General features: G+C 62.5%; 48 protein-coding genes, 5 tRNA genes and 3 rRNA genes (1 of these 56 running past the window's edge). 28 read left to right on the forward strand and 28 right to left on the reverse strand.

Annotation, left to right across the window (positions count from 1 at the left end; all coding sequences use genetic code 11):
• Positions 1–40: 40 nt before the first annotated feature.
• The 7 genes from panC to dksA all read right to left on the reverse strand — a co-directional run bounded on the left by panC (position 41) and on the right by dksA (position 8,017).
• Positions 41–895, reverse strand: a complete 855-nt coding sequence (gene panC, locus BOH68_RS00790) for a pantoate--beta-alanine ligase (protein ID WP_077379471.1) — start codon at positions 893–895, stop codon at positions 41–43.
• Positions 895–1,686 carry a 3-methyl-2-oxobutanoate hydroxymethyltransferase gene (gene panB / locus BOH68_RS00795; RefSeq protein ID WP_077379469.1) on the reverse strand — a complete coding sequence of 264 codons (792 nt, stop codon included), beginning with the start codon at positions 1,684–1,686 and terminating at the stop codon, positions 895–897. The genes panC and panB overlap by 1 nt, the downstream gene beginning before the upstream one ends.
• Positions 1,687–1,867: 181 nt before the next feature.
• Positions 1,868–2,365 (reverse strand): 2-amino-4-hydroxy-6-hydroxymethyldihydropteridine diphosphokinase, encoded by a 498-nt coding sequence (gene folK / locus BOH68_RS00800; protein ID WP_077379467.1) that lies wholly within the window; start codon positions 2,363–2,365, stop codon positions 1,868–1,870.
• Positions 2,366–2,394: 29 nt separating this feature from the next.
• Complete coding sequence (gene pcnB, locus BOH68_RS00805; RefSeq protein WP_077379465.1) at positions 2,395–3,795, reverse strand: polynucleotide adenylyltransferase PcnB; 1,401 nt, start codon at positions 3,793–3,795, stop codon at positions 2,395–2,397.
• Positions 3,796–4,900: 1,105 nt separating this feature from the next.
• Positions 4,901–6,400, reverse strand: coding sequence for a sigma-54-dependent transcriptional regulator (locus BOH68_RS00810; RefSeq protein WP_077379463.1), 1,500 nt, complete (start codon positions 6,398–6,400; stop codon positions 4,901–4,903).
• A gap of 128 nt (positions 6,401–6,528) precedes the next feature.
• Positions 6,529–7,443: a tRNA glutamyl-Q(34) synthetase GluQRS gene (gene gluQRS, locus BOH68_RS00815; RefSeq protein WP_077379462.1), complete on the reverse strand. Its 915-nt coding sequence runs from the start codon at positions 7,441–7,443 to the stop codon at positions 6,529–6,531.
• Between the two features lie 136 nt (positions 7,444–7,579).
• Positions 7,580–8,017, reverse strand: a complete 438-nt coding sequence (gene dksA / locus BOH68_RS00820; RefSeq protein ID WP_077379460.1) for an RNA polymerase-binding protein DksA — start codon at positions 8,015–8,017, stop codon at positions 7,580–7,582.
• Positions 8,018–8,292: 275 nt separating this feature from the next.
• Between dksA and BOH68_RS00825 the strand changes: the two genes are divergently transcribed.
• Entirely contained in the window at positions 8,293–9,477 is a 1,185-nt protein-coding gene (locus tag BOH68_RS00825) for an aminotransferase class I/II-fold pyridoxal phosphate-dependent enzyme (RefSeq protein ID WP_077379458.1), read from the forward strand.
• Positions 9,477–10,343: a DNA/RNA nuclease SfsA gene (locus BOH68_RS00830; protein WP_077379456.1), complete on the forward strand. Its 867-nt coding sequence runs from the start codon at positions 9,477–9,479 to the stop codon at positions 10,341–10,343. Before BOH68_RS00825 ends, BOH68_RS00830 begins: the two co-directional genes overlap by 1 nt.
• 33 nt (positions 10,344–10,376) lie before the next feature.
• Here the strand turns inward: BOH68_RS00830 and BOH68_RS00835 are convergent, their stop codons facing one another.
• Entirely contained in the window at positions 10,377–10,751 is a 375-nt protein-coding gene (locus BOH68_RS00835) for a Rieske (2Fe-2S) protein (RefSeq protein WP_077379454.1), read from the reverse strand.
• Positions 10,752–10,951: 200 nt separating this feature from the next.
• Here BOH68_RS00835 and BOH68_RS00840 point away from each other — a divergent pair, with 200 nt between their 5' ends.
• Positions 10,952–12,013 carry a ChaN family lipoprotein gene (locus tag BOH68_RS00840; RefSeq protein WP_170877488.1) on the forward strand — a complete coding sequence of 354 codons (1,062 nt, stop codon included), beginning with the start codon at positions 10,952–10,954 and terminating at the stop codon, positions 12,011–12,013.
• A 111-nt stretch (positions 12,014–12,124) separates the two neighbouring features.
• On the opposite strand, the gene BOH68_RS00845 is transcribed toward BOH68_RS00840, so the two are convergent.
• From BOH68_RS00845 to BOH68_RS00870, 6 genes are all read right to left on the reverse strand, one after another.
• Positions 12,125–12,619 carry an acyl-CoA thioesterase gene (locus tag BOH68_RS00845; RefSeq protein WP_077379450.1) on the reverse strand — a complete coding sequence of 165 codons (495 nt, stop codon included), beginning with the start codon at positions 12,617–12,619 and terminating at the stop codon, positions 12,125–12,127.
• A 235-nt stretch (positions 12,620–12,854) separates the two neighbouring features.
• Positions 12,855–13,469: a methionine biosynthesis protein MetW gene (gene metW, locus BOH68_RS00850; protein ID WP_077379447.1), complete on the reverse strand. Its 615-nt coding sequence runs from the start codon at positions 13,467–13,469 to the stop codon at positions 12,855–12,857.
• Entirely contained in the window at positions 13,462–14,655 is a 1,194-nt protein-coding gene (metX, locus tag BOH68_RS00855; protein WP_077379977.1) for a homoserine O-succinyltransferase MetX, read from the reverse strand. The genes metW and metX overlap by 8 nt, the downstream gene beginning before the upstream one ends.
• A 271-nt stretch (positions 14,656–14,926) precedes the next feature.
• Positions 14,927–15,505, reverse strand: a complete 579-nt coding sequence (locus BOH68_RS00860; RefSeq protein ID WP_077379444.1) for a YggT family protein — start codon at positions 15,503–15,505, stop codon at positions 14,927–14,929.
• A 169-nt stretch (positions 15,506–15,674) separates the two neighbouring features.
• Complete coding sequence (gene proC / locus BOH68_RS00865) at positions 15,675–16,517, reverse strand: pyrroline-5-carboxylate reductase (RefSeq protein WP_077379442.1); 843 nt, start codon at positions 16,515–16,517, stop codon at positions 15,675–15,677.
• A 194-nt stretch (positions 16,518–16,711) separates the two neighbouring features.
• Positions 16,712–17,464: a YggS family pyridoxal phosphate-dependent enzyme gene (locus tag BOH68_RS00870; RefSeq protein WP_077379440.1), complete on the reverse strand. Its 753-nt coding sequence runs from the start codon at positions 17,462–17,464 to the stop codon at positions 16,712–16,714.
• A 195-nt stretch (positions 17,465–17,659) separates the two neighbouring features.
• Here BOH68_RS00870 and BOH68_RS00875 point away from each other — a divergent pair, with 195 nt between their 5' ends.
• Entirely contained in the window at positions 17,660–18,691 is a 1,032-nt protein-coding gene (locus tag BOH68_RS00875; RefSeq protein ID WP_077379438.1) for a type IV pilus twitching motility protein PilT, read from the forward strand.
• A gap of 204 nt (positions 18,692–18,895) precedes the next feature.
• Positions 18,896–20,050, forward strand: coding sequence for a PilT/PilU family type 4a pilus ATPase (locus tag BOH68_RS00880; protein ID WP_077379436.1), 1,155 nt, complete (start codon positions 18,896–18,898; stop codon positions 20,048–20,050).
• Positions 20,051–20,156: 106 nt separating this feature from the next.
• Here BOH68_RS00880 and BOH68_RS00885 read toward each other — a convergent pair whose 3' ends face one another.
• Positions 20,157–21,314: an anhydro-N-acetylmuramic acid kinase gene (locus tag BOH68_RS00885; protein ID WP_077379434.1), complete on the reverse strand. Its 1,158-nt coding sequence runs from the start codon at positions 21,312–21,314 to the stop codon at positions 20,157–20,159.
• A gap of 183 nt (positions 21,315–21,497) precedes the next feature.
• Here BOH68_RS00885 and tyrS point away from each other — a divergent pair, with 183 nt between their 5' ends.
• The 4 genes from tyrS to rrf all read left to right on the forward strand — a co-directional run bounded on the left by tyrS (position 21,498) and on the right by rrf (position 28,250).
• Entirely contained in the window at positions 21,498–22,706 is a 1,209-nt protein-coding gene (gene tyrS / locus BOH68_RS00890) for a tyrosine--tRNA ligase (protein ID WP_077379432.1), read from the forward strand.
• A 625-nt stretch (positions 22,707–23,331) separates the two neighbouring features.
• Positions 23,332–24,866 (forward strand): 16S ribosomal RNA (locus BOH68_RS00895).
• Positions 24,867–25,110: 244 nt separating this feature from the next.
• Positions 25,111–27,996, forward strand: a 23S ribosomal RNA gene (locus tag BOH68_RS00900).
• 138 nt (positions 27,997–28,134) lie between these two features.
• A 5S ribosomal RNA gene (gene rrf / locus BOH68_RS00905) occupies positions 28,135–28,250 on the forward strand.
• Together the 16S, 23S and 5S rRNA genes form the textbook arrangement of a ribosomal RNA operon.
• A gap of 200 nt (positions 28,251–28,450) precedes the next feature.
• On the opposite strand, the gene gloA2 is transcribed toward rrf, so the two are convergent.
• Together gloA2 and hisC are read right to left on the reverse strand one after the other, a co-directional pair.
• On the reverse strand, positions 28,451–28,894 hold the full coding sequence (gene gloA2, locus BOH68_RS00910; RefSeq protein WP_258038326.1) for an SMU1112c/YaeR family gloxylase I-like metalloprotein: 444 nt from the start codon (positions 28,892–28,894) through the stop codon (positions 28,451–28,453).
• A gap of 119 nt (positions 28,895–29,013) precedes the next feature.
• Complete coding sequence (gene hisC / locus BOH68_RS00915) at positions 29,014–30,069, reverse strand: histidinol-phosphate transaminase (RefSeq protein ID WP_077379327.1); 1,056 nt, start codon at positions 30,067–30,069, stop codon at positions 29,014–29,016.
• 271 nt (positions 30,070–30,340) lie between these two features.
• Here hisC and BOH68_RS00920 point away from each other — a divergent pair, with 271 nt between their 5' ends.
• From BOH68_RS00920 to radA, 3 genes are all read left to right on the forward strand, one after another.
• Positions 30,341–31,480 (forward strand): alkene reductase, encoded by a 1,140-nt coding sequence (locus BOH68_RS00920; RefSeq protein ID WP_077378510.1) that lies wholly within the window; start codon positions 30,341–30,343, stop codon positions 31,478–31,480.
• 179 nt (positions 31,481–31,659) lie between these two features.
• Positions 31,660–32,127, forward strand: coding sequence for a copper resistance protein NlpE N-terminal domain-containing protein (locus tag BOH68_RS00925; protein ID WP_077378513.1), 468 nt, complete (start codon positions 31,660–31,662; stop codon positions 32,125–32,127).
• 185 nt (positions 32,128–32,312) lie between these two features.
• Positions 32,313–33,728: a DNA repair protein RadA gene (gene radA / locus BOH68_RS00930; protein ID WP_077378515.1), complete on the forward strand. Its 1,416-nt coding sequence runs from the start codon at positions 32,313–32,315 to the stop codon at positions 33,726–33,728.
• 111 nt (positions 33,729–33,839) lie between these two features.
• On the opposite strand, the gene BOH68_RS00935 is transcribed toward radA, so the two are convergent.
• Complete coding sequence (locus BOH68_RS00935) at positions 33,840–34,484, reverse strand: DUF1415 domain-containing protein (protein WP_077379330.1); 645 nt, start codon at positions 34,482–34,484, stop codon at positions 33,840–33,842.
• Positions 34,485–34,761: 277 nt separating this feature from the next.
• Here BOH68_RS00935 and BOH68_RS00940 point away from each other — a divergent pair, with 277 nt between their 5' ends.
• Together BOH68_RS00940 and mnmH are read left to right on the forward strand one after the other, a co-directional pair.
• The gene (locus tag BOH68_RS00940; RefSeq protein ID WP_170877470.1) at positions 34,762–36,606 is read left to right on the forward strand and encodes a SulP family inorganic anion transporter; all 1,845 of its coding nucleotides are present in this window, start codon (positions 34,762–34,764) and stop codon (positions 36,604–36,606) included.
• Between the two features lie 157 nt (positions 36,607–36,763).
• Positions 36,764–37,870, forward strand: a complete 1,107-nt coding sequence (gene mnmH / locus BOH68_RS00945) for a tRNA 2-selenouridine(34) synthase MnmH (RefSeq protein ID WP_077378521.1) — start codon at positions 36,764–36,766, stop codon at positions 37,868–37,870.
• A gap of 35 nt (positions 37,871–37,905) precedes the next feature.
• Here the strand turns inward: mnmH and BOH68_RS00950 are convergent, their stop codons facing one another.
• Positions 37,906–38,520 carry a type 1 glutamine amidotransferase gene (locus BOH68_RS00950; RefSeq protein ID WP_170877471.1) on the reverse strand — a complete coding sequence of 205 codons (615 nt, stop codon included), beginning with the start codon at positions 38,518–38,520 and terminating at the stop codon, positions 37,906–37,908.
• A 258-nt stretch (positions 38,521–38,778) separates the two neighbouring features.
• Between BOH68_RS00950 and BOH68_RS00955 the strand changes: the two genes are divergently transcribed.
• From BOH68_RS00955 to BOH68_RS00965, 3 genes are all read left to right on the forward strand, one after another.
• Positions 38,779–39,075 (forward strand): MGMT family protein, encoded by a 297-nt coding sequence (locus BOH68_RS00955; RefSeq protein WP_077378527.1) that lies wholly within the window; start codon positions 38,779–38,781, stop codon positions 39,073–39,075.
• Positions 39,076–39,228: 153 nt separating this feature from the next.
• Positions 39,229–39,840, forward strand: coding sequence for a YjaG family protein (locus tag BOH68_RS00960; RefSeq protein WP_077378530.1), 612 nt, complete (start codon positions 39,229–39,231; stop codon positions 39,838–39,840).
• Between the two features lie 90 nt (positions 39,841–39,930).
• The gene (locus BOH68_RS00965) at positions 39,931–40,761 is read left to right on the forward strand and encodes a CHAD domain-containing protein (protein ID WP_170877472.1); all 831 of its coding nucleotides are present in this window, start codon (positions 39,931–39,933) and stop codon (positions 40,759–40,761) included.
• Between the two features lie 106 nt (positions 40,762–40,867).
• On the opposite strand, the gene hisF is transcribed toward BOH68_RS00965, so the two are convergent.
• The 4 genes from hisF to hisB form a co-directional block, all read right to left on the reverse strand.
• Complete coding sequence (gene hisF / locus BOH68_RS00970; RefSeq protein WP_077378537.1) at positions 40,868–41,641, reverse strand: imidazole glycerol phosphate synthase subunit HisF; 774 nt, start codon at positions 41,639–41,641, stop codon at positions 40,868–40,870.
• 11 nt (positions 41,642–41,652) lie between these two features.
• Complete coding sequence (hisA, locus tag BOH68_RS00975) at positions 41,653–42,399, reverse strand: 1-(5-phosphoribosyl)-5-[(5-phosphoribosylamino)methylideneamino]imidazole-4-carboxamide isomerase (RefSeq protein WP_077378540.1); 747 nt, start codon at positions 42,397–42,399, stop codon at positions 41,653–41,655.
• Between the two features lie 115 nt (positions 42,400–42,514).
• Positions 42,515–43,156, reverse strand: a complete 642-nt coding sequence (hisH, locus tag BOH68_RS00980) for an imidazole glycerol phosphate synthase subunit HisH (RefSeq protein ID WP_077378543.1) — start codon at positions 43,154–43,156, stop codon at positions 42,515–42,517.
• 123 nt (positions 43,157–43,279) lie between these two features.
• Entirely contained in the window at positions 43,280–43,873 is a 594-nt protein-coding gene (hisB, locus tag BOH68_RS00985; protein WP_077378545.1) for an imidazoleglycerol-phosphate dehydratase HisB, read from the reverse strand.
• A 295-nt stretch (positions 43,874–44,168) separates the two neighbouring features.
• On the opposite strand from hisB, the gene BOH68_RS00990 reads away from it, so the two are divergent.
• From BOH68_RS00990 to BOH68_RS01030, 9 genes are all read left to right on the forward strand, one after another.
• Positions 44,169–44,615 (forward strand): acetyl-CoA sensor PanZ family protein, encoded by a 447-nt coding sequence (locus BOH68_RS00990; protein WP_077379332.1) that lies wholly within the window; start codon positions 44,169–44,171, stop codon positions 44,613–44,615.
• Between the two features lie 194 nt (positions 44,616–44,809).
• Positions 44,810–47,206 carry an AsmA family protein gene (locus BOH68_RS00995; protein WP_170877473.1) on the forward strand — a complete coding sequence of 799 codons (2,397 nt, stop codon included), beginning with the start codon at positions 44,810–44,812 and terminating at the stop codon, positions 47,204–47,206.
• A 115-nt stretch (positions 47,207–47,321) separates the two neighbouring features.
• The gene (gene mutY / locus BOH68_RS01000; RefSeq protein ID WP_077378551.1) at positions 47,322–48,491 is read left to right on the forward strand and encodes an A/G-specific adenine glycosylase; all 1,170 of its coding nucleotides are present in this window, start codon (positions 47,322–47,324) and stop codon (positions 48,489–48,491) included.
• Between the two features lie 139 nt (positions 48,492–48,630).
• Entirely contained in the window at positions 48,631–48,942 is a 312-nt protein-coding gene (locus tag BOH68_RS01005; protein WP_077378554.1) for an oxidative damage protection protein, read from the forward strand.
• A 104-nt stretch (positions 48,943–49,046) separates the two neighbouring features.
• Positions 49,047–49,122, forward strand: a tRNA-Phe gene (locus tag BOH68_RS01010).
• 5 nt (positions 49,123–49,127) lie between these two features.
• Positions 49,128–49,202: transfer RNA gene (locus BOH68_RS01015), tRNA-Gln, on the forward strand.
• Between the two features lie 49 nt (positions 49,203–49,251).
• Positions 49,252–49,327, forward strand: a tRNA-Thr gene (locus tag BOH68_RS01020).
• 77 nt (positions 49,328–49,404) lie between these two features.
• Positions 49,405–49,480, forward strand: a tRNA-Phe gene (locus BOH68_RS01025).
• Positions 49,481–49,483: 3 nt separating this feature from the next.
• A tRNA-Gln gene (locus BOH68_RS01030) sits at positions 49,484–49,558 on the forward strand.
• A 111-nt stretch (positions 49,559–49,669) separates the two neighbouring features.
• On the opposite strand, the gene BOH68_RS01035 is transcribed toward BOH68_RS01030, so the two are convergent.
• The 4 genes from BOH68_RS01035 to BOH68_RS01050 all read right to left on the reverse strand — a co-directional run bounded on the left by BOH68_RS01035 (position 49,670) and on the right by BOH68_RS01050 (position 53,441).
• The gene (locus BOH68_RS01035) at positions 49,670–50,758 is read right to left on the reverse strand and encodes a sigma-54 interaction domain-containing protein (RefSeq protein WP_077378557.1); all 1,089 of its coding nucleotides are present in this window, start codon (positions 50,756–50,758) and stop codon (positions 49,670–49,672) included.
• A 342-nt stretch (positions 50,759–51,100) separates the two neighbouring features.
• Positions 51,101–51,487, reverse strand: a complete 387-nt coding sequence (locus BOH68_RS01040) for a hypothetical protein (protein ID WP_077378560.1) — start codon at positions 51,485–51,487, stop codon at positions 51,101–51,103.
• Between the two features lie 117 nt (positions 51,488–51,604).
• The gene (locus BOH68_RS01045; protein WP_170877474.1) at positions 51,605–52,462 is read right to left on the reverse strand and encodes a hypothetical protein; all 858 of its coding nucleotides are present in this window, start codon (positions 52,460–52,462) and stop codon (positions 51,605–51,607) included.
• 25 nt (positions 52,463–52,487) lie between these two features.
• A complete protein-coding gene (locus BOH68_RS01050) occupies positions 52,488–53,441 on the reverse strand; it encodes a CsgG/HfaB family protein (RefSeq protein ID WP_077378566.1) in 954 nt (317 codons plus the stop codon).
• Positions 53,442–53,997: 556 nt separating this feature from the next.
• On the opposite strand from BOH68_RS01050, the gene thpD reads away from it, so the two are divergent.
• Positions 53,998–55,104, forward strand: a complete 1,107-nt coding sequence (gene thpD / locus BOH68_RS01055; protein ID WP_308457347.1) for an ectoine hydroxylase — start codon at positions 53,998–54,000, stop codon at positions 55,102–55,104.
• A gap of 218 nt (positions 55,105–55,322) precedes the next feature.
• A complete protein-coding gene (locus tag BOH68_RS01060; protein WP_077378569.1) occupies positions 55,323–56,057 on the forward strand; it encodes a fumarylacetoacetate hydrolase family protein in 735 nt (244 codons plus the stop codon).
• Positions 56,058–56,263: 206 nt separating this feature from the next.
• Here BOH68_RS01060 and speA read toward each other — a convergent pair whose 3' ends face one another.
• Positions 56,264–57,017, reverse strand: the 3' portion of a protein-coding gene (gene speA, locus BOH68_RS01065; protein WP_077378572.1) for a biosynthetic arginine decarboxylase. The gene runs 1,145 nt beyond the window's last position; the window shows 754 of its 1,899 coding nt (coding positions 1,146–1,899); its start codon lies off the right edge, out of view — the gene reads right to left on this strand; the stop codon is at positions 56,264–56,266.

The following is a 57,017-nucleotide window of genomic DNA, read 5'->3' on the forward strand; positions in this document are numbered from 1 at the left end:
ACACGGTCGTGAAGGCAGGGCGGCGCAGTCTATTCAGGCATCAGGCCACCGGCAAGGCGACCTTCAGGTTATCGAGCAGACGGGTACGTCCCAGGTGTGCCGCGACCAGAATCACGGCATCACGGGTGTCGTCCTGCACCGGGCCCAGGTCTTCGGCGCGGCGCAGTTCGAGATAATCCGGCTTGAAGCCGCACTCGCCGATGGCGGCCAGTGCGACGCGCAGGGCCTCGGCAGGCGCGGTGCCACTTTCGAGGCTGTCCTTGAGCGCATTCAGGCATTGCGCAAGGCGAGGGGCGATGGCGCGTTCTTCGGCGCTCAGGTAGCCGTTGCGCGAGGAGAGTGCCAGACCATCCTCGGCACGCACGATGGGCACGCCGAGGATCTCGATCCCGAAGTGCAGATCACGATTGAGCTTGCGGATCACCGCCAGCTGCTGGAAATCCTTCTCGCCGAAACAGGCGACATCGGGACGCACCAGATGGAACAGGATGCTGACGACGGTGGCCACGCCATCGAAGTGTCCCGGTCGGTTGCCGCCGCACAGGCCTTCGGAGACCCCCGGGACCTGCACGTTGCACAGTCCGGTGCGCCCTTCGGGGTACAGCTCCGCTGTCGACGGGGCGAACAGCAGATCGCAGCCCTCTGCGGTCAATGCGTTCTGGTCATCGACAAGCGTGCGCGGGTAGCTGTCGAGGTCTTCGCCCGGCCCGAACTGCAGCGGGTTGACGAAGATGCTGGCGACGACGAAGTCCGCCTGTCGGCGTGCCGCGCGCACCAGGGACAGATGGCCTGCATGCAGATTGCCCATGGTGGGCACCAGCGCGATGCGCAGGCCCTTGCGGCGCACCTCGGCCAGGCGCTCGCGCAGGGCGCTGATGTGAGTGAGGGTCTCCATCAGAAGGTGTGCTCCGTTGCCGGGAAGCTGCGTTCCTTGACGGCCCGATGATAGGCAGCGAAGGCGTCCTGCACGCTGCTGGCCTCAGCCATGAAGTTCTTGACGAAGCGCGGCTTGCGGCCCGGTGTCAGGTCGAGCATGTCATGCATGACCAGAATCTGGCCGTCCACCTCGACGCCTGCGCCGATACCGATCACCGGCACCTCGACCGCATCACGAATGCGTGCGGCGAGCTCGGCAGGCACGCACTCGAGCAGAATGATCGCGGCACCGGCGGCTTCAAGCGTGCGGGCGTCGGCGATCATCTGCGTGGCGCGCGCTTCCTCGCGGCCCTGCACCTTGTAGCCTCCGAAGGCATGGACATGCTGCGGCGTCAGGCCCATGTGCACGCAGACCGGCACGCCACGCTGGACGAGGGCCGTGACGGCCTCGGCGAGCCAGGCTTCGCCTTCCACCTTCACCATCTCGGCACCGGCACGCATCAGACGTGCGGCATGGTCGAGAAGTATCTCGGTGCTGGCATTGCTCATGAAGGGAAGATCAGCCATGACCAGGCTGCCCTGCTTGCCACGCGCGACGGCCGCGGTGTGGTAGCAGATGTCATCGATGGTGACCGGCAGGGTGCTGGTGTGGCCTTGCAGGACCATGCCGAGGGAATCGCCGACCAGCAGTACTTCAATGCCGGCTTCTCCAGCGAGGTGGGCGAAGGTCGCGTCGTAGGCAGTGAGGCAACTGAACGTCTCACCGTCGGCCTTGAGGCGGCGCAGGGTGCTCAGGGTGACGTTTTTCATCAGGAAGCGTACTCGTTGCGGCGCGTGTGCCTTGTCGTGTCCGTGGCGTCGGACGGACGACGTGGCCAGGATCGTCGCAGGCGGGGAGCCATGTGCGCGACCTGACAGGACGAGCCGGTGTTACCAGAAAGTGTTACCGAGCCACGATCAGTGGGCGCATCGGTAACAATGTGGCGAAACTCTACTCCCGAGGCCCGAGGGGGAGCAAGTCATCTCCTTCAACCCGCTGTGCCAGCGTCTCCAGGTCATCTTCGCTCAGGGAGGAAACGCGTACGGGGCCCAGCAGGTTCGCCAGTGGACGCAGCACGAAACCTCGTGTGAGCATCTCGGGGTGCGGCACTGACAGGCGCGGGGTAGTGATGGAGCGATCATCGAACAGTAGAAGGTCCAGATCCAGGGTGCGAGGCCCCCAGTGGCGCAATCGTACGCGACGGTGCTGCTGTTCGAGTGCCTGCAGTTGATCCAGCAGCGCCAGGGGGGAGAGGCGTGTGGTGAGCTCGGCGACGGCATTGACGAAGTCAGGTTGATCCTGAGGCCCGACCGGCTTGCTGGCATACAGGCGCGAGTGGCGCGTGCAGCGGGTCAGCGGCAGGCGGTCCAGCGCCTCAAGTGCGCGCTCGAGTTGAGCGCGCGGATCGTCAAGGTTGGCACCGAGGCCGATCAAGGCTGTCGAAGTCATGCGAGGTTCCTGCGTCGGCACGTCAGTGCTCAGCCTTGTCCACGACCATTGCGACGGCGCTTGCCGCGACGTTTGGTGCCCGCGGGCTTGCTGCCTGCCGGCCCCTCATCGGACACGCCTTCGATCATGGCGACCTGAGCACGGGAATCGACTTCCTGGAAGTCGGTCCACCACTTGCCCAGTCCCGGCTTCACTTCGCCGGCGAATTCCCGCAGCAGCAGGAAGTCATAGGCGGCGCGGAAGCGTGGATGCTCGCGGGTCTGGAAGGCGCGCTTGCCACGGCGACGCGGCAGCTTGGCCTGCATGTCCCAGATCTCGCGCATCGGGATGCTGAAGCGCTTCGGAATCGAGGTGTGGTTGAGCTGACGGGCGATCGCCTGCTGAGCCGCCTGGTGGGCGGCCGGGATGTCCGGCATGCCACTGGCGACCAGCTGGTCGGTGCGTGCCTTGACGCCAGGCCACAGCAGCGCAGCGTAGAGGAAGGCCGGCGTGACCGGTTTGTCGTCACGGATACGATCATCCGTGCTCGCCAGCGCCTTCTCGATCAGCGGCATGGACCAGTGATAGTGCGCGAAGCTCTCTTCCGTTTCCGGGAACAGCATCTGGAACAGACCGAACTCACGCAACAGGTGGAACGTTTCCAGAGCGTAGCCGGACATGAACAGCTTCAGCACTTCCTCGAACATGCGTGCCGGCGGAATCTGCAGCAGCAGCGGTGCCAGCTCGTACATCGGTTCGGCGGTGGCTTCCTCGATGTCGAAGTCCAGCTTGCCGGCGAAGCGGACCGCCCGCAGCATGCGGACCGGATCTTCGCGATAGCGCGTTTCCGGGTCACCGATCAGGCGGATCATGCGCGCTTCGATGTCACGCACGCCATGTGCCCAGTCGTGGATCGTGAAGTCGGACACGTCGTAGTAGAGGGCGTTGATCGTGAAGTCGCGGCGCAGCGCGTCCTCCTCGATGGAGCCCCAGACGTTGTCGCGCAGCAGCATGCCATCTTCCGACTGCTGGGTATGCTGGCTCGGCGTGCTGTCGGCAGGCTTGCCACGGAAGGTGGTGACCTCGATCACCTCACGGCCGAAGCGTACATGCACGATGCGGAAGCGTCGGCCAATGATGCGTGCGTTGCGGAACAGCTCGCGGACCTGTTCCGGCGTGGCGTTGGTCGCCACGTCGAAGTCCTTCGGGCGCTCGCCGAGCAGGGCATCGCGGATGCAGCCACCGACCAGATAGGCCTGATAGCCGCCGCTCTGCAGGCGATAGAGCACCTTCAGCGCGTTTTCGCTGAGCTGGCGGCGGGACACGGGATGCTCATCCCGCGGTATCACACGCAGGCTGGGCAGGGTGGCCTCGGGCGCGTCAGTTGCATTGAAAAGCGTCTTCAAGCGGTCACCGGGGCGTTGGAGAAAGCGGGTAAATCCTTTGAACATGCAGCGATTCGACTCGTGCGTAGCAGGCCGCCCAGTGTAGCGGAGGGCAGATACCTTGGCAAAGCGCCGGTCTGCCACTGATGGGCCGAGACTGCACTTCAAGGTGCCTGATGAGGGAAGAAATGCCTCTCGGGCAAGGAAAAAGGGAGACCGATTTCTCGGTCTCCCTTTCAGGTAGAGTACACGCATCTTTGAGCAGATGTTCTTTTTCGTGAAGGCGCATCGCCTTGAATACGCACCACAGTCGCCAATCACGCAGACAGATGAAGCTATTGTTGTTATCTGACCGTCTGTTCAGTGACCATCTCGTATTCAAAACAATCTTCCATTCACCGACGGCTGAATAGCCTCCCCCCGCGAGTTGTTGTTGGGTCGGGGGTGATCCGGGGTCGAGTATCTTGTTGTTGTTGGCACTCGAGGCCGGATTCGTCGCGTCCTGGTCAGTAGATTCCGGACTGCCGATATCTTGTTGTTGGTTCGGCGGATGATGACGTGCGGCCGCTTGTTCTTGTTGTGGCTCCAGCATCCGGCCATGAATCTCGGCCGTGCTTGCCTGTCATCATCAATGTCACTCGCTCGACGAATCTTGTTGTTGTTGGTGTCGAGGGTTTTCGAAGCCTTGCGCAATCTTGTTGTTGTTGTTGGGCGCGCTTCGTATTTCCGGTTGTTCTTTTTCTTGACCGTGTTATTGCATCGGATGTGCCACAGCTTAAAAAAAACACGTAATTCAGTCATTTAGACATAGGTCGCTGAGACGTGAGGCGTAGGTGAGGCTGAGGTGTTACCTGACGTGGCCATTACCGCGCTGGATGGGGGCACTGTTTGGGGTCGATGGTAACAATTGGTGCGAAGGTCTAACGGAGTGACTCGCAAGCTAATGATTGGGAAGTGTTTTCCGGCATGGATTCGGCACTAAAGTCTAGCGAGACCGGCTGGCTGCCTGCCGAGTCCTGAGGGGTTTGAGTGTTGATGTCTCGAAGACGGCCAGGTGAGTCGTGGGGGCGAGCACCCGCTTGGTGCAATGCGGATGGGGAGCCCGCGGGTCGGCTGGTGATCGTCAGCCTGCCCGTGCGCCTGCTTGAGGGAGGCATGTGCTGATGATGCCTCAGGACGTCGCGCTGCCACGGCGTGCCTTCTTGCGCGGGATACCCAGCCGCTGACGGCGCTCCCACAGATTCTTGCGGCTGATGCCGAGACGACGGGCTAGCTCCGTTTCGCTCATGTGGTCCTGATGTTCGAGAACGAAATGCTGGAAGTAGTCCTCGAGGGACAGGTCCTCCTCTTCCGGTGTCGGGTTGGCGAGAGGAGGTGCGGGTCGAGGGGGGGCGGTCTCCCGTGCCGGAGCGGCACCTTCGGCCTGCGGACGCGGTGCTGAAGTGACGGGAGGCGGCTGGTGGGCGAGGGGCTCCTGTGGACGGCCGCCAGCAGTATCGCTTCGCAGGACATGCTCGGCGCGCAGGCCCAGGTCTTCCGGGGCGATGATCCGACGGTCTGCCAGGATCACGCCGCGCTCCAGGGCGTTCTCGAGCTCGCGCACATTGCCGGGCCAGCCGTACTGATGGATCTCCTGGCGGGCACGCTGTGACAGCCGCATCCCCTCCCGGGCATGCCGGCGCGCGATGCCCTTCAGCAGGTGTTCGGCCAGTTCCAGCACGTCATCTCCCCGCTCACGCAGCGCAGGCAGGTCAATCTCCATGACGTTGAGGCGATAATAGAGATCCAGGCGGAATTCGCCGGTCGCGGAGAGGCGGTGCAGGTCACGGTGAGTGGCCGCGATCAGGCGGACATCCACATGGCGCGTCTCGATGGCACCGACGCGACGTATCTCACCCTCCTGAAGGACACGCAGCAGGCGAGCCTGAGCATCCAGCGGCAGTTCCCCGATCTCATCCAGGAACAGGGTGCCGCCATCCGCGGCTTCGATCAGGCCGGTGCGTGAATTCGTCGCGCCGGTGAAGGCGCCCTTTTCATGCCCGAACAGCTCGGATTCGATCAGGGTTTCCGGAATGGCGGCACAGTTGACGCAGATCAGCGGTGCCTGATGCCGTCCGCTCTGGCGATGGATCGCACGTGCGACCAGTTCCTTGCCGGTACCGGATTCGCCAAGTACCAGTACGGTGACATCCGCGGGGGCCACCTTGCGGATGCGGGTATAGACCTGCTGCATCGCACGGCAGTGGCCGATCATCTCGACCTGCGAGCCGGTGGCTCCGGAATGAGAGGAGGGGCGCGATGAGGGGGACGGCGCATCGTCATTGCGCGGCAAGGCCAGCGCCTCACGTACGCTGCGCGCGAAGGCCTCCTGATCGAAGGGTCTGGGCAGATAATCCGCGGCGCCGGCTTTCAGGCAGGCGATGGCGCCATGCAGGCTGGGGGGATCCGCCAGCAGGATCACCGGGGCAGGGTGGCTGGCCTCGAGAACGGGCTTGGCATGTTCTCCGGCGAGCGCGACATCGCAGATGACCAGTGCAAACTCGCCGGGTTTCTGACGACAGGCGTCTTCAAGTCCATTGGCATGCACCACGCCGTGCCCGTCGCGCTCCAGCAGATGCTGAAGGGCAGTGCGTGTGGCACCTTCCTTTTCGATGATCAGAATCCGGGCCATGGAATGCTATCGCTCGCCTGATGGAGTGCGTGAAGAAATGAGATGGCGCTGATGCCTTGGCTATCTCGTACAAAGTCTCCCCTGTTCCCCGTGGGCTGGCAATCCGACAATCGTGGCTGGCCTGGTCGTCATGGAAATGGCGTGGCCATGCGCAGTGACTGGGCCGCGCCAACGTTCGCGAGCGACCAGCGTGGCGTGGCGTGCGCCAGTTGTTCCGCGGGGCTGGCAGTGGCCAGCTCGGCTGGCGGTGCCTGCCCGAGCAGCGTCAGCGTGTGATGCAGCAGTTGGCGAATGGCGACTTCATCGACCGGCAGGGCCGGGGCCAGGTTCTGCTTGGAGAGCTTCTGCCCATTGTCGGCGGTGATCAGTGGCAGGTGCGTCAGGCGCGGTGTGGGGAGACCAAGGGACGCCTGCAGGAGGCGTTGCCAGGGCGTGTTGTCGAGCAGGTCCAGGCCGCGTACGACGTCGGTGATTCCCTGTTCGGCGTCATCCACCACCACGGCCAGCTGATAGGCCCACAGGCCATCGCGACGCTTGAGTACCACGTCGCCGAGTGCCGCCAGTTCCTGCTGGATCGGGCCTTGCAGGCGATCGTGCCAGCCGGCGATGGCGCCGGCTACACCGAAGCGCTCTGCCGCTCGCACGTCCAGACGCCAGGCGTGCTCGCCAGCGGGTGGCTCATCGCGATCGCGACACCAGCCCGGGTAGACCGCGAAGGCCCGCCACTGCTTGCGGGAGCAATCACAGGGATAGGCGATACCCGTGGCCTTGAGCTTCGCGAGCGCCTCGTCGTAGGCGGCGTGGCGATCACTCTGATAGCGCACCGCGCCGTCCCAGTGCAGGCCGAAGGCCTCCAGCTGACGCAGGATGGTGTCGGCGCTGCCTGCGGGGCAGCGTGGCGGGTCGATGTCCTCGATGCGCACCAGCCATTGGCCAGCGTGATGCCGCGCATCCAGGTAGCTGGCCACGGCCGCCAGCAGTGAACCGGCGTGCAGTGGGCCAGAGGGGGTCGGGGCAAAACGGCCACGGTAGGCGGTGGGCATCGGCAGGGCTCCAGCGTCCGTGATTGGGGGAATGTCTGGCTGTGCGGACCCCAACGCATACGGGCACCGCTCCAAGGAGGGTGCCCGTATGGGGGATGAGGTCGACGGCGGGCCGTCGGTTCACCGACAGCGGGGCTTAGCGGCCCAGCTGCTTTTCCTTCAGCTCGGCCAGTGTCTTGCAGTCGACACACTGGGTCGCGGTCGGGCGTGCTTCCAGTCGGCGGATACCGATCTCGACGCCACAGGCTTCGCAGAAGCCGTAATCGTCCTCATCGATGTTCTCGATGGTCTCGTTGATCTTCTTCAACAGCTTGCGCTCGCGGTCACGCGTTCTCAGTTCGAGACTGAAGCCCTCTTCCTGAGTGGCACGGTCTGCAGGGTCCGCGTAGTTGTTGGCATCTTCCTGCAGGTGACGCACGGTGCGATCAACCTCTTCCATCAGCTCCTGTTTCCAGTCCAGCAGGATTTGACGGAAGTGCGCTAGCTGCTTCTCGTTCATGTACTCTTCACCCGCTGCCGGCTCGTACGGGGTGAATTTCTTAAGCGCTTCCGGCTTGGTTTCAGCTACTGGCATGGGACCGCCTCATTCCGCAAGGTGACTTGGGCCGTCGACAGTCTGTTGCACTGCCTCCTTGGCCACGGCGAGGGGGCTGTCCTGACTGCTGCCCTCGCGAGAAGATCAGCTTATTTAGCGTAAAAATGACAAGTTTGCAACCGAACTCCGACGATAGTTTGTGCCGGCTCATGAACAGGCCTGTTCACGCAAACATGCATTTTCCTGTGAAAAGGGGGTGGGAATGGGCCTTGGCAGGTGCCTAGAATGAAGCTTCCGTCACGAGGAGTGCCATCATGCAGTTTGCCCGCCGTCTTGAATCCGTTGCCGCCTTTCGCGTGATGACGCTGCTGGAAGCCGCCCAGGCGCGAGAGGCTGCCGGGCATGATGTCATCCATCTGGAAGTGGGCGAACCCGACTTCCCGACCCCCGCGCCGGTGATCGCGGCCGGCCAGGCGGCATTGGCCGCCGGCCAGACTCGCTATACGCCCGCCTGTGGCCTGCCCGCGCTGCGCGACGCCATCGCGGCAGACTACCAGCGCCGTCACGGTGTCACGGTCTCGCCCTCGCGCATCATCGTCACGCCCGGTGCCTCTGGCGCTCTGCTGCTGGCCACCCTGCTGTGTGCCGAGCGCGGTGACAGCGTGCTGATGGCGGATCCGACCTACCCGTGCAATCGCCATTTCATGGGGCTGGTCGATGCCCAGCTCGACGTGGTGCCTGTCAGCGCCGAGAGCGGCTGGCAGCTGACCGCGGAGCTTGCCGATGAGGTCTGGCGCGAGAACACCCGTGCGGTGATGGTGGCATCTCCTTCCAATCCCACCGGGCACGTGTTGTCGCCACAGAAGCTGCAGGCGCTGGGGGAGCTGTGCAGAGCCCGAGACGCTCACCTGCTGGTCGATGAGATCTATCAGGGCCTGACCTATGGCGTGCCTGCACATACGGCGTTGGCGGAATGTCCGGATGCCTTCGTGATCAACAGCTTCTCGAAATATTTCGGCATGACCGGCTGGCGACTGGGCTGGCTGGTGGCGCCGGAAGCGGCGGTCGAGCCGTTGTCGCGCCTGGCGCAGAATGTCTTCCTGGCTGCCTCCACCCCCGCGCAGCATGCGGCGCTGGCGGCCTTCACGCCGGAGTGCGAGGCCGAGCTCGAACGCCGTCGCCAGGTGCTGGAGGCGCGGCGCGGCGTGCTGCTGGCCGGACTCGAACGTCTCGGGCTGGCACCGTCGGTTCCCCCGCAGGGCGCCTTCTACGTCTGGCTGGATATCTCGCACTTGAGTCATGACAGCGAGGCCTTCTGCCGTGCCTTGCTGGAGGAAGAGAACGTTGCCATCACGCCGGGGACCGATTTCGCGCTGGCAGATGGACGTCGCCATGTGCGGATCGCCTTCACGGCCGATGAGGCGCGTCTGCGCGAAGCCCTGACGAGACTTGAGCGCTTCCTGGAGCGGCGTGCTGCCCCGGCGGGAGCATCTGCCTGATGCAGTTGACAGGGTTGTATCGTGGTCGGCTGATCCGGCGCTACAAGCGCTTCTTCGCTGAAGTGGAGCTGCTCGAGGGGGAACGGGCAGGCGAGGTGGTGACGGCGCATTGTCCGAATACCGGCTCGATGCGTGCCGTGTGCGTGGAAGGCTGTGAGGTATGGCTGTCACCATCCAACAATCCGAAGCGCAAGCTTGCCTGGACCTGGGAGCTGATTCGCCTGCCCCTGGACCCTCCCGGGGCTGGCGGTCGGCGTGAGGCCTTGGTGGCGGTGCATACCGGACGTGCCAATGCGCATGTCGAGGCGGTCCTGCGGGAGGGGGACTCGTCAGAGTGCCCGCCTGCACTGCATGCTGCGCTGCGTGAGAGAGGGCTGACGAATCTGGCGCGAATCGAGCGGGAGGCACGGGTCGAGGTCATGCCAGCAGGCAGTGAGATCGCGGAGCGCTCGCGGCTCGATTTCCAGCTGTGGCCGCGCGATGAGCAGGCCGCCTCGATCTATGTCGAGGTCAAGCAGCTCACCCTGCGTGAGTCGGATGGGCATGGGTATTTTCCGGACTCGGTCAGTACGCGCGCGCGCCGTCACCTTGCCAGTCTTGCCGCGCTGGTCGCGGCCGGTCATCGCTGTGTGCTGGTGTTCTGCGTCGCGCACGATGCCATCGAGGATGTCGCGCCGGCGGCTCACCTGGACCCGGCCTATGCCGAGGCCTTCGCCGCGGCCCAGGCCGCCGGTGTCGAGGTGCTGGCGCTGAGGATGCAGGTCGCACTGGCGCCCTGTCATGATGACGCGAGGCAGCCGCTCTGGCAGGCGTCGTTGACCCTCAAGGAGGTGCTGCCGCTGCACGAGGCGCGCTTCTGCGGGTAACGCCTGAGCTCACTCTGATCATCGCGGGGCACTTCAGTGCCGACTCTTCAGCACCAGCTGCGCCGGCGAGCCGTCAGGCCGCTCGATCGTCACGTCCAGCGCGGTCAGTCGCTGCCCCGTGCAGGGGCCACTGAGGCACAGGCCCTGCTGCGGCTCGAAGCAGGCCTGGTGACGATGACACAGGATCAGTCCGCCGGTGGCGTCCAGATAGGGGTCGCGGTGTTCGCGCTCGTCGTGGGCGGGGTCAGCGATCAGGCGGCTGCCGCGGTGCGGACAGGCGTCGAGATAGGCGTGCAGTCCATCGGCCAGCCGGATCAGCATGGCCGGGCGGCCATCCTCGAGCCTGATCGGCAGGCTGCAGCCGATGCGCAGCTCCGGCAGTGGCAGGCGGAGCAGGCGGCGTGTCATGCGGGTCTCCTCTGAGTGGGCGAGAGGCGTTGGTGAAGAACGCGGTGCGTTCGGGCATCAGGGGGCTCGCATCGGGTATCATGGGGCAATGACGGCCAGCAGGGAATGCTCGGCTGCCGCTGGCAGTGCTCGACCTTCCGTGCGCGATGGACTGTGTCGCCGTTGGCCATTATCGCCTTTCTTCACGCCTGGTTATCTTCATGTCGCTATTTCATCGTCCCGCCTTCCTCCGTCCTGCCCCAGCTGGGCAGGCAGGCCTCACGCGTCGCCAGTTGCTGGCTGGCATGGTCGCCGGCGTCGGCGGTCTCTCGTTGCTGGGGAGCGGGGCGCTGCAGGCGGCTCAAGCGCCGCCGGGGCCGCTTCCGCCCTTGCCTGCCTGGCATGATCCCGACGCCTCACATCCGTTGCTGGGCAGCATTCTCGTGGCGCAGGGCAATCGACGCCTGTCACCGGCGGCACTGGTGGACTGGGCGCAGGCGCATCCGCTGGTGCTGCTGGGAGAGCATCACGACAACCCGGATCATCATCTGCTGGAGCGCTGGCTGATCGATGCACTGGCGGCACGTCGTCAGTTGGGTGGCGTGGCAATGGAAATGCTGGATTCCCGTCAGGATGCGGCGCTGTCACTGGTCAATCGCACCTCGCTGGCCGTGGCGGGCCTGCCGGATGAGGAGCTGATGCGCCTGCTGGCATGGGATGCACGCTGGAAATTCACCGATTACTCGAGCGTGTTGCGTGGTGTGCTGGACAGCGGCGCCCCCCTCTCGTCCGCCAGTCTGACCAGAGAGCAGGTGCGCGCGGTGATGGCTCAGGACCAGACGGCGCCAGCACTGCCGGAGGCCGTGCTGAGGCTGCAGCGCGAGGCGCTGGATGAAGGCCACTGTGGTCTGCTGGGGGCAGAGCGCCTGGATGGTCTGCTGCGTGCCCAGCTGGCGCGTGATCAGCAGATGGCGGAGCGTCTCGAGGCGCTGGCCAATCGCGATGCCACGGCGTTGCTGGTGGCCGGCAGTGGCCATGCGCGTCGCGATATCGGCGTGCCGCGCTGGCTGACCCGGGATTCGCTCTCCATCGCACTGATGCCGGTGGCCTGGGGGGAGGAGGGTCAGCCGCTGACCCAGCTCGATGACTATCTTCCGGAAAGTGCGGGGGCGGCCCCGGCGTACGACCTGGTGTGGTTCACCCCGGCCGTCGCTCAGCCAGAGGATGCCTGCGCGGGACTGCGTGAGGCGGCGGATATCGCCACGCCGGATCTGCCGGGCTGAGAAAGCGGGCCGGGCGAGCAACGCTGGCATGAAAAAAGGCACCTCCTGTGAGGTGCCTTTTGCGTTCTTGCATCGCGTCGCTCAGTCGGGCTGCGATCAGTCGGGCTGCGCTCAGCCGCTCTTGACGTCGACCTGGCCTTCTGCGCGACGACGGGCCGCTTTCTGCGGCGTGGCATCCCCGTCGGCGTCATTGGCCTGGCTGTCGTTGCTGCCGGCCTGCTCGCGGAAGCGATCCTCGATATACGTGATACGAGTGCGTCCGTGGGGCACCGGCTTGAAGTCGGCATCGACACTGACCAGCACGATGCGGTCGATGGTCAGGATGCGTTCACGCGTGATCTTGTTGCGGATCTCGACGCACAGCGAGATGGACGTGCGGCCAAAGGCGCTGGCGGTGATGCCCAGCTCGATGATATCGCCCTGGCGCGCACTGGAGACGAAGTTGATCTCCGACATGAACTTCGTCACCACGCGGGAAGTCCCCAGCTGGACGATGGCGTAGATGGCCGCTTCTTCGTCGATCCAGGCCAGCAGACGTCCACCGAACAGGGTGCCGTTGGGGTTGAGGTCTTCGGGCTTGACCCATTTGCGGGTATGGAAGTTCATGCACTCTCTCCTCGGGATGCCGGCGCACCTCACCGGAAGTGCGAGCCGTGATCCTCAGCTGCGTTTACCCCGAAAGTATATAGACTTTAGTTGCGACTGTCTGTGCATGGCCCGGATAGCGCAACGCTATCGCGCCGCGGGGAGAGCGCGGGGAGAATTGGCGGCGTCATGACGCGAAACGGCCGGCAGGGACTCCCTGTCGGCCGTCTTTCCAAAGGCGGTGTGGCGAGTGTGATCAGCGCTTGTCGGGCGGACAGTTGTCGCGGCAGACGCGGAAGATGGCCACCTCTCCGAACAGATTCGGCCACCAGGTCGCCGCCGGATGTGGCTCGTGATCGCCATTGCCGACTGCGCGGTCGATGATCTTGAGGCCCTGGGCACGACACAACCGCTCGAAATCCGCAAAGGTCGAGAGGTGGATGTTGGGGGTGTCGTACCAGGCGTGCGGCAGTGACTTGGAGACCGGCATGCGCCCCTTGAGCCCCAGGTGCAGGCGGTGACGCCAGTAGGCGAAGTTGGGGAAGGTGATGATGGCTTCACGTGAGACGCGCATCATCTCTTCCAGCGCACGGTCCGGGCGGCGCAGTACCTGCAGGGCCTGGGACATCACCACGCGATCAAAGGTGTCATCGGCGAAATTGGCCAGACCATCATCGACATTCTGCTCGATGACGTTCACGCCGCGCGCCACGCAGGCGCTGATGTTGTCGGGATCGATCTCCAGTCCGTAGCCGAATACCCCCTTGGTCTCCTTGAGCGAGGCCAGCAGGGTGCCATCCCCACAGGCGAGATCCAGCACGCGGCCACCTTCGGGAATCCAGTCGTGGATCTGGGCGAGGTCGTTACGCATGGCTGGCCTCCTGGGGAGCGGTGTGCAGGGGAGAGGCTGCGTTGCAGGCCTTGTCGTATGCGCGGGTCAGGAAGTTGCCCAGCACTGCCTGATAGCGCTCTCCCGGCAGCAGGAAGGCGTCATGGCCGTGAGGAGAATCGATGTTGGCATAACTGACGTTCTTGCCGGCATGGATCATGGCGTTGACCAGCTCGCGCGAGCGTGACGGAGCGAAGCGCCAGTCGGTGGTGAAGCTGACGACGAGCACCGGGCAGCTGATCGGTGCCATGGCCGCGGCCAGATCATCGCCGGCCGTGGCGGCGGGATCGAAGTAATCGAGTGCCTTGGTCATCAGCAGGTAGGTGTTGGCATCGAAGGCGGTGGAGAAGGTGTCGCCCTGATGGCGCAGATAGCTCTCGACCTGGAAGTCGACGTCGTAACCGAAGTTGAGGCGGTCCTGGCGCAGGTCACGCCCGAACTTGGTCCCCATCGAGTGCTCGGAAAGATAGGTGATGTGACCGACCATGCGGGCCAGCTTGAGACCGCGCTTGGGCACGGCATCGACGCGTGAGTACCAGCCGTCATGGAATTCCGGGTCCGAGCGGATGGCCTGGCGCGCGACTTCGTTGAAGGCGATGTTCTGCGCCGAGAGCTTGGGGGTACAGGCGATGATGGCGACGTGCCCGACGCGCTCGGGATGATCCATCGCCCACTGCAGTGCCTGCATGCCGCCCAGTGAGCCACCGACCACCGCGGCGAAGCGCGTGATGCCGAGACGTTCGGCGAGGCGCTTCTGACTCTCGACCCAGTCCGGCACGGTCACCAGCGGGAAATCGGGGCCCCATTGTTCGCCCGTTTCCGGGTTGATCGAGGTCGGGCCGGTACTGCCGTGACAGCCGCCGATATTGTTCAGCGCGATGACGAAGAAGCGTGAGGTATCGATGGGCTTGCCGGGGCCGATGTAGTCGTCCCACCAGCCGGGCTTGCGATCACTCATCGCGTGGTAGCCGGCGGCGTGATGGTGTCCGGTCAGGGCGTGGCAGATCAGGAGGGCGTTGCTGGCGTCAGCGTTCAGCTCGCCATAGGTCTCGTAGACCAGCGAGTACTGTTCGAGGCGTCTGCCGCAGGCCAGCTCCAGCGGTGTATCGAAGTGGGCAGTCCGGGGCGTGACGAGACCGACCGAATCCGGGGGAAGGGAATCAGGCATCGTGGTGAAGGTTTCCAGCATCATGTCCAGCAGAGTGTTCGGGCAGAGCCCGTGTCCGGGGCGCGAAGCCGCGGTGATGCGCCTTGTGGGCGTCTCGTGCACCGTGGTTCTGGCTTCGGCCGAGGGATCACTCTAGCACAGCGTCGGGCGCGCGTGAGCCAGTGGCGCGGGCAGGAAGCACAGGCGCCCGCAGCGGAGGTTCCGTTGCGGGCGCCTGGGGGGGGACACCGCGAAGCGGCGATGTCACGTCTGGCAGGGAGGAGTGTGCGTATCAGCCGAAGACGCTACGCAGCATGCCGATGGTCGGCAGCGTCTGACTGACCAGACTGCCGATCAGGTTGAGGGCGATGAACACGAAGATCGGCGACAGATCGAGCATGCCGATCGACGGGATCACCTTGCGCACCGGCTTCATGATCGGGTCCACCAGCTGATGGACCAGGATGGCGCCCGGGTGGTTGGCCTGGGGGGCGACCCACGACAGGATGATCATCGCGATCAAGGCGAAGAAGTAGATGTTGATGATGCTGTCGAGCATGGTGCCCAGTGCCGTCAGCGCGATGAAGCCGATCGGCAGCATGCCGCCGAACAGCGCGCCGATGGCGACCAGCACCAGGCTGACGACGATGAAGGCGGCCGCCAGTGTGGCGATGTCGAAGCGCCCCAGCGGGCGCAGGATGCCCTGCAGCGGTGCCACCAGCGGATTGGTCGCCTTGACCACCGACTGGGTGACCGGATTGTAGAAATCTGCACGAGACAACTGCAGCAGGAAACGCAGCATCAGTATATAGACGAACAGTTGCAGCAGGATGGTGACCAGCTGAAGTCCGATGTTACCCATAGCACCCATGGGGCCTTCCTTAAGACGGTGAGTTGAGGACGCGAATCTGGTGTCGGCGTGTCATGCCATCAGCATGCCAATCCGAGATGAACGCAGCATGATGGCGGTTTCCCGAGTGGGCTGCCAGTCAGGCGCTCTGCACGCTGCCACTCGTGGCGTGGCAATCCCGCCACTGGAGTTACTGGTCCAGCTCACGCGCCAGCTCTGCAGCCCTTGCGCTGGACGCCTTGGCCGCACGGCTGACGATCTCGCGCAGGCCATCTCCCTCGAAGCTGTTGATGGCGCGTTCGGTGGTGCCATTCGGCGAGCAGACATGGCGACGCAGCTCTGCCGGCTCGTGCTCGCTGGTGAAGGCCATCTGCGCGGCGCCGCGTCCGGTCTGGATCGCCAGTCGGCGCGCCGTCTCGGCATCCAGTCCCAGTTCGATACCGGCGGCTTCAAGCGCTTCGATGAACAGGAAGAAGTAGGCCGGGCCGGAACCGGAAATCCCGGTGACCGCTTCCAGCAGACCTTCTTCCTCGACCCATTCGACGATACCGACCGCGGTCAGCATCTCGTCCATCAGCGCACGTTGCTCATCGGTCACGCGCGAGGTGGCGTAGAGGCCGCTGGCACCGACGCCCACCAGCGAGGGGGTATTGGGCATGCAGCGGATGATGGCAAGCTCTCCCCCCAGCCAGCGCTCGAGACTGTCGCAGGTGATGCCGGCCGCGACCGAGATGACTAGCGGCTTGCGCTCCTGTACGGCGGGCGCCAGTGCCTGGCAGACGTCATGCATCATCTGGGGCTTGACGCCCAGCACGATGACATCGGCACGTGCGACGGCGTCAGCGTTGTCCTGGGTCGTGGTCACGCCGTAGCGTTGCTCGAGCGCCTCGAGGGTATCGCGTGAACGGGCCGTCGCGATGATGCGGTCTGCCGGATAGCCGGCCTCGATCATGCCGCCGAAGATGGCGCTGGCCATGTTGCCGGCACCGATGAAGGCGATGGTGCGGGGAGTGGCGGAGGTCTGGTGCGTCATGCGGTGCTCCTGATCGTTCGGATGGGATGGACCGGCGAGCGGTGAGTCTGTGCACTTTACCGCGGCTGCTTCGCGAGAGTGACGTTCGTGGCAGTGAACCGTGCGTCCGAGGCTGCCGGAGGTGACTCGTCCGCGGGCTGCGCATGCGTCAGTGGCGTGCGTGAATCGTGTGCGGGCGGCGTCAGTGAGTGGTCTCAGTGGGCGCTGGAATAGTCACGCGCTCCGAAGAGGGCCGTGCCGAGACGGACCAGCGTCGCGCCTTCGGCGACGGCGGCCTCGAGATCACCACTCATGCCCATGGACAGGGTGTCGAGCTTGGCCTGAGGGTAGCGGGCCGCGGGGAAGCGAGCCTGCAGCTGCTCCAGCAATACGCGCAGTGTCCTGAAGGGCGCCTGCCTTTCCTGCAGGTCAGCCTCGGATGAGGCGGGGGCGGGAATCGCCATCAGGCCTCGCAGTCGCAGGTTGGGCAGTGCCAGCACCGTCTCGGCCAGGGCAATCAATTCCTCGGGTGTGACGCCTGCCTTGGTGGCCTCGCCGGAGACGTTCACCTGCAGACAGATGTCGAGTGGCGGCAGGGTCTCGGGGCGTTGCTCGCTCAATCTGCGAGCCACCTTCTCACGCTCGACGGCATGTACCCAAGAGAAGTGTTCGGCAATCGCGCGGGTCTTGTTGGACTGGATGGGGCCGATGAAGTGCCATTCGATATCGGTGAGGTCCGACAGCGCCTGCTGCTTGTCCAGCGCTTCCTGCAGATAGTTCTCGCCGAAGGCCCGCTGGCCATTGCGCCAGGCAGCACGAATCATCCGGTCGGGCTTGGTCTTGCTCACCGCCAGTATCCGGGCTGCCTCTACGTTGCGTTTACTTGCCAGCAGTGCCTTTTCCAGCCGCGCACGGGCCTCTAGGATACACTGAGTAACACAAGCTTCGTCGTCGGGGACTGCAGTCATGCGGCTCGGCTCCAGAATTTGCGAAATATCTTCACGGTTGATGGCTCGGCGTCGTGGGCGCCACCGGTAGTATGGGCTGGATAGGGCGTTCGTCATGATATCCACCGCACCATCTGCTGAAGAGCCACATCACACTTACACCCGAGTCCACGGGACTCGTTGGTACAAGAGCTTCGGTCTTCGCGAGGGATCTGCATGGATATTACCGAACTGCTGGCTTTTTCGGCAAAACAGAACGCATCGGATCTGCACCTGTCCGCCGGCCTGCCACCGATGATTCGCGTCGATGGTGACGTACGACGCATCAACGTCCCTTCGATGGATGACAAGCAGGTGCGTGCGCTGATCTACGAGATCATGAACGACAAGCAGCGTCGCGACTTCGAGGAGTTTCTCGAGACGGATTTCTCCTTCGAGGTGCCGGGCGTCTCGCGCTTCCGTGTCAATGCTTTCCACCAGGGGCGGGGGGCGGGTGCCGTCTTCCGTACCATCCCGTCGGAAGTGCTGACGATGGAAGACCTGGGTCTCGGCGAGGCGTTTCGCAAGATGTGCATGCTGCCGCGTGGCCTGATTCTGGTCACCGGCCCGACAGGGTCGGGCAAGTCGACCACGCTGGCGGCAATGGTCGATTACATCAACGAGAACAAGTACGACCACATTCTCACCATCGAGGACCCGGTCGAGTTCGTCCACCAGTCCAAGCGTTGCCTGGTCAACCAGCGTGAAGTGCATCGTGACACCCACGGCTTCGCGCCGGCTCTGCGTTCGGCATTGCGTGAGGACCCGGACGTCATTCTGGTCGGCGAGCTGCGAGACCTCGAGACCATCCGTCTGGCACTGACGGCCGCCGAGACCGGGCACCTGGTCTTCGGCACCCTTCACACCACCTCGGCGACCAAGACCGTCGACCGCATCATCGACGTCTTCCCGGGCGAAGAGAAGGCGATGGTGCGTTCGATGCTGTCCGAATCCCTGCAAGGGGTCATCGCGCAGACGCTGCTCAAGAAGGTGGGCGGCGGGCGCGTGGCAGCGCACGAGATCATGCTTGCCACTCCTGCCATCCGCAACCTGATCCGTGAGGACAAGGTGGCGCAGATGTATTCCTCCATCCAGACCGGTGGTGCGTTGGGGATGCAGACGCTGGATTCGGCGCTGACGCGGCTGTTGGCCGAGGGGCTGGTGACCAGCGAAGACGCGCAAGCGAAGGCCAAGGGGCTGCTGGGATAGTGCGCGACTGCCGTGCAGTGGTGTTGCCAGGCGACATCAGGGAAAGGGCAATGCCCATGGCCGAATCCAGGTCGAGACAGGCGAGACGGCACGCCTGAAGGCCATCACGGGCGTTGTCCTCGTCGGGACGGAAGGTCGTTGCGATAAACGATAATAAAACCGTAGTTTGAATGTGACTTCACAGAGTGGATCGGGACACGGCTCATGACTCCTCATGAATGGCTGCAGGAACTCCTGCAGTTGATGGTCAGCAAGGGCAGCTCGGATCTTTTCATCTCGACGGGGACTCCGCCGCAGATGAAGGTCAATGGGCGAATGGCGGCGCTGGGTGACAAGAAGCTCGGTGTCGATCAGGTGCGAGAACTGGTGCTTGCGCCGATGAGCGACATGCAGCGAGAGCGCTTCGAACAGGAGCGTGAGGCCAATTTTGCCCACAGTTTGCCGGGGGTGGGGCGTTTCCGGATCAGCGCCTTCTATCAGCGTAGCCAGATGGGCATGGTCATCCGTCGCATCCAGCTGTCGATTCCCAGCCTGGAAGAACTGCGCCTGCCGGAAATCATCAAGAGTCTCTCGGAGACCAAGCGTGGTCTGGTGATCTTCGTCGGGGGCACGGGTGCCGGCAAGTCGACCTCGCTGGCCTCGATGATCCAGCACCGCAACCAGACCTCGAGTGGCCATATCATCTGCATCGAGGATCCGATCGAGTACATCCATCCCCATCAGCGCTCCATCGTGACCCAGCGCGAAGTGGGGATCGACACCGAGTCCTTCGAGGTGGCGCTGCGCAATACGCTGCGTCAGGCACCGGACGTGATCATGATCGGCGAGATCCGTTCGCGTGAGACCATGGAGCATGCGCTGACCTTTGCGGAAACCGGTCACCTGTGTCTGGCGACCTTGCACGCCAACAACGCCAACCAGGCGCTGGATCGCATCATCCACTTCTTCCCGGAAGAGCGTCACGAACAGGTATGGATGGACCTGTCACTGAATCTCAAGGGCATCGTGGCCCAGCAGCTGCTGCCTCACAAGAGTGGCAATGGCGCACAGCGAGTGCCGGCTATCGAGGTGATGCTGCGCTCGCCGCTGATCGTCGATCTGATCCGCAAGGGGGCGGTGGTGGAGATAAAGGACGTGATGAAGCGCTCCCAGCAACAGGGCATGATGACCTTCGATCAATCGCTCTATGCGTTGCATCAGCAGGACCTGATCACCGAGGAGGTGGCATTGGCGCATGCCGATTCCGCCAATGACCTGCGTCTGATGATCAAGTTCGGCGATTCCGACAGTGCTCAGGAAGCGCAACTGGATGTGATGAATGCTGCCAGTCGCTTCTCGCTGCAGGACGACGATGGCTGAAGTCCGTGGAGAATCTGGCCTGCGACGGTAGATGTCTCAGGTACTCGACGAAGCCGCGCTTCTGTTTTGCCAGGAGCGCGGCTTTTTCATGTCTGCGCGCGATGGGTCAGCGTGCGTAGAGGCCCCCCAGGACTCTGGGACCGCGTGCTCCCGTCACGCTGACGAGATTGCCGGGGCGCTCCAGCACTCTGCGGGCGGCCAGCCACGCGAAGGCGCTGGCTTCGAGGAGATCGGCATTCCAGCCAAGCGAGGCGCAGGTGGTCAGGCCGGTGGGGTGGCTTGCATGCGCAAGGCGCCGTTCGAGCGCGGCCATCAGGGCGGTGTTGCGCGCTCCGCCACCACAGGGTGTCAGTCCCGCCAGTGATACGCCGGTATGCTCAAGTGCACGCGCGATGCTCTCTACCGTCAGACTCAGCAAGGTGGCCTGCACATCGACAGGGGCCTCGCTGCCTGTCAGGTGCTGCTCCAGCCAGCCGAGATGGAAGTCCTCGCGTCCGGTACTCTTCGGCAGCGGTCGAGTGAAGTAATCCGCGCTGAGCAGACGATCCAGCAGCTCCTCGATGACATGGCCGCTGGCGGCCCAGCTGCCCTGAGGATCAATCGCGGCCCCCTGATGGCGTGCATGCCAGGCATCCAGCAGGCAGTTGGCCGGGCCGGTATCAAAGCCGATCACTGCCGCCTGCGAGTCCAGTGGCGGGAGCAATGTCAGGTTCGCGATCCCCCCCAGGTTCAGCAGTCCCCGCCACTGGTCTGGCTGAGCGAACAGCGCTGAGTGAAATGCCGGCGCCAGAGGCGCTGCCTGCCCACCGGCCGCCAGATCCCTGCGGCGGAAGTCTGCCACCACGGGGATGCCGGTCAGCTCGGCCAGCAGGCTGGGGTTGTCGAGCTGCAGGGTGTAAGGCGTCTGACAGGGCTGATCGCTGAAGCCATGCGGGCGGTGCTCGATGGTCTGTCCATGGCTGCCGATGGCGCGAATGTCTTTCGGTTCCAGTCGCTGGCGAGACAGCAGCTGGCGGATCGCGTCGGCGGCCAGTTCGGCCAGCGCCAGCTCGGCTGCGGCAAGATCACGAAAATGCGCATGGTCCTCGTGCATCAGGCGCCAGAGGCGAGTGCGCAGGGGTTCCGGAAGCGGCAGATCCAGACCGTCGATGAAGCGGATGTGCTCGCGCAGCGCAGTGCAGTCCTGATGGGGTTCGATATCGAGCAGGGCGACATCGAGGCCGTCGAGGCTGGTGCCTGTCATCAGGCCGAGGTAAAGCGCCATGGAGATCTCCCGGGCAGTGAAACGTGGGTCAGCGAGTCTGCCGTGCGCCCCCGAGTCGCGGAAGTCTGGTTGGCATCCTCATGGCCAGAGGCAGAGCAGGGGTGCATGGTCTGCGTGTCATGCTAACATTCTCGGCCAACATGCCCCGTTACGAGGGGAGCAGCAACGGTCAGAGAGGGCAGGATGAGCGACAAGTCAGTAGTGGAAGCGCTGGAGATCATCAAGCGCGGTACCGATGAGGTGCTGGTCGAGGAAGAGCTGATCAAGAAGCTCGAGTCCGGACGCAAGCTCAGGGTCAAGGCGGGTTTCGATCCGACGGCGCCGGACCTGCACCTCGGGCATACCGTGCTGATCAACAAGCTGCGTCAGCTGCAGGATCTTGGCCACGAGGTCATCTTCCTGATCGGGGACTTCACCGGACGCATCGGTGATCCGACCGGCAAGAGCGTGACGCGCAAGCCGCTGACCGAAGAGGACGTGAAGGCCAATGCCCTGACGTATCAGGAGCAGGTCTTCAAGATTCTCGACAAGGATCGCACGCGAATCGCCTTCAACTCCGAATGGATCAGCAAGCTCTCTGCCAGCGACATGATCGAACTGGCGGCTTCCAGCACGGTGGCTCGCATGCTCGAGCGCGATGATTTCGACAAGCGTTACACCGGCAACCAGCCGATCTCCATTCACGAGTTCCTCTATCCCCTGATCCAGGGCTATGACTCCGTGGCGCTGGAGGCGGATATCGAACTCGGCGGTACCGATCAGAAGTTCAACCTGCTGATGGGCCGTGAGCTGCAACGCCAGCGTGGCCAGGAGCCGCAGGTCGTGATCACCATGCCGATCCTCGAAGGTCTGGATGGCGTGCAGAAGATGTCCAAGTCGCTGGGCAACTACATCGGTATCAATGACCGTCCGGGCGAGATGTTCAACAAGATCGTCTCCATGCCGGACTCGCTGATGTGGCGTTACTTCGAGCTGCTCTCGCTGCGCCCCATGGAGGAAGTGAAGGCGCTGATGACCAGCATCGAGAATGGCGCCAATCCGCGCGACATCAAGATGGAGCTGGCTCGCGAGCTGGTGGCGCGTTTCCACGATGAAGAGGCGGCTGCCACGGCTCACCTCTCCAGTGGCAACCAGCTGGCAGAAGGTGAGCTGCCCGCGGACATGCCGGATGTCACCGTGAGCCTTGAAGGGGCAGAGGTCGCGCCGATCGCCGCCGTGCTCAATCGTTCAGGTCTGGCCAACAACAGCGCCCAGGCCAAGGACATGCTCAAGAATGGTCGCGTGAAAGTCGATGGAGACGTGATCGAGCCTTCCTACATGGCGCCTTTCGATACGGCCATCGTCATCCAGGCTGGCAAGAAGCGCTACGCACGTGTGACGGTGACTCGCTGATCCGACGCGAGATGTCTGACCGACCATTCGGCCCCGCCATTTCTGGCGGGGCCGAATGCGTTTCTGGCCAGGGAAGAGATGTGTCAGCAAGTGACGGCGAGATGAGGCCAAAGGAGCAAGAAGAGGTGATGAGAGAATAGGTGTCGCCCGCATGTCCTCGAAATGACAATCGATGGAAAAAGCCCTTGCCCTCAGCCAGGATCGTGCGTAAAGTACGCATCCGCTGCCGGGGACGCATGGCGTTACCAGCGGTGAAAGAGGTTTGCAGGTGGTTGTTTTGTTTGATGTTTTTGAAGTCCGCTTCCAAATCATCGATTGACAATCCCGGGCGATTCGCTAGAATACGCCGCATTCCTACGGAACAGGTGATCGAGCAACGCTCCTCGCCGCTGGATGATGCTTAGAGGCAGTCGATTGACTCATCATCAAGTGCTTGACTTCTCAAGCGTTCCGGATAGAATATGCCTCCTCGCTTAACAGCGACGCTCTTTAAAAATTTGATCAGGTAATTCGTGTGAGCGCTTGCCGATGAGTGGTGACAAGGTCACCAAATATCGGAGCAAGCCTCTCACGAGAAGTTTGACTCTGAACCAAGTTTGGTCTGCTTAACAGACTATCAAGCTTTCAACTGAAGAGTTTGATCATGGCTCAGATTGAACGCTGGCGGCAGGCTTAACACATGCAAGTCGAGCGGAAACGATTCTAGCTTGCTAGAAGGCGTCGAGCGGCGGACGGGTCAGTAATGCATGGGAATCTGCCCGATAGTGGGGGACAACCTGGGGAAACTCAGGCTAATACCGCATACGTCCTACGGGAGAGGGAATCTCGGACCTTGCGCTATCGGATGAGCCCATGTCGGATTAGCTTGTTGGTGAGGTAACGGCTCACCAAGGCGACGATCCGTAGCTGGTCTGAGAGGATGATCAGCCACACTGGGACTGAGACACGGCCCAGACTCCTACGGGAGGCAGCAGTGGGGAATATTGGACAATGGGCGAAAGCCTGATCCAGCCATGCCGCGTGTGTGAAGAAGGCCTTCGGGTTGTAAAGCACTTTCAGCGAGGAAGAACGCTTCGGGATTAATACTCCCGAGGAAAGACATCACTCGCAGAAGAAGCACCGGCTAACTCCGTGCCAGCAGCCGCGGTAATACGGAGGGTGCAAGCGTTAATCGGAATTACTGGGCGTAAAGCGCGCGTAGGTGGCTAAGTCAGCCAGGTGTGAAAGCCCCGGGCTCAACCTGGGAACGGCATCTGGAACTGCTTGGCTAGAGTGCAGGAGAGGAAGGTAGAATTCCCGGTGTAGCGGTGAAATGCGTAGAGATCGGGAGGAATACCAGTGGCGAAGGCGGCCTTCTGGACTGACACTGACACTGAGGTGCGAAAGCGTGGGTAGCAAACAGGATTAGATACCCTGGTAGTCCACGCCGTAAACGATGTCAACTAGCCGTTGGGTCCCTTGAGGACTTAGTGGCGCAGCTAACGCAATAAGTTGACCGCCTGGGGAGTACGGCCGCAAGGTTAAAACTCAAATGAATTGACGGGGGCCCGCACAAGCGGTGGAGCATGTGGTTTAATTCGATGCAACGCGAAGAACCTTACCTACCCTTGACATCCAGAGGACTTTCCAGAGATGGATTGGTGCCTTCGGGAACTCTGAGACAGGTGCTGCATGGCTGTCGTCAGCTCGTGTTGTGAAATGTTGGGTTAAGTCCCGTAACGAGCGCAACCCCTATCCTTATTTGCCAGCGAGTAATGTCGGGAACTCTAAGGAGACTGCCGGTGACAAACCGGAGGAAGGTGGGGACGACGTCAAGTCATCATGGCCCTTACGGGTAGGGCTACACACGTGCTACAATGGCAAGTACAAAGGGTTGCAATACGGCGACGTGGAGCCAATCCCATAAAGCTTGCCTCAGTCCGGATTGGAGTCTGCAACTCGACTCCATGAAGTCGGAATCGCTAGTAATCGTGGATCAGAATGCCACGGTGAATACGTTCCCGGGCCTTGTACACGCCGCCCGTCACGCCATGGGAGTGGACTGCACCAGAAGTGGTTAGCCTAACCTTCGGGAGGGCGATCACCACGGTGTGGTTCATGACTGGGGTGAAGTCGTAACAAGGTAGCCCTAGGGGAACCTGGGGCTGGATCACCTCCTTATCGACACTGTCTACCGCTCGCGGCAAGTGCTCACAACGAATTACCTGATCTTATTGCTGGCTTAGCCGGCAGTGGCAAGCGTGCTCAACAGAGCGCGCTTCTCACTGTTCTCTGAACAGCCGCTCTTTAACAATGTGAATCATGCTGACGATGGAATGTGCGCCAAGCACATCTCCCATCAAAACGATATGTCGGAGAGGTCCGACAGATTCGTAATCCTTCGACAGACCCCTTGGGGTTATATGGTCAAGCGATTAAGCGCATACGGTGGATGCCTTGGCAGCCAGAGGCGATGAAGGACGTGATAGCCTGCGATAAGCGTTGGCGAGGTGGCAAATACCCTGCGACCCAACGATTTCCGAATGGGGAAACCCACTCACCATCAGGTGAGTATCTATAGGCCAATACATAACCTATAGAGGCAAACCCGGGGAACTGAAACATCTAAGTACCCGGAGGAAAAGAAATCAACCGAGATTCCCCAAGTAGCGGCGAGCAACGGGGACCAGCCCTTAAGCGATACAACTGACAGACGAATAAGCTGGGAAGCTTGACGATACAGGGTGATAGTCCCGTAGTAGAAGTCTGAGTATCGTGAAATCGAGTAGGTCGGGGCACGAGAAACCTTGACTGAACATGGGGGGACCATCCTCCAAGGCTAAATACTCCTGGCTGACCGATAGTGAACCAGTACCGTGAGGGAAAGGCGAAAAGAACCCCGGCGAGGGGAGTGAAATAATCCTGAAACCGTATGCGTACAAGCAGTGGGAGCACCTTCGTGGTGTGACCGCGTACCTTTTGTATAATGGGTCAGCGACTTATATTCTGTGGCGAGCTTAACCGTATAGGGGAGGCGTAGCGAAAGCGAGTCTTTAACTGGCATACAGTCGCAGGGTATAGACCCGAAACCGGGCGATCTATCCATGGCCAGGGTGAAGATTGAGTAACATCAATTGGAGGCCCGAACCCAAGTATGTTGAAAAATGCTGGGATGAGCTGTGGATCGGAGTGAAAGGCTAATCAAGCCCGGAGATAGCTGGTTCTCCTCGAAAGCTATTTAGGTAGCGCCTCACGTATCACCGCTGGGGGTAGAGCACTGTTTCAGCTAGGATAATCCCGACTTACCAACCCGAGGCAAACTCCGAATACCAGTGAGTGCAGCGTGGGAGACACACAGCGGGTGCTAACGTCCGTTGTGAAAAGGGAAACAACCCAGACCGTCAGCTAAGGTCCCAAAATCCTGATTAAGTGGGAAACGATGTGGGAAGGCTCAGACAGCTAGGAGGTTGGCTTAGAAGCAGCCATCCTTTAAAGAAAGCGTAATAGCTCACTAGTCGAGTCGGCCTGCGCGGAAGATATAACGGGGCTAAATAGGGTGCCAAACTCCACGGGTTCATCCTTATGGATGAGCGGTAGAGGAGCGTCGTGTAAGCCAATGAAGGTGGATTGAGAAGTCTGCTGGAGGTATCACGAGTGCGAATGCTGACATGAGTAACGATAAGGGGAGTGAAAAACTCCCCCGCCGGAAGACCAAGGTTTTCTGTTCTACGTTAATCGGAGCAGAGTGAGTCGGCCCCTAAGGCGAGGCGGAAACGCGTAGTCGATGGGAAACGGGTTAATATTCCCGTACCGGATGTGGTTGCGATGGGGGGACGAAGAAGGCTAGGTGAGCCAGGCGTTGGTTGTCCTGGTGAAAGCATGTAGGCCGAGGAATCAGGCAAATCCGGTTCCTCTGAGGTCGAGATGCGAGACGAACTGACTACGGTCAAGGAGGATAAATAGATGCCACGCTTAGGAAAAGCCTCTAAGCTTCAGATCACATGCGACCGTACCCCAAACCGACACAGGTGGTCAGGTAGAGAATACCAAGGCGCTTGAGAGAACTCGGGTGAAGGAACTAGGCAAAATGGCACCGTAACTTCGGGAGAAGGTGCACGGTTCGAGTGAAGGACTTGCTCCGTAAGCTCTTACCGGTCGAAGATACCAGGTGGCTGCAACTGTTTATTAAAAACACAGCACTCTGCAAACGCGCAAGCGGACGTATAGGGTGTGACGCCTGCCCGGTGCCGGAAGGTTAATTGATGGGGTTAGGATTCGTCCGAAGCTCTTGATCGAAGCCCCGGTAAACGGCGGCCGTAACTATAACGGTCCTAAGGTAGCGAAATTCCTTGTCGGGTAAGTTCCGACCTGCACGAATGGCGTAATGATGGCCACGCTGTCTCCACCCGAGACTCAGTGAAATTGAAATCGCAGTGAAGATGCTGTGTACCCGCGGCTAGACGGAAAGACCCCGTGAACCTTTACTATAGCTTTACACTGGATGCTGATGTTGTCTGTGTAGGATAGCTGGGAGGCTTTGAAACCACGTCGCCAGATGCGGTGGAGCCAACCTTGAAATACCAGCCTGACATCATTGGCGTTCTAACTCAGGTCCGTTATCCGGATCGAGGACAGTGTATGGTGGGTAGTTTGACTGGGGCGGTCTCCTCCTAAAGAGTAACGGAGGAGCACGAAGGTACCCTCAGCACGGTTGGAAATCGTGCATTGAGTGCAAGAGCATAAGGGTGCTTGACTGCGAGACAGACACGTCGAGCAGGTACGAAAGTAGGTTCTAGTGATCCGGTGGTTCTGTATGGAAGGGCCATCGCTCAACGGATAAAAGGTACTCCGGGGATAACAGGCTGATACCGCCCAAGAGTTCACATCGACGGCGGTGTTTGGCACCTCGATGTCGGCTCATCACATCCTGGGGCTGAAGTCGGTCCCAAGGGTATGGCTGTTCGCCATTTAAAGTGGTACGCGAGCTGGGTTTAGAACGTCGTGAGACAGTTCGGTCCCTATCTGCCGTGGGCGTCGGAAGTTTGAGAAGAGCTGCTCCTAGTACGAGAGGACCGGAGTGGACGAACCTCTGGTGTTCGGGTTGTCATGCCAATGGCATTGCCCGGTAGCTACGTTCGGACGGGATAACCGCTGAAAGCATCTAAGCGGGAAGCCCCCTTCAAGATGAGACTTCCCTGAGGCCTTGCGCCTCCTGAAGGGCCCTTGAAGACTACAAGGTTGATAGGCTGGGTGTGGAAGCACAGCAATGTGTTGAGCTAACCAGTACTAATTGCCCGTGAGGCTTGACCATATAACACCCAAGGGGTTTGCTGCGGCAAACGCCGGGATTGCGACAGGATCGACGACATATCGGTCAGCATGATTCATATCCGCAAGTCGCGAGGCCACAAGCCTCGAGACTCAGGCATCGCAAGATGCCACCGTTTCGCCTGACGACCATAGCGAGCGTGAACCACCCGATCCCATGCCGAACTCGGAAGTGAAACCGCTTAGCGCCGATGGTAGTGTGGAGTTTCTCCATGTGAGAGTAGGTCATCGTCAGGCACTTATACTAAACCGCCCCTGCAGCCCAGCTGCGGGGGCGGTTCTCTTTGTGCACAGGAAAAGCTGTGGGCGAAAGAAAAGAGCTCTGCCCAAGCAACGTGCATATGCCACAAAAGGCCCCTGTCGAATTTGCGACAGGGGCCTTTTGTCTTCGGGGCCTTTTGTCTTCAGAGCCAGTGAAGTTTCAGCGCGCCATCACATCAGGGCGAGACTTCGTAGAGCTCGATGGGCGTACCGTCAGGGTCTGCCAGGAAGGTGAAGCGGGCACCGGTGTATTCATCGACACGTATCGGCTCTGGCGTGGCGCCACGGGCGATCAGCAGCTCGACACAGGTGTCGATGTCCTCGGTTGCCAGCGCCAGGTGACGCAGCCCACAGGCTTCCGGATAGCTTGGGCGCTCCGGCGGCGACGGGAAGGAGAACAGCTCCAGCTGGATACCGCCCGGCAAGCGCAGGTCGAGCTTGTAGCTGTCGCGGGCTTCACGATAGGCCTCGTGGATCACCTGCGCATCCATGACCTCGAGATAGAAGCGCCTAGCGCGTGAGTAATCAGCGGTGATGAGTGCCACGTGATGCACGCGCGTCAAAGGCAGGCGCGCTGTCGAAGTGGCACTTGACGCCATGGTGGGACGTTCCGTTGTCATATGGTTGCTCCTGCTGAGAGTCTTCGGTGGCGAATGCCCGAGTGACATCCTGATGAAAGAAGGCGCCCAGTGGGCGCCTTCTTTCATTGAACCCATCACGGGTCATGCTGTGCGCTATCTCAACGACACAGGGTTTCCAGGGCTTCGATCAGGCTGTCCATCTCGGCATCGGTACCGATGCTGATGCGCAGATAGTCACGTAGCGCATCGGTGTTGAAGTGGCGCACCAGGATGCCCTGCTCGCGAAGGCCGATGAACAGCTTGCCGGCATCATGGGTCGGGTGAGTCGCCAGCACGAAGTTGGTCTGTGACGGCAGGATCTCGAAGCCCAATGCGGCCATGCGATCGCGCGTCTGCTCACGGGTAGTGATGACGCGTGTGCGGCACTCATCGAAATAGGCGGGATCACTCAGCGCGGCGACGCCGACCTGCTCGGCCAGACGATCGATGGGGTAGGAATTGAAGGAGTCCTTCACGCGCTCCAGGCCCTCGATCAGCTCCCGCGAGGCCACGGCATAGCCAAGGCGAATGCCCGCCAGGCTGCGCGACTTCGAGAAAGTGCCCGACACGACCAGATTCGGATACTGATGAATCAGCGGGATGGCGCTTTCCCCCCCGAAGTCCACGTAAGCCTCATCCACCAGCACCACGCTCTGCGGGTTGCGTTCCAGCAGCGCGGCAATCGCCTTGCGGCCATGGCCATGGCCTGTCGGGGCATTGGGATTGGCGAAGATGATGCCACCGTTGTCATTGCCGAAGGCTTCGAGATCGACTTCCCAGTTGTCGGTCAGCGCGATGCTGCGTGATTCGATGCCATACATGCGGCAGTAGACAGGATAGAAGCTGTAGCTGATGGAGGGCAGCAGCAGCGGCTTGTTCTGACGGAAGAAGGCCTGGAAGGCCAGCGCCAGCACCTCGTCGGAGCCATTGCCGACGAAGACTTCCTCTGCGGCCACATGGAAGGTCTCGGCCAGGGCGGCGCGCAGCGAGCTGGAACTCGGGTCCGGGTAGCGACGCAGGTCAGAGGCATTGAACTCGCGCAGCGTCTGTTCCACGGCCGGGGCCGGCGGGTAGGGGTTTTCATTGGTATTCAGCTTGATCAGCTGCTCACGCGGTTGTTCGCCGGGGACGTAGGGGGTCAGGTCGTGGACCTGTGGGCTCCAGTACTTGCTCATGATTTCTCGCCGCTGGTGACAGTGCATGACCCGTGTCATGGATAGGTTTCATGTTGCCCGCTGGATCGTCGCGGTACAAGCATCGGCAGGCTCTCGCATGAGTCGCGAGGATGCCGCGTGGCGCGACCTGGCGCATTGTTGCCATCCCAGCATTATTCTCATGCACCGCGTGCGCTTGAAGCATCGGCTGGCGCACCGCATGTCACTGGCATGCCCGCCTGGTTCGCCCGAAGCGGCGGCTGGCGAAAGATCAGAGACTCAAGGAGCACCGATGACTGCCAACACCAAGGCCCCGTACGCCGACACCCTGCTTGATCCGGTCATGCTCGGTGATCTCACCCTGCCCAATCGTATCCTGATGGCGCCACTGACCCGAGCGCGCACGCCGGACAGCATTCCCGGTGAGCTTCAGGAGGTCTACTACGGACAGCGTGCCGGCGCCGGCCTGATCATCAGCGAGGCGACCAACATCTCGCCGACCGCGCGTGGTTACGTCTACACGCCGGGTATCTGGACGGATGAGCAGGAAGCCGGCTGGAAGGGCGTCGTCGAGGCAGTGCACGCCAAGGGTGGACGCATGGCGCTTCAGCTGTGGCATGTCGGGCGTGTCTCGCACGAGATGGTGCAGCCGGATGGCCAGCCACCGGTCGCGCCCAGCGCCCTGCGTGGTGAAGGCGCCCAGTGCTTCGTCGAGTTCGAGGATGGCAGCAGTGGTCGCCACCCCACCAGCACGCCGCGTGCGCTGGAGACGGAGGAAATCCCCCAGCTGGTCGAGGACTATCGTCAGGCTGCCGTGCGCGCCAAGCGTGCCGGCTTCGACATGATCGAGGTACATGCCGCCAACGCCTATCTGCTCAACCAGTTCATGGCGACCGGTACCAACCAGCGCACCGACCAGTACGGTGGTTCGGTCGAGAATCGTGCACGTCTGACACTGGAAGTCGTCGATGCCGTCGCCGAGGTCTTCGGGCCGGAGCGCACCGGCATCCGTCTGACGCCCTTCATCGAGATCTTCGGTCTCACCGATGACGAGCCGGAAGAGATGGCCTTCTACATGGCAGACCAGCTCTCCAGACGTGGCATTGCCTACGTGCACGTCAACGAGCCGGACTGGGCCGGCGGCGACGTCAAGTTCACCGATGACTTCCGCCGCGCACTGCGGGGGCGCGTCAAGGGCGCGCTGATCTTCTGCGGTCATTACGACGGGGAGCGTGCGGCACGCATCATCGACGAGGGCATTGCGGATGCCGTCGCCATCGGGCGCCCCTATATCGCCAATCCGGACCTGGTCGAACGTCTGCGTCTGGATGCGCCGTTCAACGAGCAGGATCCTGATACCTTCTACGGTGGCGGTGCCGAGGGCTACACCGATTATCCCTTCCTCGACAACGGGCATGATCGCCGTGGCTGAGGCCGACATGATTTAGCGAATGGCGTTCGATAAACGCCATCGGGGGTGGCCTCACGGGGCTGATACCCGCTATTCTTGAGCGTGGAAGCTCGTGAGCGGTCCGTCTGTCGAGGCAGTCGGGCCGCTCGCCGTCGATAGCGCTGACGCTGCTATCGAATCATCGCCTTAAGGAGGATTCAATGCAGATCAGGACTCTGATGGTGGGAGCCGCGCTGATGGTCGGTCTCGCCGGGTGCGCATCAACGGCCCAGACGACAGATGGTGCCGCTGCCAATGACGCCACCGAGACAGCCAGCGAGCAGGTTGCCGTCTACAAGGGCACCCTGCCGTGTCGTCGTTGCACGGGCATTGACCTCGATGTGCGTCTCAAGGGAGCGGAAGATGCTGCCCCGGAAGCGCGTACCTTCAGTCTCGATGCCACCTATCGCGATCATCCGCAGCAGCCCGCGCCGGAGCACTACGAGGGTCAGTGGGATGTACTGTCAGGTACGGTGACCGACCCGAATGCCACCGTCTATGAGCTGACGCCGAATGGCGAGGGCCAGACCTACTACTTCCTGCGTCTGGACCCCCAGACACTGGAACTGGTCGACCCGCAGAAGCGCCGCTTCCAGAACGGCGAGACACTGCGTCTCAAGCGCGAGTGATGCCACCGCGTGTCATGCACGCGTGAGGTGACAGCAAGGCGGCGCAAGCCGCCTTGCTTGTGTCTGGCATCCGTGTCGGACGTTCGCATCGAGCGCCCCTGCCTGGTGCCATCGGGCGATGCGGGGCATGGGTGCCATGCCGGGCGACGTGGTCTGAAATCATTACTCCCTGACAGGATGGTCTGATGGCGAAAGCAAAGAGCGCCTTCGTATGTACCGAGTGCGGTAGCGAATTCTCGAAGTGGCAGGGGCAGTGCAGCGGCTGTCGCGAGTGGAATACCCTGCAGGAGATTCGGGTCGGTGCCACGGTATTGCCGGGGGCTGCGCCGGCTGCCGGGGGCATCAGCACTGGCGGGGCGTCACGTGGCGCCACCAGCGCCAGAGGCGGCTATGCCGGCACGCTGAGTGACAACGTGACGGATCTGTCCAACGTCTCGCTGGCCGAAGTGCCGCGCTTCTCCTCGACCTTCGGTGAGTTTGATCGCGTGCTTGGCGGCGGTCTGGTGCCTGGCTCCGCCGTATTGCTCGGCGGGCACCCCGGCGCCGGCAAGTCGACGCTGCTGCTGCAGACCGCCTGCAAGCTGGCGCAGCACAAGCGTTCGCTCTACGTCACCGGTGAAGAGTCGCTGTCGCAGGTGGCGATGCGTGCCCATCGACTGCAGCTCCCGACCCAGGGACTCAAGATGCTGGCCGAGACCAGTGTCGAGACGATTCTGGCCACCGCCGAGCGCGAGAAGCCGGAAGTGCTGATCATCGATTCCATCCAGACCATGCATCTGGAGGATCTGTCCTCCGCGCCGGGGGGCGTCTCGCAGGTGCGTGAGTCCGCCGCGGCGTTGACGCGTTTCGCCAAGCGGACCAACACCGTATTGCTGCTGGTCGGGCACGTGACCAAGGATGGCTCGCTGGCTGGCCCCAAGGTACTGGAGCACATGATCGATGCCTCCCTGTTGCTGGAAGGGGATGGTGATTCGCGTTTTCGCACCCTGCGCGGACAGAAGAACCGCTTCGGCGCGGTCAACGAGCTGGGCGTGTTCGCCATGGTCGAGCTTGGCCTGAAGGAGGTGAAGAACCCCAGTGCGATCTTCCTGTCACGCAGCGAGGAGCAATCCTCCGGCAGCCTGGTGATGGTGGTCTGGGAAGGGACTCGGCCGATCCTGATCGAGGTCCAGGCGTTGCTGGACGATTCGCCGCTGGGCAATCCCCGGCGCGTCGCGGTCGGTCTGGATGGCAATCGACTCTCGATGTTGCTGGCCGTGCTCAACAAGCACGGCGGCCTGTTCACCGGCGATCAGGATGTCTTCCTGAACGTGGTGGGCGGGGTCAAGGTACTCGAGACCAGCGCCGACCTCGCGGTGCTGTGTGCGGTGGTATCCAGTCTGCAGAACCGCCCGCTGCCGCGCGAACTGGTGGTGTTCGGTGAGGTCGGCCTGTCTGGCGAGATCCGCCCGGTGCCCAGTGGCCAGGAGCGCATCGTCGAGGCCGCCAAGCATGGCTTCACGCGCGCCATCGTGCCCAAGGGCAATGCCCCCAAGAATCCGCCCAAGGGCATGACGATCGTCGCGGTCGACAAGTTGTCCCAGGCGCTGGAAGCCCTGTGATGGCTGCCGGCAGCTGCCACGCGCAAGCCTTCCGGTGACATTCCGCCTGAAACGCACAAGGCCAGCCTCGCGGCTGGCCTTGTGCATATGGGATTGCCACTGGGCGTGATGTCAGTCCTGGCTGTCAGCCTGACGGGCGGTGTGAGCGCAGGCCTTTAGGCGTGCGACCAGCTGTTCGACGCCACGCTCGCGCATCAGCGCCTCGTTGCGCGCCGGCACCTCTTCCACATCCCCCGAATAGGCATTGATCGCCGCCTCGACCGAGCTTTCCCGCAGCAGGTGCAGCATCGGGAAGGGCGAGCGGTTGGTGTAGTTCGCGGCGTCGTCTTCCTCGGTATCCTCGAAGACATAGTCCGGATGGAAGCTGGCCAGCTGATAGATGCCCTCATAGCCCTGCATCTCGAGCAGTGCCTCAGCGTAATCCAGCAGCTCCAGATAGGCATCGAAGTCGCGGAAGCCATCCTTGAAGATCACCAGGGTGGTTTCGGCATCGCGATTGGCATCGAGGTTGAGGAGTTCATCGCCGAGTGCCTGCAGGCAACGCTCGAGTCCCGCGCCGGGGATGACGGCGTACTGGACGCTGTTGCGCGCCACTTCACGTGCCGCGAACGGGCATAGATTGTCCGCGATGATGTGCGTCTCGACCCACTGGCGGGTGGTCTCGATGGCCTCGGCCTCACTGACCTCAAGTGCAGGCGTATAGCCGGCCGACGGGGTGGAAGAGGTGGTGTCAGCAGGCGTAGCGTCGGTGGTCATGGCGTCAGGGTCCGCAGCGGTGTCAGGAGGGTGCATTGTCACTGCTCATGCCGGCCATGGCCAGTCCGGATTGGCAGCGCGCCACGATTGTCGCCGGTATCGCTACCGGCAAAGGGAGCCCCGGGCCGGCGAGTACGGTTCGCTGACACGCTGTTTCATCAGCGTATTCAGGGATAGACTTGCCGGGGCCGGACGTCGCCACGCCCGCCCCCGGCATCGTTTCTTCACGGAGGCGATGGCCTCTCCCGCAGCCCACGCACCTTCATGGAGGCACTTCTTGCCCGCTGACAATCCACCGCCACGCCAGCCTGCCGATGATGCCTCTGCCACGTCGAGTGCCACGGCATACCGCCTGTCACGCCTGCTGCCGTTTCTGGGCTGGATGCGCCAGCTGTCGCCGAGAGATGCGCGCGCGGACCTGATCGCCGGGCTGAGCGGTGCGGTGCTGGTACTGCCTCAGGGGGTGGCCTACGCGCTGATCGCGGGGTTGCCTCCGGCGCATGGACTCTATGCCGCCATCGTGGTCGCGATCATCGCCGGACTCTTCGGCTGCTCGCGTCATATGGTCAGCGGGCCGGCCGCCGCCATCTCGATGGTGGTCTTCGGTACCGTCTCGACCCTGGCCACCCCCGGCAGTCCGGAATACCTGCCGCTGGTGCTGGCGCTGACCTGCATGGTCGGCATCATCCAGCTCGCACTCGGGCTGCTGCGCATGGGGGCGCTGGTCAATCTGATCTCGCATACCGTGGTGATCGGCTTCACCGCCGGTGCCGGCGTATTGATCGCCACCAGTCAGCTCAAGCATCTGTTCGGTATCGCGCTGGGAGATGCCTCGAGCTTCCTCGGCACCTGGTGGGCATTGCTTGGGCATCTGGAAGACACCTCGTGGGCGACCCTGATCACCGGCCTCAGTACGCTCGCCAGTGCCTTGCTGGTGCGGCGGGTGAATCGCAGACTGCCGTGGATGCTGGTCGCGATGGCCGTCGGTTGCGGGGTTGCGGCATTGCTGGGTGGCAGCGAGGCAGGCATCCCGATGGTGGGGGCCCTCTCCGGCAGCCTGCCGCCGCTTTCTCTGCCGCCACTGGGGTTTGACACCCTGCGCTCGCTGGGCGGTGCGGCCTTTGCGCTGGCGGTTCTCGGCCTGATCGAGGCGGTCTCCATCGCCCGCGCCATCGGAGTACGCTCGCATCAGCGCATCGATGGCAATCAGGAGTTCATCGGCCAGGGGCTGTCGAATCTGGTCGGCAGCTTCTTCTCGTGCTTCGCCGGCTCCGGCTCCTTCACCCGTTCAGGGGCCAACTACGATGCCGGCGCCCGCACGCCGCTGTCGGTGATGATCGCGGCCCTGATCGTGCTGGCGGTGCTGTTGCTGGTGCCGAATGTCACGGCCTGGCTGCCATTGCCCGCCATGGCGGGCCTGATCATGGTGATCGCCGCCAACCTGATCGAATTCAGTCATATCCGTCAGATTCTCACCGTCAGCCGCGAGGAAGCGGTGGTGCTGGTGATCACCTTCCTCGCCACGCTGCTGCTGCCGCTTGAGTTCGCCATCTTCGCCGGCGTGCTGGTGTCGCTGGTGCTGTATCTGAATCGCACCTCGCGTCCACGTCTGGTGGAAATGGCACCGGACCCCGAACACCCGGAGCTGGGCGTGCGCAATGCCGAGCGCTATCAGCTGACCCAATGCCGTGAGGTCGTCATCCTGCGAGTGGATGGCTCGCTGTTCTTCGGCGCGGTGGACCACGTCCAGCGCAAGCTGGCGCGCTATACCGGCAAGCACGTCATCCTGCTCGGCACCGGCTGCAACTTCATCGACATCGCGGGGGCCGAGATGCTCGAGATCGAGCAGCGCCGCCTACAGGATGCCGGCGGCAGCCTGAGCATGTGCGGCTTCCGACGCTACGCGCTGGAAGTGATGGAGCGCGGAGGCTTCCTTGAGCGCATGGGGGATGAGCACTACTTTCATACTGCCGAGGCGGCCATTGCCGCGCTGCGCGAGGCAGTGTCCGAGGCGCATCGGCCACACGACGGCGAGCCGGCCGCATGTGCGTCCTGCCCGCTGTTCGGCCCTGACAGCATCGGCCCGAGCCAGGGCAATCGCCTGACGCCGCCGCTGGCCTGAGCGGGCCGTGCGGCAGCTGACAGGGCGAGAGTTGGCGGCACGCGAGACGGCAAGGCTGGGGGCCATGTCGTGCATGCGATAGAATGCCAGCCATCGATGTGCCGGGTGCGAGTCGCCGGCCATTGCCTCATTTCAGTTTTCCAGTCGAGAGATGCCCATGAGTTTGCCCACCGTGGCGGCCAGCTGCGATCTGATTCGCGATGGCCGCCCGCTGATCGATGTGCGTGCACCGATCGAATTTGCGGCCGGCTCCCTGCCGGGGGCCGTCAACCTTCCGCTGATGGATGACGAGGAACGTCACCGGGTCGGTCTGCAGTACAAGCAGGTCGGCCCGGAGTCGGCGGTGCATCTGGGTCATCAGCTGGTCAGTGGCGGGATCAAGCGCGCCAGGATTCGTGCCTGGGTTGAGCACGTCGAGCGCCATCCCGAGGCGGTTCTCTACTGCTTCCGGGGCGGCATGCGCTCTCAGCTCAGCCAGCAATGGTTGAAGGAGGCAGGCATCGAGCGCCCGCGGATCGCCGGGGGCTGGAAGGCCATGCGTCAGCAGCTTTGCCAGCATATCGATGAGCGCGTCGAGCAGGCCCCGATGCTGCTGATCGGGGGCCTGACCGGCTGCGCCAAGACCGAGCTGATCCATGCGCTCGACAATGGCATCGACCTGGAAGGCTGCGCGCGCCACAAGGGCTCGGCCTTCGGCCGTCACCCCTTCCCGGCACCGAGCCAGATCGACTTCGAGCATCGCATCAGCGCCGAGATGCTGTCACTGGCCGCGGACGCGCCCACCGTCATGGAAGATGAGTCGCGCTTCATCGGCAGCGTCAACATTCCGCTGCAGGCATGGCGCGCGATGGAGGCTGCCCCGCTGGTGAGAGTCGAGATGCCACTGGACTGGCGACTGGTGCAGATTCAGAAGGACTACATCGAAGGGCTGTGGGCCACCTACAGCGGGCACTATGGTGACTTCCTTGGCTGGGCACTGTTGCAGCGTCAGCTGCGTCAGGCGTTGCTGCGTCTGCGCAAGCGGTTGGGCAGTGCACGTCTGGCGCGCCTGATTCGCATGCAGGACATCGCCTTCCGTGAACACAAGCGCGGCAATCCCACTGCCCATGAGGGCTGGCTGGCCCCGCTGCTCAGCGAATACTACGACCCCATGTACCGTTATCAGCTCGAGAAGCACGAGCGTACCTTCCTGCATGTCGGCGACTGGGACAACACGCTCGCCTTCGTGCGTGACTGGAGCGCCACGCATCGCTGGCAGCGCTGAGTTGTCGTAGGGCCCCGGCGCCGCCCGGGAGCGCCTCAGGCGTCGAGCCAGTCCACCAGCAGGCGGTCCAGCAGGGCGGCCTGCCGATCAAAGCGCTTCGGGTCTTCCAGCAGCGTGTCTTCTGACTGCACTCCGCGTCCCTCATTCGGGGCGGGGTGATGCCGGAGACGGTCACGCGTTGCGCCGGCATCCAGATGGGGATGGAAGTTGAGCGCCAGCACCCGGCCAGCATCCCAGCTGAATCCGGCGATCGGGGTATGCTCACCGCTGGCCAGCAGCTCGCAATCCTCCGGCAGGCCACAGATCTCCTCATGCCACAGCAGCGTCTCGAATTCGGCAGGCAGTCCCACGGGACACTCGTCACTGCGCGTGAGCGTGGCCCAGCGACGCTGCGGCACCACGGCCGGAGACACGATGGCGCCGAGTTGCTCGGCGATGAGGCGCGCGCCCAGCCCGATGCCCAGTACGGGACGGTTGCTGTTGAGCGCGCGGCGAATCAGCTTGCGCTGCAGGCGCAGTGGCTGTGATTGGGCGCTCTCGGCACCTGACAATGGCTGAGGGCCATCCAGGATCACCAGCGCCTGGAAATCGTCGATGCCGGGGAGCGTCTCGCCATCCAGCGGGAAGCTGGTGTTGTAGCTGTGGCCCATGCCGACAAGCCAGTCGCTCAGGCGTACGGAGTCCTGCCAGCCTTGTGATCGTGGCAGGGCATCAGTCGCTGAGTGAGGCGCTGCGTCGGGGATAAGGCCTTGATGTATGAAGTAAAGGTGCATGGCGTCATCATGCGTCAGCCATCTGGCAGCGTAAAGACCCGAGGTCTGCGTTCGCGTGCCCCTGATGCCCGCCATTGCGCAGCGCGCAGGTGGAGGTATCGTGCTGGATGAGCTTGATCACAAACAGGGGGGAGCGTGATGCGTGCTGAACTGCTCGAGCAGATATACACCGTGGTGGCGCAGATTCCGGCAGGGCGAATCACGACCTACGGGCGAATCGCCAGCATGACCGATGGCGCCACCGCACGCATGGTCGGTTCGGCCATGCGCCATCTGCCGGATGGCCATCAATTGCCCTGGCATCGGGTGATCAATGCCTCGCTCAAGGTCACCGACCACGGTGGCGCGGTGCGTCAGCGCGAGAAACTGCGCAGCGAAGGCGTGCTGTTCGATGCTGTCGGCCGCGTGCCCAGAGAATGTCTGTGGCCGTGAATCTCGCCGCGGCAAAGTCTCGTTCGTCAGACCGCCTGAGTGCGCTACCCTAACGCATGTCCCATGCCATCTGTGGCGGGCTGTCGGCTGGCGGATTTTTCCTCCCGACATGTGCCCCGCCTCTTTGAAAAGTGAAGTGAGAAGAGAGCCGTCATGACTCAGCCTGTTCCCGGTTTCCGCGCGCGTCTGGAAGCGCTGGCCCCCGTTCGCCGTACCGCCTTCATGGCAACGCTGACCGAGCGACTCCTGCCCAATGCCGGCTTCTACGCCGAGGCCAATGGCACCGCCAGCGCGCTGGAGACCACGCGCGAGTTGCGCAAGCTGCTGGACCTCGTCTGGGAGCAGCTGCGCGTTCGCGATGCCAAGATCGATTTCTCGCTGCAGGCCGAGAAGGTCACGGCCTTCGAGCCCGACGAGCATGACGACAGCTTCGGTGCGCGCCGTGCACTGGAAGCCGTCATGGCGCTGACCGCCTGCATCGATGTGCTGATCAGTGAGGAGCCGGAAGCCGCGCTCAAGGTCAGTCGCCTGTCCGCCGATGGCGTTCGCGCGCTGATCGACCTGCAGGCCGGTGAGGGCATCGAGCAGGAAGCGCTGGAAGCCATGATTCGCGAGCATCCGCTGATGGTCGATGAGCGCGACTTCCAGGACGCCGTGCTGGAGAGTGTCGAGGCTCCGCGTCTTGAGCGTGATGACTGGCGAGCGCTCAAGCGGCTGGGGCGTAACGAGGATGTCAGCAATCTGGGGCTATCCTTGCAGGAATGAGCCCCCGGAAGACCGGGTGAGCGAGCCTGCCCGGCTGACACTGGCAGCCAGGCCATTCCCTTGGAGAGACAGATGGGCAAGACGAGTCAGATGCTTTCCCGCACAGGCGTTGATCCCTTGAATGGCCTGATCCTCGCGCATCTCGAGTCAATGCAGCAGCATCTGGCGCAGGCGACGCTCACCGCGCAGGAGGTCCATGCGCTGCGCGTCGACTGCAAGCAGCTGCGGGGCTGGTGGCAACTGCGACGTGAGTCACTGGGCAAGGCGGCGGTGAGTGAGCATCAGGCGCGTCCGCGCGCCATCGCCAGGGCATTGGCCGGCCCGCGTGAGGCGCGCATGCTGCGCAAGACCCATGCGCGCGCCTATGCCTGGGTGGATGAGCGTAGCCAGCGTCTGCTGGATGCGCTGCGTCCGGGGCTGATCAGTGCCGCATTGAGCGAGTCGGTGGCGGAGCTGGATCACGCACCTCTGAAACGGCTGCTGAGCGACGAGGTGGCCGCCTGGCAGGCCGCTCCGCTGACGGGGGAGGAGCTCACGGCCGGACTGGAATTCAGTCGTCACCGCCTCCACAAGTTGGCGGCGCGGGTGATCAGCAAGCGGGAGATCGAGACGTCCCACCGGCTGCGCAAGTGGATCAAGTACCGCAGGTTCCAGCTGGCACTGGCGCATGCGGCGCTGGGGGAGACGGCAGGGCGTGAACTCGAGTCACCGAGTCGTGGGCGTCGTCGTGAGCCGGAATTGCTCGACAAGGCAGCATCCCGTCTGGGCAATCAGCATGACCTTGCCGAGCTGGCGCTGTGGGTCGGCGAGCGGGTGATGCTGCCCGCCGCCGAGAAGCATCTGGTGGGTGATATTCTGCGACTTGCCGACCAGCGACTCGAGCAGGCGCTCACGCCACTGGCGAAGCTGGGCTACGCCTGAGCGCTGTCGTCGCCTGACCTGCGGGTAATGTCTCTGAAGACACGAACGCCGCCATTCCCTGAGGAGTGGCGGCGTTCGTGTATCTACCTGACGCGAAGGAGATCGCTCAGAGGCGCATCTCGATGCCGCGCTCGGCCATGTAGGCCTTGGCTTGCGGGATGGTGTACTCGGCGAAGTGGAAGATGCTGGCGGCCAGCACCGCATCCGCCCCGCCCTCGAGCACGCCATCCACCAGATGGTCGAGAGTCCCGACCCCACCGGAGGCGATCACCGGCACGCTGACGGCGTCGGAGATGGCGCGTGTCACGCCGAGATCGAAGCCGGCCTTGGTGCCATCGCGGTCCATGCTGGTCAGCAGCAATTCACCGGCGCCCAGCTCGACCATCTTCTTCGCCCACTCGACAGCGTCGAGCCCGGTTGGCTTGCGCCCGCCGTGGGTGAAGATTTCCCAGCGCGGTGTCTCGCCCTCTTCGCTGACGCGCTTGGCGTCGATGGCGACCACGATGCACTGGCTGCCGAAGCGGTCCGCCGCTTCACGCACGAAGTCCGGGTTGAACACGGCGGCGGTATTGATCGAGACCTTGTCCGCGCCGGCATTCAGCATGGTGCGGATGTCCTCGCAGGTGCGGATGCCACCACCGACCGTCAGCGGGATGAATACCTCACCGGCGATGCGCGACACCATGTCGACCGTGGTGCCACGGTTGTCGACGCTGGCGGTGATGTCGAGGAAGGTGATCTCGTCGGCGCCTTGCTCGTTGTAGCGCTTGGCGACCTCGACCGGATCACCGGCATCGCGGATACCGACGAAGTTGACGCCCTTGACGACGCGACCGGCGTCGACGTCCAGACACGGGATGATGCGTTTGGCGAGTGCCATGATCGCTCCCCTCAGGCCGTGCGGCCGGTGATGGCGTCGGACAGCGCCTGTGCTTCGGCGATATCCAGGCTGCCTTCATAGATGGCGCGACCGGTGATGGCGCCGAGGATGCCCTGATCGGCCACTTCGGCCAGGCCACGGATGTCATCCAGATTGGTCACGCCGCCGGAGGCGATCACCGGGATGCCGCCTTCGCGGGCCAGTGCCACGGTAGCTTCGATGTTGACGCCCTGCATCATGCCATCGCGGGCGATGTCGGTGTAGACGATGGAGGACACGCCGTCATTGGCGAAACGCTTGGCAAGCTCGGTCGCCTTGATGGTGGAGACCTCGGCCCAGCCATCGGTGGCCACGAAGCCGTCACGCGCATCGAGACCGACGATGATGCGGCCCGGGAAGGCGCGGCACATCTCGGCGACGAAGGCCGGTTCCTTCACGGCCTTGGTGCCGATGATGACTTGACCGACGCCGGCTTCCAGATAGTGCTCGATGGTCGCGGCATCCCGGATGCCACCGCCGATCTGGATCGGCAGCTCCGGGTAGGCGCGGGCGATGCGTGTCACCGCGTCACCATTGACCGGCTTGCCTTCGAAGGCACCGTTGAGATCGACCAGATGCAGGCGGCGACCACCGGCCTCGACCCAGCGCGCGGCCATGGCCAGCGGGTCATCGCCGTAGTTGGTGGAGTCTTCCATGCGGCCTTGCTTCAGGCGTACGCACTGACCGTCCTTGAGATCGATCGCGGGGATTACCAGCATGTCGGGTGTCCTCTCGGCGTGTCTTGGCACGCCTGAATTGTCGTCGGTATATCGAAGGCGGATGAATCGGTGCCCGACTCGCAAGGCAGGCACCGACGGTCACGCAGGTGAGCCCTCAGGGCTGCCAGCGGACGAAATTCTCGAGCAGCTTGAGGCCGGCGGCCGCACTCTTCTCCGGGTGGAACTGCACCGCGAACAGGCTGCCCTCACCGATGGCGACGTGCGCCTCGGCACCGGCGTAGTGAGTCGCGCCGAAGACCTGTGAGCGCTCGGCAGCCGAGACATAGAAGCTGTGCACGAAGTAGAAGCGCGAGTTGTCCTCGATGCCTTCCCACAGCGCATGGCCCTGGGTGTGGGCGACGTGGTTCCAGCCCATGTGCGGCACCTTGAGACGCTGGCCGTGTTCGTCCAGCTGCTTGTCATCAAAGCGCTTCACATCGCCCTTGAAGTAGGCGAGGCAATCGATGCCACCGTTCTCTTCACTGCGCTCCATCAGCATCTGCTGACCGACACACACGCCCAGCAGCGGCTTGCTGTGGTTGCTCAGCAGTTCGCCGACCAGCCCGCGCAGTTCGGCGCGCTCAAGCTCGCCCATGCAATCGCGGATGGCGCCCTGACCGGGCAGCACCACGCGGGTCGCACCACGGATGGCGCGCGGGTCACTGGTGATCACGACATTCTCGTCAGCCACATGCTCAAGTGCCTTGGCGACGGAGTGCAGGTTGCCCATGCCATAGTCGATGACGGCAATCGTCATGTCTTTCTCCCGCAGGCCGGAGGGGATTCCGGCATTGGATGTTCATGCAGAGGAAGTGCCACCCGGTGCCCGGCAAGCGGCAAAATGGCTGGCGACACATCCTCTGGCCACGCGTCACGTCGCTTACAGCGAGCCCTTGGTGGAGGCGATGCGGCCTCCCATGCGCTCGTCCTCTTCCACCGCCATGCGCACGGCACGGCCGAAGGCCTTGAAGATGGTCTCCGCCTGGTGGTGGGCATTGAAGCCCTTGAGGTTGTCGATGTGCAGCGTGGCGCCGGCATGGTTGACGAAGCCCTGGAAGAATTCCCAGAACAGCTGCGTATCGAAACGCCCGATGTTGCCGCGCGTGAACTCGCACTGCATGAACAGGCCCGGGCGACCGGAGAAGTCGATCACCACGCGTGACAGGGCTTCGTCCAGCGGCACGTAGGCATGGCCGTAGCGGCGGATGCCGGCCTTGTTGCCGAGCGCCTGCGCGAAGGCCTGGCCGAGAGTGATGCCGATGTCCTCGACGGTATGGTGGTCGTCGATGTGCAGATCACCGTCGCAGTCGACGTCGATGTCGATCACGCCGTGACGGGCGATCTGGTCCATCATGTGTTCGAGGAAGGGCACGCCGGTGTTGGCGCTCAGCTTGCCTTCGCCGTCCAGATTGATGCGAACCCGAATCTTGGTTTCCGAGGTGTTGCGATGAACCTCGGCGATACGCTCTGCCATGATGTCTCTCCAGCGGTCGGTGACCTCACCGCGGCTTCGGGGCTGATGAGGTCTGGCGCAGTCTGGGGCCTGGGTGTGAGAGGCGTATGTCCAGTCCGGCCGGGAAGTGCGCATCATGTGGTTGTTGTCATGTGATGTCGCAAGTGAAAGCGTGATCCAGTGACGTTGTCGAGGTTGCGGGTCACTGATCGATGGCAGACGCGTCGTCCTTGCCTGCCCAGCCCGTCATTATAGAGAAAGGACAACGGCATCCGCTACAATGGCGGGCATTCATATCGCGGGCGAGGATCTCACCATGCCGGTCACTCTTCAGATGATCGATCACGCACGCTGGCAGGCCGATGAGCAAGTGCGCATCGATCTGTCACGCATCTATCACGAAGCCCCCGGTGAACGCCTGCCACTCGCGCCGGATGAGTTCATTCAGGCCAGCCTGGAGACCGGTCATCGCTTCTGCACCGCCTTCTTCAATGATCGCCATATCGGCGCCCTGCTGTGCGAGGACGATGGAAGGGCATGGCGCATCCGTCATTGCTGCGTGCGCAAGAGTACCCGGCGACGCGGGGTGGGAACGCGCCTGATGGCATTGATGTCGCTGGAAGCGGCGGCGCGTGAGCGCCTGCTGGTCGTGCCGGATCAAGGATTGACGCTGGCTGACGAGCTTCTGCTGTCGCGGCTCGGTTACGTGAAGGATGCCGAGCAGCAAGGCTTCGTGCTGGCCCAGACAGATAGCGAAAGCTGACGGCTGGACAGGCGTGACAGGAACTGATGACGCCGGGGCCTGTCCACCGCAGGTGAACGTTGACGCTGGCGTCTGGCATCGGGCGCACGTTCGCGCCCTCAGGTGCGACAATCGGGATCATTCACACGTGCCGGGCAATGCCTTCAGGAGCGAAGGCAGCCCGGACATCTCATCGTGTCAAAGGGAGGACGCAGATGAAAGCACTGTTCAGGGCCTTGCTGGCCATCGTCGGAGTACTGGCGCTGGTCGTGGTGGCGGGGGTGATCTATGTCACCACCTTCCTCGACCCGAATGATCTCAAGCCGCGTCTGGTCAAGGCGGTCAAGGACCAGGCGGGGCTGGAGCTGGCCCTGAACGGTCCGCTGGACTGGTCGTTCTACCCGCGTCTGGGCGTCAGTGTCGAGGACGCCCAGACCTGGCTGCCGGAGCAGGCTCACGACCAGACACCCTTCGCCTCCTTCAAGCGTGCCGAGGTCGGGGTGTCCTTCGCGCCCTTGCTGAGCGGTGAGGTGGAGGTCGAGGGCGTGTTCCTCGATGGCCTGAAACTGGACCTCAAGCGAGACGCTGACGGGCGAGGCAACTGGGAGAGTCTGTTGCAGCATGCTGCCGATGCCGCCGAGAGCGGTGCGGCGGACAAGGCCCTGCCTCCCGCCAAGAGTGCCGGTGTCGCCATGGCCGATGAGACGCAGGGAGATGCCGGTGTCAGCGATGGCGCTGAAGGCATGGCCGTCAATCTCGATATCGCCTCGATTCAGGTCACCAATGGGCAGATCACCTACCAGGATGCTGCCAGCGGTCTCGATATGACGCTCAATGAGCTGGCATTGAGCTCCAGCAACGTCAGCCCGACCAAGGCGTTCCCGGTGGAGCTGTCCTTCGTGGCGGAGGGGCGTGAGCCTGAGCTGCGCAGCACCATCAATCTGGACGGCAAGGTGGCGCTGGACCTTCAGAACGGTCGCCATGTCCTGACCGGCATCAGTCTGGATGCCGCCACCAGCATGCCGTCGTTGAGCGAGCAGTCCCAGCAGCTGGCGCTGGAGATCGATACCCTGACACTGGATACCGAGCAGCAGCGCTATCGCATCGAGGGTGGGGAGCTGGATGCCTCGCTCAACGAACCGTCGCTGGGAGAGAAGGCGCTGCCGGTGAAGGCGACCTTCGGGGCGGAAGCGGATCTTGCCGAAGGCACCGCGACGCTCTCCGATCTGCTGCTGACCTCGGGCAGTGACCTGCGTCTGAGCGGGGCGCTCAAGGCCAGTGACATCACGGGCGAGGCGCTGAGCTACAGCGGGCAGTTCAAGCTGGCCCCGCTGTCGCCCAAGGCGTGGATGACGCGGGTCGGCATGCAGGCACCGCAGACGGCACGCGGCGATGCACTGACCTCGCTGGCATTCTCCAGCCCGCTCAAGGGCGATCTGTCACAGGTACAGCTGACCAACCTGGTGATGGCGCTGGATGACACCACCATCAACGGACGTCTCGGCTCCTCCTTCGATGCCTCGCAGATCACCTTTGATCTGGATGTCGATGCGCTGAATCTGGATGACTACCTCCCGCCGCAGACCAGCGAGAAGACCGCGAGTCTCGGTACGGGGGTGACGGCAGGACTGGTGGCGCCGGCCTACGCGGCTGACGGCGATGCAGAGGTGTTGCCGGTGGAGCTGCTCAGAACTCTCGGGCTCAAGGGCCAGCTGGACATCGCGAACCTCACGGCATCCGGGCTCGAGATGCGCAAGGTGTCCGCCAAGCTGTCCGGCCAGCCGGGACTGCAGCAGCTCGATAGCCTGACGGCCAGTCTATACGGCGGTAGCCTGGCAGCCAGTGCCCGCATCGACAGTCGCAAGACACCGCTGACCATGAGCTTCGGCGAGAAGTTGACCAATCTGGATATCGCGCCATTCCTCAAGGCGCTGGCGCCTGAGCAGGATGACATCCTGCGTGGCCGTCTGACGCTCAATGGCGATTACACCACCAGCACCAATCAACTCGACAGCATGAAGCGCAACCTGAATGGTTCGGGTGACTTCGAGATTCGCAATGGCGAGATACTCGACGTCAATGTGTCCGAGAAGATGTGCACCACGGTGGCGACGCTGAGTGGCAAGACGTCCTCGCGTGACTGGGCGGCGAATACCCCGCTGGAACGCGCACAGGGCAGCTTCAAGGTCACCAATGGCGTGATCAGCAATCAGGATCTGGCACTGGCGATCCCGGGTATCGCGCTGGATGGCAAGGGGCAGCTCAACCTGCCGACCGAAGCCTTTGACTACAACGTGGCGGCGCGCTTCATCGAAGGAACGGATGACGCTGCCTGTGAGGTCAATCCGCGTCTGGTCAAGTTGCGTTTCCCGGTGCAGTGTCAGGGCAATCTGAGCGGTGAGCCGGGCGAATGGTGCGGCTTTGACCAGAAGGGCTTCCAGACGGCCGCCGCGGAACTGGCCAAGGATGAAGCCAAGCGCAAGGCGGGCGAGAAGGTCAGCGAGAAGCTGGATGAGAAGCTCGACGAAGACACGCGCAAGAAGATCGATGACAAGCTGGGCGAAGGCGCCAGCGACAAGCTGAAGGGCGCGATTCAGGGGCTGTTCAACTGATCACGCGCTCCTTGCACAGCAAGACCGGCACGCCAGTCCCTCGGGGCTGGCGTGCCGCCGTTGGAGCCCAGACCATGGCGCGCCATGGTACGAGTCACGAGTAGAGGAAGTCTTGATGGCGGTACCTGACACTGCGGCCACGCCTGACGTGGCGGCGTCTGATACCCACGCCCCGCCAGGCGTGGCAAGCATTGCGCTGAGCCCGGAGGAATTCCAGGCCCGCGTGTTCGACTGGTTCGATGAGCATGGCCGCAAGCACCTGCCCTGGCAGGAGAACACCACCCCGTATCGTGTGTGGGTCTCGGAGATCATGCTCCAGCAGACCCAGGTCGCGACGGTGCTGCCGTACTACGCCCGCTTCATGGAGCGCTTCCCGAATGTCGCGGCGCTGGCGGCGGCGGAGATCGATGAGGTGCTGCACCTGTGGACGGGGCTTGGCTACTACGCCCGGGCGCGCAATCTGCACAAGGCCGCTCAACAGGTGGTCGCTGAGCATGGCGGCACCTTCCCGGTCGAGAGTGTCGAGGCACTGTCGGCCTTGCCAGGTATCGGGCGCTCGACCGCCGGGGCGATCATCAGCATCAGCACCGGACAACGGGCGCCGATTCTCGATGGCAACGTCAAGCGCGTGCTGGCTCGCCTGCATGCGGTCGAGGGCTGGCCGGGTCGGCCGGCGGTGGAGCGCAAGCTGTGGACGCTGGCGGAGCGCTACACGCCGCAGGTGCGGCTGGCGGACTGGACCCAGGCGATGATGGATCTCGGGGCCACCCTGTGCACGCGCGGCAGCAAGCCGGATTGTACGCGCTGTCCCTTCGAGGAAGTCTGTGTGGCGCATGCACGCGGCGAGGAAAAGCGCTTCCCCGAGAGCAAGCCCAAGAAGGCTATTCCGACACGTCAGACGCTGATGCTGCTGGTCAGTGACGAGACGGGCCGGATTCTGCTCGAACGACGCCCACCGACGGGCATCTGGGGCGGCCTGTGGGCGCCGCCGCTGGTCGAGGACCGCGATGCCGCGCGGGAGTGGGTCGCCCGTGAAGCGCGAGGCGCGCATCTGGAGGCGCCGCTGGACAGTTTCGAGCATGTCTTCAGCCACTTCCGGCTGACCATCACGCCGCAGCCGGTCCAGCTGGGAGCGGCGGAACTGACGCCGTCGGCGGAGGATGGCGTCAACGAACACGGAGCAGACCGTCGTTTCGTCGACCCCGCCGCGCCGGATGCCGTGGGCCTGCCGGCACCGGTCAAGGCGCTGCTGGCACGCTGCACGGATGATCTGTTCGGGCTGTGAGCGAGTCGCTCTCATCGACAGGCCTCGGACGCCTGGGGGAAACCCGCTCAAGCGTGCGAGAATGAGGCAATCGATTGAGCGTCTGGCGAAGGCTCGGCGCTCAACCGCACTGACATCCAGTTCTCTTACGGAGTTACCCATGCGCACCGTACATTGCCGCAAGTATGACCAGGACCTGCCGGGTCTCGACTTTCCGCCGCTGCCGGGCGAGAAGGGCCAGGATATCTGGGCCAACGTCTCGAAGCAGGCATGGGAAGAATGGCAGGCGCTGCAGACACGCCTGATCAACGAGAAGCACCTCAACATGATGGATGCCGATAGCCGTCGCTATCTGATGGAGCAGATGGAGCGTTTCTTCCGCAACGAAGAGACCGATCAGGCCGAAGGTTTCGTCCCGACTGACGCCGCCGCCAAGGGCGAAGCGCAGGGCGGACAGGGCTACGAAGTCTGACGAGACGGCGAGGGCGATGGAAGACGAATAACGACGCCAAATTCTTGATAAGCAAGGGTTGACGTCGGGAAAGGTTTTCTATTTAATACGTCCTCGTTGGCAAGGGCCAGATAGCTCAGTTGGTAGAGCAGGGGATTGAAAATCCCCGTGTCGGCGGTTCGATTCCGTCTCTGGCCACCAAGTGTTGGGGTATAGCCAAGTGGTAAGGCACCGGTTTTTGGTATCGGCATTCCCAGGTTCGAGTCCTGGTACCCCAGCCAGCTGACATGCAGTAACGTAGTAAGAAGACTCATATCATGAGTTCTTTGTGCCGGCTTAGCTCAGTTGGTAGAGCAACTGACTTGTAATCAGTAGGTCGAGGGTTCGACTCCTTTAGCCGGCACCATCTTCAGGCTTCTGTAGATGAACGAAGAACGCAGGATATCGAAGTCGCCCAGGCGGCTTTTTTTGTGTCTTCCGGTCGGCCAGATAGCTCAGTTGGTAGAGCAGGGGATTGAAAATCCCCGTGTCGGCGGTTCGATTCCGTCTCTGGCCACCAAATTGGGGTATAGCCAAGTGGTAAGGCACCGGTTTTTGGTATCGGCATTCCCAGGTTCGAGTCCTGGTACCCCAGCCAATTCTGGCTAGCAGATGAAGTCGCAGGATGAATTCGGCAGCCAACAGAAAAGCCACCCTCCGGGGTGGCTTTTTTGCGTCTGGCGTCTGCTCGCCTTGCGTCTTTCGGCGCTCAATGCGCGGCGGATGAGCCGGGGTGATGGGCCTGCCAGCTGAGGCGTTTGCGATAGATGGTCGATGGGGCGATTTCCAGAATGGCAGCGGCACGCGGAATGCTGCCATCGCATGCCGCTATCACCGTCTCGATGGCATCCCGCTCCACCATCCACAGCGGGCGCTGCCAGAGGCCCTGGTTCTCGGCGCCGGGTGGTGCGTGCTCGAGTCTCTCGTGTGAGCCGCCGTGTGCTGGCAGGTCCAGCATGGCGGCCGTGAGACTCTCGCCCTCGTGGAGGATGATGGCGCGGCGCAGGGTGTTTTCCAGCTCGCGCACGTTGCCCGGCCAATCGTGGGCCAGCAGCGCCTGTTCCGCGCAGGCGCTCAGGCTGGTGAAATGCTTGCCTTCGTGGCTGGCCATGCGACTCAGCAAGCCGTTGGCGATCTCGAGAATGTCACTTCCGCGCTCGCGCAGGGGCGGCACCTTGAGCGGGATGACGTGCAGGCGGTAGAAGAGGTCTTCGCGGAAGCGATGGGTCTCCACCAGCTGACGCGGGTCCTGATGCGTGGCGCAGACGATACGGCAGTTGACCTCGACCGTGCGTGTCGCGCCCACGGGCATCACCTGGCCGGTCTGCAGAAAGCGCAACAGCTTGCTCTGCAGTGGCAAGGGCAGTTCGGCGATCTCATCCAGGAACAGCGTCCCTCCATCCGCTGCCACGGCCAGGCCCTGCTGGGCACTGACGGCACCGGTAAAGGCGCCACGCACATGCCCGAACAGCTGTGATTCCAATAGCTCCGCCGGGATGGCAGCACAGTTGACGGCGATGAAAGGGCCTTCGCGTACCGGGCTGTGGCGGTGGATGGCAGTGGCGCATAGCTCCTTGCCGCTGCCGCTTTCGCCGGTGATGAAGATGGGGGCGTCCGAATGGGCGACCTGTATGAGGGTGCGATAGAGGGTCTGCATGGACGATGAGCCTCCGATGAACCCCTCAAAACCGTTAGGCCGGCCTGTCGGTAGAGACTTCACCCGTGCGGGGGAGTCGACAGTCAGATTCAACGCAGTGGTGATCGGCGTAGCCTGATGGTGAGCCTTCAGTGCGGTCATGAGTGATGTTCCCTTGCTGCTGGACCCCTGTCAGCAGCTCGTAGAGCATCGCTGCAGGAGCATAATTGTCGGGCTGCTTCTGGTGACAGCCTCTCGGAAGGACACACGCTCCCCAAGCGTTGAGTCTTCGTCATGCGGGTTGTTGCGCGTCCTTTTCCAAGCTTACTCAAACGTGAGAGATGATCATGGCGGCTTTTAGTGGGTTTTTTCCGCTGCGCGCGAGGGTCAGATATCTCATCCCACCCGTTGGCATGATGACCAACTCTCTCCTCACGTTTGACACGTGAGTCTGATGTTCTCAAGTGCCCTGCCTGGGCCGTCACGCCTTGCCCGGGCGGGACATCATGGGGCTTCTTCCTCTTCATCATCCGCATTGTTGTGGGTGATGGTGAAATCCGTTGACGACGTCTGCGAGCTGCCATCGGCGGACTGGTCCGCCGTGCTGTCGATGGTGCCGGTAGAGCCGTCACTCAGGGTCTGTTCAATCTGCTGCCAGTTGCCGATCGAGGTACTGCTGCCGGTATTGAGCGTGTATGCGCCGATATTGGTATCGGACCCTTCCCCCAGGCTGCCGGCCTTCTTGCTCTCGTAGAGAATCAGGGCGGTTTCTGCGCTACGTGCCGGAAAGTCGTAGGGGAAGGGCCCCATCAGCGAGTTGGCGCTGACCGTCGTGGCCAGCAGGCATCCCGCGCTGACGACCCCCAGGATGATACGTGTAAAAGCATTCATGTCTTGCTCCTTTCGCTCTGTGAAAGATGCAGTGTCTGATGCGTGAGACTTCTGATGTCGGCAGGTGCTGAAACACACGCGGGTCGCCCCGCGTGTGTTGATTGCCTGCTGAAGGGTTTACGGAGTAACGGGGCCGACGGAGACGGACATATTGTTACCCACTGAGGTCGCGGCATTGTTGATGACAGGTCCCTCGAAGCCAGACATTGGTGCCAGGCCCAAGGTGATGTCTTTGACCTTGGCAGTAGAGGTCACATTGGCAAAGCTCATCTGGGTATTGTCAGCAATCAGGGCAGTATCAACACCGGTAGTGTCCTGAGTTACCGAAAGGTTGTTGCCCACCGAGGTCGCGGCATTGTCCACACTCAGGTTGAGAATATTCTCGACCTTGGCCAGTGAATCAATATCAGCTTTGCTGAAGTATCCGCCTGCCAGGAACTGCTCGTTATGCAGGTTGACCATGGCATCACTTTCGATGGAAGCATTGTTGCCCACGGAGGTTGCTGCGTTTTCGAGGCTTTCCAGATTGACAATATCGTCATTCACGACACCGCCAGTATTGGTGGTGATAGTGTAGGTGCCCGCGATAGCGCCCGCAGCAGCACCCGCACCTGCAGCTGCGCCACTACCAAAGATGCTTGCCGCTGCACCTGCTCCTGCGGCGGCCCCTGCGCCTGCCCCAGCGAAGCTACCTGTCTCGACAGTGGTTTCCCCCGCTGTCGTGCCATAGGTGACATCCTTTACGATGGCTTCCGAGCTGACGTCACCGATCTGCTTCTGGAAGTTCTCGATCATTACCAGGCCGCCCGGGTCTTTGATCTTCGGATCAATATCGACTTCAACCTTGATCTTGCTCTTGACTTTGCCATCCCAGTCCCAGTCGACGTTATCGAAGGCTTGGGCCGGAGCCTGACTAGCCATCATCATGCCGCTTGCGAGACCGATGGCGACTGCGAGCTTGTTATAGGTAGTCATTGTCATGTTCCTCATGAATGTTGACTTATTGTGCTGCGCTGGATGCTGCCGATGTTTCTGTTGCAGGTGCCTCTGTTGCGGGTGCTTCTCTCAACGGTGTTGCGACTGCTGCGGTACTGCCTGATGCCGTATTGGCTGCGGCCACTTGCTGCGTGTTGCCGTCTTTCGCTGCTACATGCTGCCCTGGGTGAAGTTCACATTCCTGCCCCGCAGGTACAGGAAGTCCCAGGCCTTCAGTCAGGAGTTGGTAGGCGCCCATCTCCACGACTGATCTCACCCCCAGCTGCAGTGGCTCATTGCGCACTGCGCCGGAATCAAACTCGACCAGCTGATTGCCGAAGAAGCGATAGATGCCGGCTTCGACTTCGTAACCCACCACCTGCTTCTGCAGGCTGGTGACATAGACGGTGCGGAAGGTGCGGATGTCGACCATGCGCAGGTCCAGGCCCACATTGATCACGGCGGTCCGCAATCCGGCCCCGATTCCGCTGACGAACAGGCGAGTGCCACCACTGGAAATGTTGTAATTGAGCTCAGTGAGGGCACCGAGTACCACGAAGTGCGAGGGGAGGACGGCCAGCTTGCGTGGTGCATAGGCCATGGCCTTGTTCTCGTAAAGTTGCTGCTCGGCCAGCGGGACGCGAACATCAAGACGCTCTGTCAGGTGAACCTTGCGAGTCTTGTAGAGCGCGCTGATCAACATTTCCGAGACACCCTGAGTGACGGCGGCGCTTTCGGTTACTGTCGAATAGCTGCGTTGCCCTGTCTTGTCAGTGATTTGCCCGACGGCGATGACTGGCAGGTTTGTCGCGCCTGAAATACGGCTCAATGAGGCAAGACATTCACTGTAAGGCGTATTGTTTGAGGTGACTGGCGGCCCGACGACTGGCTCGACATTATCGAATTTTGGCTCGACTGCGGCGCAGCCCCCCAGCACTGTGGCCATGCAAGCGGCCAGACAAATCCGTGGCTTGAACATGCTGGAAGTTCCCCTGGTGTGACGCATTGTCCTGCGCCGTTCTTGTACTCTGATATGTGTCTATCAGTTGTGATGCCGTGTCTTTACAGGGGCATTAAGTGTGCCAACTAAATTCACAATAGCTCACAACAACTTACGCTTATTGTCTGGTGATCATTCGCGATGCGATTTGCAAAAGGCGAAGCGTATTGGGGTGAATTGTCAGGAGTCCATGACAAGGAATGAGGCGATATATGAGGCATGATGTCTTTCATGCATGAGGCGCGTGGCCACCGCGTGAATGATGAAATGATCTATCGGGGTGACTGAGGAATCTTGTCATCCGTGAGACACAGGAGGTCTCATGTTTTCGCGAGAACGGTGATGGCGGGGGTAGTGCGCGATTGAATGGTCTTTTAACGAACTCGGGGATCAGGCGTCTGTGATTAATTCATGATTCATGGGGTTGAAGTCTGTGTCATGGCCCATAGGTGGGACAGTGCGGCCAAGCCGCAGGAATAGAACGCCGGATTCCTCTTTCCTCAATGCAAGCCATTGATGCCTTAAGGAGAGCAAGATGACAGCTTCACGCCACATGACCTCGTACAACGCCACCGCTGCGCTTTCGTCCAAGCAGCGCCACCACCACGAGATGGACGGCAGCAACGCCAGCGATGGCGCAGAGTCCTCCAATCAGCGTCTGGGTGTTCGTCAGGTCGATGCCGATCGCGATCAGGCGCCGGAAGCCTATCTGGACAAGTCAGGCAGCGACCGAGGCTCCTCCCACTCGCGCGACGCCTACCCGACGCGTCTGAGCCAGCCACCGCAGCACCTGTGGCAGAAGCGCCGCGAGCCCGTCGTGCACTCGCGCGCCGACGAGGGGCCGCTGGGGGCTGAGCAACTCAAGCGGTTCGAGCGCGATGGCTTCCTGTTCGAGCCGGAATTCCTGGCCCCGCAAGAAGTCGAGACGCTCAAGGCCGAACTGGCTGCGCTGCTGGAGCAGGAAGATCTCCAGGGCCGTGATTTCACCATCACCGAGCCCAAGAGCCGCGAGATCCGCTCCATCTTCGCCGTGCACTTCCTGTCGGAGCGCTTCCGCCAGCTTGCCGAAGACCCGCGCCTGATGGATCGCGCGCGCCAGATTCTGGGTGGCGATGTCTATGTCCACCAGTCGCGCATCAACTACAAGCCGGGCTTCGAGGGCAAGGGCTTCAACTGGCACTCGGACTTCGAGACCTGGCACGCCGAGGATGGCATGCCGGAAATGCGTGCGGTCAGCGCCTCGATCATCCTGAATGACAATCACCACTTCAATGGCCCGCTGATGCTGATCCCCGGCTCGCACGAAGTCTTCGTGCACTGCCTGGGTGAGACGCCGGAAGACAATCACAAGTCTTCGCTGCAGGCACAGGAAGTCGGTGTGCCCTCGCGCGAAGCGCTGCGAGAGCTGGTCGCCCAGCGTGGCATCGAGGCGCCCACCGGTGCCGCGGGTGGTCTGCTGATGTTTGACTGCAACACCTTGCATGGCTCCAACGCCAACATGTCGCCGGACCCGCGCAGCAACGCCTTCTTCGTCTACAACCGTGTCGACAATGCCATGCAGGCGCCGTTCGCGGCCTCTCGTCCGCGCCCTGAATTTCTGGCCCACCGTGCCGATGGTGGCTGGGATGAACTGGAAAAATGAGCCGCGCGTGACAGATCGCCAGCGTGAGCAAGTGAAAGGAAAGACCGAAAGGCTGAGCAGGCCAGTGGACTGAACTGCACAACCCGGGGTTGCGTTCAGGCGGCGAAATCTCGGACGTTGGTGTGGTAGTGGCAAACCGGCGGGGCGGCGTAAGATTGAGACATCTCTCATCGATCATCTCTCATTGATCATCCATCACGCCCCGACAGGAGTTCTGCATGCCGCTTGCTCAGCGTTTTACCCCACGTTTCAGCGATGGTCGTGTCTTTGCCCATGATCTCGGCAAGGTGGTGTGCGTGGGGCGCAATTATGCTGCCCACGCCGCGGAGCTCGGCAATGAAGTGCCCAGCGAGCCGTTGCTGTTCATCAAGCCCGCCACCAGCGTGGTGCCCATGGACAAGCCGCTGCCGCTCTCGAAGCGTCGTGGCCAGTACCATTACGAGGCCGAGCTTGCGCTGCTGATCGGCAAGCCACTGTGCGAGGCGAGTGAAGACGAGGCGCTGGAGGCATTGGCCGGCATGGGGCTGGCGCTGGATCTCACCCTGCGTGAGCGTCAGAGCAAGCTCAAGGCCAAGGGCCAGCCGTGGGAACTGGCCAAGGCCTTTGACGGCAGCTGTCCGCTGTCCTCCTTCGTGGCGCTGGAAGGCCCGCGCTGGCGTGATGGCGAAGGCGCACTGCATGATGTCGATTTCCAGGCACTGCAGTATCGTTTCGCCATCGACGGCGAGCAGCGTCAGCAGGCGGATACCCGTCTGATGCTGTTCCCTGTCGCGCGGCTGCTCAGCGAGATCAGCCACAGCTTCACGCTGCTGCCCGGCGACGTGGTACTGACCGGTACGCCGGAAGGGGTTGGCGAGCTGAATCCGGATCAGGCGCTGGCACTGGCGCTGGATGCCCCGGATGGCAGCGGCGAGCTGCTGCGTGTCGAGACACGCACTCGCGGCGTGGCATGACGCCTGGGTCTGTCTCGAGCCTTGACGTGAGTTGGCTCTGAGGCAGCCCTGAGCGAGTTCACAGCAGCCCTGAGCGAGTTGAAAACAGCCCTGAGCGGGTTAAAAAAAAGCCCCTGCCGGGATTCCGGCAGGGGCTTTTGCTGTCTGGGCTGCTGCTTTCCGGGCTCGAATCTCTGAAGCAGAGATCGGCTCAATGACGGAAGGGCTCAGCTCTCCAGGTAGGTATATCCTTCCAGACCTGCCTTCAGGTCCTCGAGCAGGTCTGCCTGTTCCAGCGCGTTCAGATTGGATGACTTGAGCTGACGCGCGAGGCGGGCCGCCAGCTGATCCGGGTCGAAGTTCACGTAGCGCAGCACCTGCGCCACGCTATCGCCCTGGATGGCATGGGAAAGCTGCCATTGGCCCTCGTCGTCGAGGCTGGCATCCACGGAATCGGTATCGCCGAACAGATTGTGCAGATCGCCGAGGATCTCCTGATAGGCGCCGACCATGAAGAAGCCGAGCAGCTTCTCTTCCTCGGCATGCCATTCCGGCAGCGGCAGGGTGGCGTCCAGGCCCTGGTCATCCACATAGGTGTCGATGCGGCCATCACTGTCGCAGGTGATGTCCTGGATCACGCCACGCCGGGTCGGCGCGCGGTCGAGACCGGTCAGCGGCAGGATCGGGAAGATCTGCTCGATGCCCCAGATGTCCGGCAGTGACTGGAACAGCGAGAAATTGACGAACAGCTTGTCGGCCAGCTTCTCGTTGAGCTCATCGAGCACCGCGCGGTGCGAACGCTGGCGCGCATCGAGGCGCCCGGCGAGACTGCGACACACGTTGGTGTAGATGGCCTCGGCCTCGGCACGGATGGCGATGCTCGCCAGCCCCATCACGAAGCGCTCCTGCACCTGATGCTGGGCATGCACCACGGCGTGGTAGATCTCCACCAGCTCACGTGGCTCGAGCGCACCCTCCAGA

Origin of the sequence: Cobetia sp. MM1IDA2H-1, assembly GCF_002916775.2 — a bacterium.
Taxonomy (GTDB): domain Bacteria; phylum Pseudomonadota; class Gammaproteobacteria; order Pseudomonadales; family Halomonadaceae; genus Cobetia; species Cobetia marina.

Coding starts and splice junctions, on each gene's coding strand:
- panC (WP_077379471.1), bottom strand. CDS start 895: ATGGAGACCCTCACTCACATCAGCGCCCTGCGCGAGCGCCTGGCCGAG.
- panB (WP_077379469.1), bottom strand. CDS start 1,686: ATGAAAAACGTCACCCTGAGCACCCTGCGCCGCCTCAAGGCCGACGGT.
- folK (WP_077379467.1), bottom strand. CDS start 2,365: ATGACTTCGACAGCCTTGATCGGCCTCGGTGCCAACCTTGACGATCCG.
- pcnB (WP_077379465.1), bottom strand. CDS start 3,795: ATGTTCAAAGGATTTACCCGCTTTCTCCAACGCCCCGGTGACCGCTTG.
- BOH68_RS00810 (WP_077379463.1), bottom strand. CDS start 6,400: ATGGCCCGGATTCTGATCATCGAAAAGGAAGGTGCCACACGCACTGCC.
- gluQRS (WP_077379462.1), bottom strand. CDS start 7,443: ATGCCCACCGCCTACCGTGGCCGTTTTGCCCCGACCCCCTCTGGCCCA.
- dksA (WP_077379460.1), bottom strand. CDS start 8,017: ATGCCAGTAGCTGAAACCAAGCCGGAAGCGCTTAAGAAATTCACCCCG.
- BOH68_RS00825 (WP_077379458.1), top strand. CDS start 8,293: ATGCAGTTTGCCCGCCGTCTTGAATCCGTTGCCGCCTTTCGCGTGATG.
- BOH68_RS00830 (WP_077379456.1), top strand. CDS start 9,477: ATGCAGTTGACAGGGTTGTATCGTGGTCGGCTGATCCGGCGCTACAAG.
- BOH68_RS00835 (WP_077379454.1), bottom strand. CDS start 10,751: ATGACACGCCGCCTGCTCCGCCTGCCACTGCCGGAGCTGCGCATCGGC.
- BOH68_RS00840 (WP_170877488.1), top strand. CDS start 10,952: ATGTCGCTATTTCATCGTCCCGCCTTCCTCCGTCCTGCCCCAGCTGGG.
- BOH68_RS00845 (WP_077379450.1), bottom strand. CDS start 12,619: ATGAACTTCCATACCCGCAAATGGGTCAAGCCCGAAGACCTCAACCCC.
- metW (WP_077379447.1), bottom strand. CDS start 13,469: ATGCGTAACGACCTCGCCCAGATCCACGACTGGATTCCCGAAGGTGGC.
- metX (WP_077379977.1), bottom strand. CDS start 14,655: ATGCCTGATTCCCTTCCCCCGGATTCGGTCGGTCTCGTCACGCCCCGG.
- BOH68_RS00860 (WP_077379444.1), bottom strand. CDS start 15,505: ATGGGTGCTATGGGTAACATCGGACTTCAGCTGGTCACCATCCTGCTG.
- proC (WP_077379442.1), bottom strand. CDS start 16,517: ATGACGCACCAGACCTCCGCCACTCCCCGCACCATCGCCTTCATCGGT.
- BOH68_RS00870 (WP_077379440.1), bottom strand. CDS start 17,464: ATGACTGCAGTCCCCGACGACGAAGCTTGTGTTACTCAGTGTATCCTA.
- BOH68_RS00875 (WP_077379438.1), top strand. CDS start 17,660: ATGGATATTACCGAACTGCTGGCTTTTTCGGCAAAACAGAACGCATCG.
- BOH68_RS00880 (WP_077379436.1), top strand. CDS start 18,896: ATGACTCCTCATGAATGGCTGCAGGAACTCCTGCAGTTGATGGTCAGC.
- BOH68_RS00885 (WP_077379434.1), bottom strand. CDS start 21,314: ATGGCGCTTTACCTCGGCCTGATGACAGGCACCAGCCTCGACGGCCTC.
- tyrS (WP_077379432.1), top strand. CDS start 21,498: ATGAGCGACAAGTCAGTAGTGGAAGCGCTGGAGATCATCAAGCGCGGT.
- gloA2 (WP_258038326.1), bottom strand. CDS start 28,894: ATGACAACGGAACGTCCCACCATGGCGTCAAGTGCCACTTCGACAGCG.
- hisC (WP_077379327.1), bottom strand. CDS start 30,069: ATGAGCAAGTACTGGAGCCCACAGGTCCACGACCTGACCCCCTACGTC.
- BOH68_RS00920 (WP_077378510.1), top strand. CDS start 30,341: ATGACTGCCAACACCAAGGCCCCGTACGCCGACACCCTGCTTGATCCG.
- BOH68_RS00925 (WP_077378513.1), top strand. CDS start 31,660: ATGCAGATCAGGACTCTGATGGTGGGAGCCGCGCTGATGGTCGGTCTC.
- radA (WP_077378515.1), top strand. CDS start 32,313: ATGGCGAAAGCAAAGAGCGCCTTCGTATGTACCGAGTGCGGTAGCGAA.
- BOH68_RS00935 (WP_077379330.1), bottom strand. CDS start 34,484: ATGACCACCGACGCTACGCCTGCTGACACCACCTCTTCCACCCCGTCG.
- mnmH (WP_077378521.1), top strand. CDS start 36,764: ATGAGTTTGCCCACCGTGGCGGCCAGCTGCGATCTGATTCGCGATGGC.
- BOH68_RS00950 (WP_170877471.1), bottom strand. CDS start 38,520: ATGGGCCACAGCTACAACACCAGCTTCCCGCTGGATGGCGAGACGCTC.
- BOH68_RS00960 (WP_077378530.1), top strand. CDS start 39,229: ATGACTCAGCCTGTTCCCGGTTTCCGCGCGCGTCTGGAAGCGCTGGCC.
- BOH68_RS00965 (WP_170877472.1), top strand. CDS start 39,931: ATGCTTTCCCGCACAGGCGTTGATCCCTTGAATGGCCTGATCCTCGCG.
- hisF (WP_077378537.1), bottom strand. CDS start 41,641: ATGGCACTCGCCAAACGCATCATCCCGTGTCTGGACGTCGACGCCGGT.
- hisA (WP_077378540.1), bottom strand. CDS start 42,399: ATGCTGGTAATCCCCGCGATCGATCTCAAGGACGGTCAGTGCGTACGC.
- hisH (WP_077378543.1), bottom strand. CDS start 43,156: ATGACGATTGCCGTCATCGACTATGGCATGGGCAACCTGCACTCCGTC.
- hisB (WP_077378545.1), bottom strand. CDS start 43,873: ATGGCAGAGCGTATCGCCGAGGTTCATCGCAACACCTCGGAAACCAAG.
- BOH68_RS00990 (WP_077379332.1), top strand. CDS start 44,169: ATGCCGGTCACTCTTCAGATGATCGATCACGCACGCTGGCAGGCCGAT.
- BOH68_RS00995 (WP_170877473.1), top strand. CDS start 44,810: ATGAAAGCACTGTTCAGGGCCTTGCTGGCCATCGTCGGAGTACTGGCG.
- mutY (WP_077378551.1), top strand. CDS start 47,322: ATGGCGGTACCTGACACTGCGGCCACGCCTGACGTGGCGGCGTCTGAT.
- BOH68_RS01005 (WP_077378554.1), top strand. CDS start 48,631: ATGCGCACCGTACATTGCCGCAAGTATGACCAGGACCTGCCGGGTCTC.
- BOH68_RS01035 (WP_077378557.1), bottom strand. CDS start 50,758: ATGACCGCACTGAAGGCTCACCATCAGGCTACGCCGATCACCACTGCG.
- BOH68_RS01040 (WP_077378560.1), bottom strand. CDS start 51,487: ATGAATGCTTTTACACGTATCATCCTGGGGGTCGTCAGCGCGGGATGC.
- BOH68_RS01045 (WP_170877474.1), bottom strand. CDS start 52,462: ATGACTACCTATAACAAGCTCGCAGTCGCCATCGGTCTCGCAAGCGGC.
- BOH68_RS01050 (WP_077378566.1), bottom strand. CDS start 53,441: ATGTTCAAGCCACGGATTTGTCTGGCCGCTTGCATGGCCACAGTGCTG.
- thpD (WP_308457347.1), top strand. CDS start 53,998: ATGACAGCTTCACGCCACATGACCTCGTACAACGCCACCGCTGCGCTT.
- BOH68_RS01060 (WP_077378569.1), top strand. CDS start 55,323: ATGCCGCTTGCTCAGCGTTTTACCCCACGTTTCAGCGATGGTCGTGTC.